Origin of the sequence: Bacillus sp. TL12 (genome assembly GCF_022625245.1) — a bacterium.
Taxonomy (GTDB): Bacteria; Bacillota; Bacilli; order Bacillales; family Bacillaceae_G; genus Bacillus_A.
In genome coordinates this window covers 1-57671 of sequence record NZ_JAJJBY010000013.1, presented here as the reverse complement: position 1 = coordinate 57671, position 57671 = coordinate 1, and the positions used below count along the sequence as shown (strand labels likewise).

General features: G+C 36.3%; 46 protein-coding genes, 3 pseudogenes and 1 riboswitch (1 of these 50 running past the window's edge). Of the genes and pseudogenes, 14 read left to right on the top strand and 35 right to left on the bottom strand.

All coding sequences use genetic code 11. From position 1 onward, the window contains the following. From LOK41_RS14360 to LOK41_RS14350, 3 genes are all read right to left on the bottom strand, one after another. Positions 1-254, bottom strand: the 5' portion of a protein-coding gene (locus LOK41_RS14360) for an S-layer homology domain-containing protein (RefSeq protein ID WP_481748813.1). It extends 1597 nt beyond the left edge of the window; the window shows 254 of its 1851 coding nt (coding positions 1-254); the start codon lies at positions 252-254; its stop codon lies off the left edge, out of view. Between the two features lie 162 nt (positions 255-416). Then, positions 417-1523, bottom strand: a complete 1107-nt coding sequence (gene csaB / locus LOK41_RS14355) for a polysaccharide pyruvyl transferase CsaB (RefSeq protein WP_174101989.1) — start codon at positions 1521-1523, stop codon at positions 417-419. Between the two features lie 196 nt (positions 1524-1719). Further along, positions 1720-3240 (bottom strand): putative polysaccharide biosynthesis protein, encoded by a 1521-nt coding sequence (locus LOK41_RS14350; RefSeq protein WP_241817132.1) that lies wholly within the window; start codon positions 3238-3240, stop codon positions 1720-1722. Positions 3241-3897: 657 nt separating this feature from the next. On the opposite strand from LOK41_RS14350, the gene secA2 reads away from it, so the two are divergent. Continuing rightward, on the top strand, positions 3898-6261 hold the full coding sequence (gene secA2 / locus LOK41_RS14345) for an accessory Sec system translocase SecA2 (RefSeq protein WP_241817131.1): 2364 nt from the start codon (positions 3898-3900) through the stop codon (positions 6259-6261). 14 nt (positions 6262-6275) lie between these two features. Beyond that, positions 6276-7157: an accessory Sec system S-layer assembly protein gene (locus tag LOK41_RS14340; protein WP_241817130.1), complete on the top strand. Its 882-nt coding sequence runs from the start codon at positions 6276-6278 to the stop codon at positions 7155-7157. A gap of 376 nt (positions 7158-7533) precedes the next feature. Here the strand turns inward: LOK41_RS14340 and LOK41_RS14335 are convergent, their stop codons facing one another. Beyond that, a complete protein-coding gene (locus tag LOK41_RS14335) occupies positions 7534-7902 on the bottom strand; it encodes a hypothetical protein (RefSeq protein WP_241817129.1) in 369 nt (122 codons plus the stop codon). Positions 7903-8055: 153 nt separating this feature from the next. Further along, positions 8056-9528 carry a SulP family inorganic anion transporter gene (locus tag LOK41_RS14330; protein ID WP_241817128.1) on the bottom strand — a complete coding sequence of 491 codons (1473 nt, stop codon included), beginning with the start codon at positions 9526-9528 and terminating at the stop codon, positions 8056-8058. Between the two features lie 189 nt (positions 9529-9717). On the opposite strand from LOK41_RS14330, the gene LOK41_RS14325 reads away from it, so the two are divergent. Further along, positions 9718-10188 (top strand): hypothetical protein, encoded by a 471-nt coding sequence (locus LOK41_RS14325; RefSeq protein ID WP_174101983.1) that lies wholly within the window; start codon positions 9718-9720, stop codon positions 10186-10188. Positions 10189-10385: 197 nt separating this feature from the next. Here the strand turns inward: LOK41_RS14325 and LOK41_RS14320 are convergent, their stop codons facing one another. From LOK41_RS14320 to LOK41_RS14310, 3 genes are all read right to left on the bottom strand, one after another. Continuing rightward, positions 10386-11945 carry a fatty acid--CoA ligase gene (locus LOK41_RS14320; RefSeq protein ID WP_241817127.1) on the bottom strand — a complete coding sequence of 520 codons (1560 nt, stop codon included), beginning with the start codon at positions 11943-11945 and terminating at the stop codon, positions 10386-10388. A 510-nt stretch (positions 11946-12455) separates the two neighbouring features. Next, entirely contained in the window at positions 12456-13946 is a 1491-nt protein-coding gene (locus tag LOK41_RS14315) for a coproporphyrinogen III oxidase (RefSeq protein ID WP_241817126.1), read from the bottom strand. Between the two features lie 160 nt (positions 13947-14106). Continuing rightward, the gene (locus tag LOK41_RS14310; protein ID WP_241817125.1) at positions 14107-14979 is read right to left on the bottom strand and encodes a Cof-type HAD-IIB family hydrolase; all 873 of its coding nucleotides are present in this window, start codon (positions 14977-14979) and stop codon (positions 14107-14109) included. Between the two features lie 136 nt (positions 14980-15115). Between LOK41_RS14310 and LOK41_RS14305 the strand changes: the two genes are divergently transcribed. Next, positions 15116-15730 (top strand): DNA-3-methyladenine glycosylase, encoded by a 615-nt coding sequence (locus LOK41_RS14305; protein WP_241817124.1) that lies wholly within the window; start codon positions 15116-15118, stop codon positions 15728-15730. 26 nt (positions 15731-15756) lie between these two features. On the opposite strand, the pseudogene LOK41_RS14300 reads toward LOK41_RS14305, so the two are convergent. From LOK41_RS14300 to LOK41_RS14290, 3 genes and pseudogenes are all read right to left on the bottom strand, one after another. After that, positions 15757-15849 (bottom strand): annotated as a pseudogene (locus tag LOK41_RS14300) (alpha-acetolactate decarboxylase); the annotation flags it as partial. 188 nt (positions 15850-16037) lie between these two features. Beyond that, positions 16038-16391 (bottom strand): YlbF/YmcA family competence regulator, encoded by a 354-nt coding sequence (locus LOK41_RS14295; RefSeq protein WP_174101971.1) that lies wholly within the window; start codon positions 16389-16391, stop codon positions 16038-16040. A gap of 600 nt (positions 16392-16991) precedes the next feature. Beyond that, complete coding sequence (locus LOK41_RS14290; RefSeq protein WP_481748816.1) at positions 16992-18128, bottom strand: DUF445 domain-containing protein; 1137 nt, start codon at positions 18126-18128, stop codon at positions 16992-16994. Positions 18129-18673: 545 nt separating this feature from the next. Here LOK41_RS14290 and LOK41_RS14285 point away from each other — a divergent pair. Next, positions 18674-20062 (top strand): YheC/YheD family endospore coat-associated protein, encoded by a 1389-nt coding sequence (locus tag LOK41_RS14285; RefSeq protein WP_241817122.1) that lies wholly within the window; start codon positions 18674-18676, stop codon positions 20060-20062. An 18-nt stretch (positions 20063-20080) separates the two neighbouring features. Here LOK41_RS14285 and LOK41_RS14280 read toward each other — a convergent pair whose 3' ends face one another. Further along, the gene (locus tag LOK41_RS14280; RefSeq protein ID WP_174101965.1) at positions 20081-20326 is read right to left on the bottom strand and encodes a hypothetical protein; all 246 of its coding nucleotides are present in this window, start codon (positions 20324-20326) and stop codon (positions 20081-20083) included. A gap of 569 nt (positions 20327-20895) precedes the next feature. Between LOK41_RS14280 and sasP the strand changes: the two genes are divergently transcribed. Further along, positions 20896-21099: a small acid-soluble spore protein, SasP family gene (sasP, locus tag LOK41_RS14275; protein ID WP_174101963.1), complete on the top strand. Its 204-nt coding sequence runs from the start codon at positions 20896-20898 to the stop codon at positions 21097-21099. 50 nt (positions 21100-21149) lie between these two features. On the opposite strand, the gene LOK41_RS14270 is transcribed toward sasP, so the two are convergent. The 5 genes from LOK41_RS14270 to LOK41_RS14250 form a co-directional block, all read right to left on the bottom strand. Continuing rightward, positions 21150-21884, bottom strand: a complete 735-nt coding sequence (locus tag LOK41_RS14270) for an amino acid ABC transporter ATP-binding protein (protein WP_241817121.1) — start codon at positions 21882-21884, stop codon at positions 21150-21152. A gap of 28 nt (positions 21885-21912) precedes the next feature. Further along, a complete protein-coding gene (locus tag LOK41_RS14265) occupies positions 21913-22611 on the bottom strand; it encodes an amino acid ABC transporter permease (protein ID WP_241817120.1) in 699 nt (232 codons plus the stop codon). Further along, on the bottom strand, positions 22598-23395 hold the full coding sequence (locus LOK41_RS14260; RefSeq protein ID WP_241817119.1) for an amino acid ABC transporter substrate-binding protein: 798 nt from the start codon (positions 23393-23395) through the stop codon (positions 22598-22600). Before LOK41_RS14260 ends, LOK41_RS14265 begins: the two co-directional genes overlap by 14 nt. A 613-nt stretch (positions 23396-24008) precedes the next feature. Next, the gene (locus tag LOK41_RS14255; RefSeq protein WP_241817118.1) at positions 24009-26009 is read right to left on the bottom strand and encodes an ABC transporter ATP-binding protein; all 2001 of its coding nucleotides are present in this window, start codon (positions 26007-26009) and stop codon (positions 24009-24011) included. Continuing rightward, positions 26006-27760, bottom strand: a complete 1755-nt coding sequence (locus LOK41_RS14250) for an ABC transporter ATP-binding protein (RefSeq protein WP_241817117.1) — start codon at positions 27758-27760, stop codon at positions 26006-26008. The genes LOK41_RS14255 and LOK41_RS14250 overlap by 4 nt, the downstream gene beginning before the upstream one ends. Positions 27761-28455: 695 nt before the next feature. Between LOK41_RS14250 and LOK41_RS14245 the strand changes: the two genes are divergently transcribed. Further along, on the top strand, positions 28456-29901 hold the full coding sequence (locus LOK41_RS14245; protein ID WP_241817116.1) for an NADP-dependent glyceraldehyde-3-phosphate dehydrogenase: 1446 nt from the start codon (positions 28456-28458) through the stop codon (positions 29899-29901). A 214-nt stretch (positions 29902-30115) separates the two neighbouring features. Here LOK41_RS14245 and LOK41_RS14240 read toward each other — a convergent pair whose 3' ends face one another. Further along, positions 30116-30775: an AAA family ATPase gene (locus tag LOK41_RS14240; RefSeq protein ID WP_241817115.1), complete on the bottom strand. Its 660-nt coding sequence runs from the start codon at positions 30773-30775 to the stop codon at positions 30116-30118. A gap of 408 nt (positions 30776-31183) precedes the next feature. Further along, a riboswitch (Lysine riboswitch) is annotated at positions 31184-31366 on the top strand. A gap of 150 nt (positions 31367-31516) precedes the next feature. Here LOK41_RS14240 and LOK41_RS14235 point away from each other — a divergent pair. Both LOK41_RS14235 and LOK41_RS14230 read left to right on the top strand, forming a co-directional pair. Beyond that, positions 31517-32941 (top strand): amino acid permease, encoded by a 1425-nt coding sequence (locus tag LOK41_RS14235; RefSeq protein WP_241817114.1) that lies wholly within the window; start codon positions 31517-31519, stop codon positions 32939-32941. A 68-nt stretch (positions 32942-33009) separates the two neighbouring features. Then, positions 33010-34215, top strand: coding sequence for an ABC transporter permease (locus tag LOK41_RS14230; RefSeq protein ID WP_241817113.1), 1206 nt, complete (start codon positions 33010-33012; stop codon positions 34213-34215). Between the two features lie 205 nt (positions 34216-34420). Here the strand turns inward: LOK41_RS14230 and LOK41_RS14225 are convergent, their stop codons facing one another. Together LOK41_RS14225 and LOK41_RS14220 are read right to left on the bottom strand one after the other, a co-directional pair. After that, the gene (locus LOK41_RS14225) at positions 34421-36175 is read right to left on the bottom strand and encodes an amidohydrolase (RefSeq protein WP_241817112.1); all 1755 of its coding nucleotides are present in this window, start codon (positions 36173-36175) and stop codon (positions 34421-34423) included. Positions 36176-36258: 83 nt separating this feature from the next. Next, entirely contained in the window at positions 36259-37233 is a 975-nt protein-coding gene (locus LOK41_RS14220; RefSeq protein WP_241817111.1) for an agmatine deiminase family protein, read from the bottom strand. Between the two features lie 713 nt (positions 37234-37946). Between LOK41_RS14220 and LOK41_RS14215 the strand changes: the two genes are divergently transcribed. Beyond that, positions 37947-38150, top strand: coding sequence for a hypothetical protein (locus LOK41_RS14215; RefSeq protein ID WP_241817110.1), 204 nt, complete (start codon positions 37947-37949; stop codon positions 38148-38150). Positions 38151-38211: 61 nt separating this feature from the next. On the opposite strand, the gene LOK41_RS14210 is transcribed toward LOK41_RS14215, so the two are convergent. Then, positions 38212-39471: an MDR family MFS transporter gene (locus LOK41_RS14210; protein WP_241817109.1), complete on the bottom strand. Its 1260-nt coding sequence runs from the start codon at positions 39469-39471 to the stop codon at positions 38212-38214. Positions 39472-39576: 105 nt separating this feature from the next. On the opposite strand from LOK41_RS14210, the gene LOK41_RS14205 reads away from it, so the two are divergent. Beyond that, entirely contained in the window at positions 39577-41328 is a 1752-nt protein-coding gene (locus tag LOK41_RS14205) for an SgrR family transcriptional regulator (RefSeq protein ID WP_241817108.1), read from the top strand. 238 nt (positions 41329-41566) lie between these two features. Here the strand turns inward: LOK41_RS14205 and LOK41_RS14200 are convergent, their stop codons facing one another. The 6 genes from LOK41_RS14200 to LOK41_RS14175 form a co-directional block, all read right to left on the bottom strand. Further along, positions 41567-42145 (bottom strand): TetR/AcrR family transcriptional regulator, encoded by a 579-nt coding sequence (locus LOK41_RS14200; protein WP_241817194.1) that lies wholly within the window; start codon positions 42143-42145, stop codon positions 41567-41569. Positions 42146-42532: 387 nt separating this feature from the next. Further along, positions 42533-42847 (bottom strand): DMT family transporter, encoded by a 315-nt coding sequence (locus LOK41_RS14195; protein ID WP_241817107.1) that lies wholly within the window; start codon positions 42845-42847, stop codon positions 42533-42535. Between the two features lie 2 nt (positions 42848-42849). After that, positions 42850-43206: a DMT family transporter gene (locus tag LOK41_RS14190; protein ID WP_241817106.1), complete on the bottom strand. Its 357-nt coding sequence runs from the start codon at positions 43204-43206 to the stop codon at positions 42850-42852. Positions 43207-43286: 80 nt separating this feature from the next. Next, positions 43287-43862 carry a TetR/AcrR family transcriptional regulator gene (locus tag LOK41_RS14185; protein WP_347269308.1) on the bottom strand — a complete coding sequence of 192 codons (576 nt, stop codon included), beginning with the start codon at positions 43860-43862 and terminating at the stop codon, positions 43287-43289. Positions 43863-44073: 211 nt separating this feature from the next. Beyond that, positions 44074-44529: an N-acetyltransferase gene (locus LOK41_RS14180; protein ID WP_241817104.1), complete on the bottom strand. Its 456-nt coding sequence runs from the start codon at positions 44527-44529 to the stop codon at positions 44074-44076. Between the two features lie 133 nt (positions 44530-44662). Continuing rightward, entirely contained in the window at positions 44663-45157 is a 495-nt protein-coding gene (locus LOK41_RS14175) for an Lrp/AsnC family transcriptional regulator (RefSeq protein ID WP_241817103.1), read from the bottom strand. Positions 45158-45700: 543 nt separating this feature from the next. Between LOK41_RS14175 and LOK41_RS14170 the strand changes: the two genes are divergently transcribed. Further along, positions 45701-46609 carry a DMT family transporter gene (locus tag LOK41_RS14170; RefSeq protein ID WP_241817102.1) on the top strand — a complete coding sequence of 303 codons (909 nt, stop codon included), beginning with the start codon at positions 45701-45703 and terminating at the stop codon, positions 46607-46609. A gap of 40 nt (positions 46610-46649) precedes the next feature. Here the strand turns inward: LOK41_RS14170 and LOK41_RS14165 are convergent, their stop codons facing one another. The 5 genes from LOK41_RS14165 to LOK41_RS14145 all read right to left on the bottom strand — a co-directional run bounded on the left by LOK41_RS14165 (position 46650) and on the right by LOK41_RS14145 (position 51689). Continuing rightward, complete coding sequence (locus LOK41_RS14165) at positions 46650-47711, bottom strand: DUF871 domain-containing protein (RefSeq protein WP_241817101.1); 1062 nt, start codon at positions 47709-47711, stop codon at positions 46650-46652. A 238-nt stretch (positions 47712-47949) separates the two neighbouring features. Then, positions 47950-49314: a PTS transporter subunit EIIC gene (locus LOK41_RS14160; protein ID WP_241817100.1), complete on the bottom strand. Its 1365-nt coding sequence runs from the start codon at positions 49312-49314 to the stop codon at positions 47950-47952. Positions 49315-49337: 23 nt separating this feature from the next. Then, positions 49338-50222 (bottom strand): N-acetylmuramic acid 6-phosphate etherase, encoded by an 885-nt coding sequence (murQ, locus tag LOK41_RS14155; RefSeq protein WP_241817099.1) that lies wholly within the window; start codon positions 50220-50222, stop codon positions 49338-49340. 198 nt (positions 50223-50420) lie between these two features. Then, positions 50421-50705 carry a hypothetical protein gene (locus LOK41_RS14150; RefSeq protein WP_241817098.1) on the bottom strand — a complete coding sequence of 95 codons (285 nt, stop codon included), beginning with the start codon at positions 50703-50705 and terminating at the stop codon, positions 50421-50423. A gap of 120 nt (positions 50706-50825) precedes the next feature. Beyond that, positions 50826-51689: a MurR/RpiR family transcriptional regulator gene (locus tag LOK41_RS14145; protein ID WP_241817097.1), complete on the bottom strand. Its 864-nt coding sequence runs from the start codon at positions 51687-51689 to the stop codon at positions 50826-50828. Between the two features lie 89 nt (positions 51690-51778). On the opposite strand from LOK41_RS14145, the pseudogene LOK41_RS29295 reads away from it, so the two are divergent. Then, a pseudogene (locus LOK41_RS29295) lies at positions 51779-52015 on the top strand (TM2 domain-containing protein); the annotation flags it as partial. A gap of 62 nt (positions 52016-52077) precedes the next feature. Here the strand turns inward: LOK41_RS29295 and LOK41_RS14135 are convergent. After that, positions 52078-53205: a cation:proton antiporter gene (locus LOK41_RS14135; protein WP_241817096.1), complete on the bottom strand. Its 1128-nt coding sequence runs from the start codon at positions 53203-53205 to the stop codon at positions 52078-52080. Positions 53206-53445: 240 nt separating this feature from the next. Here LOK41_RS14135 and bcaP point away from each other — a divergent pair, with 240 nt between their 5' ends. Then, on the top strand, positions 53446-54849 hold the full coding sequence (gene bcaP / locus LOK41_RS14130; protein ID WP_241817095.1) for a branched-chain amino acid transporter BcaP: 1404 nt from the start codon (positions 53446-53448) through the stop codon (positions 54847-54849). Between the two features lie 104 nt (positions 54850-54953). Here the strand turns inward: bcaP and LOK41_RS14125 are convergent, their stop codons facing one another. After that, complete coding sequence (locus LOK41_RS14125; RefSeq protein WP_241817192.1) at positions 54954-55157, bottom strand: hypothetical protein; 204 nt, start codon at positions 55155-55157, stop codon at positions 54954-54956. 79 nt (positions 55158-55236) lie between these two features. Next, positions 55237-57671 (bottom strand): annotated as a pseudogene (locus LOK41_RS14120) (LamG-like jellyroll fold domain-containing protein); the annotation flags it as partial.

The window sequence follows — 57671 nt, the reverse complement described above, 5'->3', positions numbered from 1 at the left end:
AAATGTGAATCAGCTTTCGGAAGTTGTAATGCTCTTGCCAAAAACGCCGCAAATTCTGCTCTCGTCACATTTTTATCTGGTAAATATGTATCATTTCCATATCCGGCCATCACACCTTTATCAATTAAAACACGTATGTCCCTCTCAAAGAAATGGCCCGTTATATCATCTGTTGCTGCATAACTAGATATCGGATAGCTAAGTAGCGATCCTACCAATCCGAAAGTAATCATATGTTTTGAAACTCGCTTCACTGTTATCCTCCTCTTTCTTATAAACTATCAAACTCATATATCTATTGACTTATAAATTATATACTAACTACATTCTCAAAATAAACGAAAATCGAAACGCTATATATTGCTATAACGTTTGCGAAATGACATTCATTTGTGAATAAAAAAAGAGGATGCCCTCTAAGAGTTGGCTTTCACCTTTCTTTTCGGGCATTCTCTTTCTTTTAAATTCTGAATAATATGTTTAGATGCTTTTGAAATTTGCACACGCAGTTCGATTACTCGTTGCTCTAATGCAAACTTCACAGCCTCTTTTTGATGCAATTGTTTTGCTGCCATGTTATATAAGGTTTCTTCGCTCCAATCTCCGTCAACACTACCGATAATCGGTTGATTTACTTGCTGTAAGAAGGAGTCTATCTTTGGATCATATGAAATACCAATCATCGGTGTGTTTGCTACTGCAGATAAAATAAGAGCATGAAGCCTCATCCCAATTAGAAGAGAGCACTCCGATAAAATCGCTATTTTTTCATGAACGTCCATTTTATATGGGAGCATATGTGCCTCTGTTCCCATCAAATTAATAATATCTCGTGATGCACTTTGATCAAATGGTCCATGCATAGGTACAAATAAAATATCATACCCTTCTTGCTTAAACTTTTTCAACGTTTCAGCTAATTTTCTCATATAGTCTTCCTTGGCATCCCAGTACCGTACGCTAACTGCAATTACTTTCCCTTGCACAGAATGCTTTTGCAACCAGTTTGATTTCACATCACAATTACAAGCTAGTACTGGATCTGGAACAACTTCAACATCTTTCTTTATACCGATTTCTTTTAAATATAAAAAAGAGTCTTCGTCACGTACAGATATATATTGCGCTTTCGATACATGCCATTTTACTAATAGGCGGTTCTGCCTCTTTGTAATCGGACCAATTCCTTGTGCATAAATATAATATGGTTTCTTCAGAAAGCGCGCCAGACGCATTATACCCGTATAATAAAAAATACTTTTAATACTAGTCTTATCTTGAAGAAGACTTCCGCCCCCACTGATCAGTCCATCACTCTTTTTTATCTCTTTATAAATCGCTCTTATATCCCAGCGGTTTACTGCTTCGACACCGTACATTTTCTTTGTATAGTCAGGGTCATTTGAAAGTACAACAAGTTCAAGGTTAGGCTCCTCATCATGCAATGCTTTAATAATTGATTGCAAAATTGCTTCGTCCCCAACATTATAAAAACCATAATATCCTGATAAAACTAACCGCACGCTTAATCTCCTCCAACATTTCGCAATCAACTTACAAATTGCCAACAATCTCTCATTACAAGAGATTGGGTAACTTACAACTTTTCTCTCTATAACATAAAAGAATTGAAATACTTCTCTATAATAAATCCGTTCTAATTTACTGCTACGCTATCACTTACATTACTATTTCCATTGCACATTCCTTACTTTCACTTTATTTACGCAAAAATGGAATTCGCTCTCTTGATATCCAGTTTAATTTCAGCGCACAAATCATATATAAAAGTGATACAACACTTAATGCAATGAAACTATACAGCAATGCGATAAAACGTGAAGTTGTTACATTTATTATAGTAGCTAATTCATACAATCCTATTCCAAATATACAAGATATAATGATTACGGATAAAAATCCCCCAATTTTTATCGAATAAGTAAGATACTTTCTAATATAGGCGTAATTTATAGTGCAAATCATTATATATATGATAAGCGTGCTATATGCCGCCCCGTCTATTCCAAACTTTCCAACGAGTACAAGGTTTAACAATCCCTTCACAACGCTTGCCCCAATGACAATCCATGCAGCCTGCATAGAACGATTGATGCCTTGTAAAATGCCTATTGATAGTACCATAAAAGAGGTGAAATACGAACTTCCAATTATAACTGCTAACATGCCGCTTCCTTTTGCATCTGTAAACAAACCAATATTGAGTGGTACTGTTAATGCAATAAGCCATACTGTCATTGGCGTTGTTATAACGTGCGCAAGTTTATTTGTTTGCTGCACCGCCTCTTTCGCTAATTTCATATCTTTCTTTGTTAAAGCAGATGTTAATAACGGGATTAGTGGAAATACAATCGCACTAGAAAATACAACAATTAATTGTGTAAATGCAAAGCCGCGACTATAAATACCGTACTGCGTTTGAATCGTACTTGCAGTTCCATCAAGCGCATGTGGAATCGTTACAGAATCAATCAAATTTAACAGCGGCATTGATAATGCTCCAATAGCAATTGGAATTGATACACTGAGTATCTTTTTTCCATCTCTTTTTAAATCTTGAAGTGAATACGTTATTTTCTTATAATAATACGAGCTTTTTATATATTTCACTCTTAAATAAATGAGCGAACTAATAACTCCTAGAAAAGAACCCACCATCGCTCCACCAGTTATAACACTGCTACTTTTATTCCAAGTCACAAATAGATAGGCAATTGTCAGCATAAAGAATACGCGAACAAATTGTTCAATTACTTGTGAAACTCCAGTTGGAACCATGTCACCAAACCCTTGAAAATACCCACGATATACTGCCATATACGGAGCAATTAGAAGTGCAAATGATGTAATAACTAATGCTAATCTTGTCTCTTGTCCCCCCAGCATCTCTGCGATTGAACTTGAGCATAGTAAAATAATCACACAGCCTAACGCTCCAAATATAACACCTATAATAGAAGCAGACCTAAATAATTTAGCGATTCCTTCTCGATCATTTTGTTCATTACGTTCTGCGATTGACTTTGATATTGCAAGAGGCACTCCTGCTACTGATAAAGTTAGGGCTATCATATACACAGGAAAAACAAGCCTGAAAATACCAAGCACCTCATCTCCTGCGATATTTTGCAAAGGAATTTGAAAGAAGCTTCCTAACAGTTTCGATAGAAAGGTTGTAATCGTTAAAATGGCTGCCCCTTTTACAAATTTTTTATTCATATTTCTTCTCTTTTCTTTCTATACGTATATTCTAAATTCATGTAGAACCATATTGAAATCTGAAATATATTTTATTCCTTCTTCGTATATATTCACAAAAACTATCTATCCATCTTGATTTGCAGGCATATACATCACCGCCATAGAAACAAAAGCGGATTTCCATTCGTTTTATCTCTTTATTTTAATATGACATGGGGCTAACAAAGACCCTGACCATAGCTCTAGATCCTCTCTCCAACCTAAAAAAGAGGGTATGCCGGTTTCACTATATATCCATCTCGACTTTCCAACATATAAATCGCGGCTATAAAAACAAAAACAGATCTCCACTCGTTCTCTCCTTCTGGTTTCACACGGCATGGAACTAAAAAATGCTCTGACCGCTTCTATCCATGGCTGGATCCTCTCTCCAACCCAAAAAGAAATGTTTTATGCCATTTTTTCATTATCTCATTAAATTATCATAACAAATTTATTATATATTGAATACTCTCTTTCTTTTTTATACATCAAAAATAAAAAATCAATTTAAAAGTGCAATATTTACATTTAATGATGTTAATTACCATATTTTTCTTCTATTTACTACTTCTACTTATTCCTTAGAAACATGTGCTATAATGAAGCTATTGTCAGTAAGAGGGGTGTAATAGCATGCTGAATTCGTTCAAAAAAATATTAGGGGATTCACAAAAACGTAAGCTAAAAAAATATGAACTACTTGTTGATGAAATTAATGCACTTGAACCGCAAATAGAAGCACTATCTGACGAGGCATTACGCCAAAAAACTACTAGTTTCAAAGAGATGCTTCAAAATGGGAAAACAATTGATGATATAAAAGTAGAAGCATTTGCCATCGTTCGTGAAGCAGCGAAGCGTGTGCTCGGATTACGCCATTATGACGTACAACTTATTGGTGGACTTGTATTATTAGAGGGAAATATTGCAGAAATGCCTACGGGAGAAGGTAAAACACTTGTCTCTTCCTTGCCATCTTATGTACGTGCTCTAGAAGGAAAAGGTGTGCACGTTATTACAGTGAATGACTACTTAGCAAAACGTGATAAAGAACTAATCGGCCAAGTCCATGAATTTCTCGGCTTACAAGTCGGATTAAATATTCCAGATATTGAGCCTATCCAAAAGAAACGTGCCTATGAGGCTGATATTACATACGGCATCGGAACAGAATTTGGCTTTGATTATCTAAGAGATAATATGGAAGCTTCATCATCCTCACAAGTACAACGCCCTTATCATTTCGCGATTATTGATGAAATTGATAGTGTCTTAATTGATGAAGCAAAAACACCTCTAATTATCGCCGGCAAAAAATCCAGCAGTTCTGGATTACATTATTTATGTGCGAAAGTAATTAAGTCGTTTCAAGACACTGTTCACTATACGTACGATGCAGAGACGAAATCATCTAGCTTTACAGATGAAGGTATTACAAAAATTGAAGATTTATTTGATATTAATAACTTATATGACATTGAGCATCAAACTTTATATCACTATATGATTCAATCATTACGTACACATGTTACGTTCCAACGTGATGTTGACTATATCGTACATGATAACAAAATTATGCTCGTTGATATTTTTACAGGCCGCGTGATGGATGGGCGTTCATTAAGCGATGGTTTACACCAAGCAATTGAAGCGAAAGAAGGTTTGGAAATCACCGAAGAAAACCAAACATATGCATCCATTACAATCCAAAATTTCTTCCGTATGTACCCTGCCCTATCTGGAATGACAGGCACAGCGAAAACAGAGGAAAAAGAGTTTAATCGTGTATACGGAATGGACGTTATCCCGATTCCAACGAACCGCCCTGTCATCCGTGAAGATTTAAAAGACCTAGTCTATATGACTACTGATCATAAATATACGGCAGTACGTGAAGAGGTTATAAAGCGACATACAAAAGGACAACCAATATTAATTGGAACGATGTCCATCTTGCAGTCTGAACTGGCAGCTCGTTATTTAGATGAAGCAAACTTATCCTACCAGTTACTAAATGCAAAAAGCGCAGAACAAGAAGCCGATTTAATTGCAAAAGCTGGACAAAAAGGCCAAATTACAATCGCTACAAATATGGCTGGTCGTGGTACCGATATTTTATTAGAAGACGGTGTTCCAGAACTTGGAGGTCTACATGTTATCGGGACAGAACGTCATGAATCCCGGCGCGTTGATAACCAGTTAAAAGGTCGGGCTGGTAGACAAGGTGACCCTGGTAGTTCACAATTTTTCCTTTCATTAGAAGATGATATGCTTCAGCGCTTTGCTCAAGAAGATGTGGAAAAATTAAAGAAATCATTAAAAACAGATGATAAAGGACTTATCCTTACTCCGAAAGTACATGATTTTATAAACCGTACGCAACTGCTTTGTGAGGGAAGTCATTTTTCAATTCGTGAATACAATTTAAAACTAGATGATGTGATTAATGATCAGCGGAATGTAATCTATAAACTTCGCAATCATTTCTTACATGAAGAAACAAATATGATAGAAATTACAACTCCAATGATAGAGCATACAATCGATTCGATCGGAAAAAAACATCTGCTAGAAGGTATGGTTCCAGAAGAATGGAATTTCATTGCATTAACAGAAGAATTACAATCTATTATGCCAACAGAAGAACTACCACTATTATCAGAAAACACCGTTAATTCGATCGAAGAATTAAACAATCTATTAAAAGATTCGATTTCAAGTTATCTGACCAAAGTACGCGTACTAAATGATCATACAGAACTGCAGCAAGCATTGCGCCAAGTAGGATTACACTACATCGATCAAAACTGGGTAAATCATTTAGATGCGATGCATAATTTAAAAGAAGGCATCGGATTACGACAATATCAACAAGAAGATCCAACACGTATTTATCAAAAGGAAGGTCTCGACATTTTCTTATACACATACAGCAATTTTGAAAAAGAAATGTGCCTTTATGTTGCACGGCATTTAACCGTTCCACAAAACGTATAATGAGGTGAACTTTCATGTTATCATTCTTCAAAAAAGCAAAGAAAAAAGGAAAAGATACAGTCATTTCTGAAGATCAATTATTTGGACAAGAAGAGACAACTTCTCAACATACAAATGTAAAACCTACATTATACTTCCATCCCTCTTGGGGAGAAGTTACAATCGAACACAAATATATCTATCAGTTTTTACATAAAGATTTACCTAGTTTAAAAGAAAACCAAATTTCTTTATCTGGAATTGACGTGGAAAAACGCGATGGTGCCTATCATGTAGCTGCTTTTCTGCGAAGCACCATTTCCAAACCGATTAACTTTGAAAAAGTTGCATTACTTCTATTTAATAATGAAGAACAATTATGTGCACGTAAAACATTTGATCTTTCTGTACTTGGTAATATACCCGCAAACACCAATATGCCATGGGTATTTCAATTTGAAGAAGAAACAATAACAGAGGCCCCCCTCTCCCAAGCAGATTGGCAATTAGCATTTGATTTAGGAGAACTACATCGATTCGAATTGGATCCAACATGGGAACAACAATTATCTAAAGAAAGCAAAGACGAACTACGAGATTTTGCAGAAGGGTTAACACCTCCTGCTGAAGACGAAATCAATTTCTTAGGATTACAAGCAACGCATCAAGAAAATGGTGACCTAAGTGTAACAATCCTAATCCGAAATGGATTTTCCCATAGCATAGAACTTGAGCAGCTTCCTCTTCAAATTCTAGATGCTTCTGAAGAAGTTATTGCAAATGGGGCTTTTACATTACCAAACCTTGAAGTAAAAGCAAATACAACAAAGCCATGGGCATTTATATTCCCAGCCTCTTCTGTTTTAAAGAAAGAGATAGATATAACTACTTGGTCTGTGGTTGTCCCACAAGGATAATATAGTAATCTATATAAAGTGAAACTTTAATCAGTGGGGGTTTTCTTCATCCCCCACTGATTATCAGCCCTCACCAATCGGGCTTTTACGGGATAAATCCAAATTAAAAAACTAACATTAAACCATTTTTTTTAGATGGGAGCGAGCATCCGGCCATGCATAGAAGCGGTCAGTGCCTTTTTTAGCCCCATGCCAAGTGAGAACAAAAGGAGAAAGCGAGTGGAGATCCTCTTTTGTTTTCATAGCCGCGACTTAGGTGCTTAAAAAGCAAAATGGATGTATGTTGGAAAATCAAGTTGAATATATATTAACAAAAGAGCCTGTTTGGTAAAGTGATAGCCCCTTACCAAACAGGCTCTTTTTCATATGTAAAATTTCATTTCGCTACTAAACGATCAATTTGATATTGTGCTTCTAATTTACAAAGTGATTCTTTAATTTGCATATGCTGTACCTGAAGCAATTGTAGTTGCTCATCTGTCGGTTCTTCTTGAAGTAACTGACTAATTTTTTCATTTATCCGATTTGCTAACTCTTGATGAAAACTTGGATCTTCTTTTACATCCTCATCAATTTGCTTAATCCACTTTGATTTTGTATACAAATACTGTTTCCACTGTTCAACAAATTGTTGCATATCAAATTTCTCTACATCCCACTCGATTGATTTCATGTATTCTGTAAAAGAAGTAGTAATTGAACGTGTAATACCCATCTTCACATTGTGTGGTAACTGTTTGTACATCAAACTCTCTCCTAACTTTTAAAAAATAGTCCCCACTTTTATGATAGCACATCGTGTTTCAAAATGTGGATATATTGCTAAAAAAATACATTCTTCTTACTATGCACTGCATACAAAAAAGCGCCTTCCTTTTCGGAATGACGCTTTACAATTCTATTGTTCTTTTACCATGTTTAACTTTTCTCTTTGCTGATCATTTGCCAAGCTGAGCAGTGTCTTTTCAATATGTGGTTGTACATGTTCAAGCGTTACACTCGCACCTATTTTCTCCGTATGATCCATAAAGTTTAATAGTGCCATCGCCCCCGAAGTATCCATATAGTGCACATGATTCAAGCGCAACGTCAAATGAGACTTCACTTCTTGTAAAGAAGAAAAAATACGATCAACAGATAAGAAGGACAGTGGTCCCTGAATCATATACGTGTCATCTTCTCCTTTTACAATAGAAGCTTTCCGTTCCTTGCACTGCACCATATATAAAAGGAAAGAAAGGATTATACCAAACGCAACCGCAACCATTAAATCAAATTTCACTGTAATCACCATTGTTAAAAGCATGACAACAACGTCACCTTTTGGCGCTACATGCATCTTTTTCATACTATCCCAATCAAACATTCCGATACCTGTTAAAATTAAAATACCTGATAGTACTGCAAGTGGAATATATTGTACAACTGCACCAAGCCCCATAATGAAAATAAATAAAATAACGCTATGCATACAAGCTGATAGTGCTGTTTTCCCGCCGCTTCTTATATTCACAATAGACCGAACCGTCGCACCTGCTCCTGCTAATCCTCCAAACAATCCACTCACAATATTCCCTAATCCTTGGCCAATCAATTCTTTATTACTTTTATGCCTTGTACCTGTTACATTATCCATCACAACGGATGTTAATAGCGAGTCAATTGACCCTAATAATGCAATACTAAGTGCTGGCAAAATAAGTTCTAGTATTGTTGATCCACTAAAGACAGGTAAATGAAGAGAAGGCATCGCTTCTGGTATTGTTCCAATCTTTTCAATCATCTTGTTTAATTGGATCGTTCCCACAAAAGGTAATTGAATCGTAAGCCCTTGTAAAAGTTGAGAAAATAACGGCAATGTTGCCGTAACACCAACTAACGCAATTAAACTTGCCGGAATCGCTTTAATCCACTTCCCTGCGACAAGCATAACAAGTATCGTTAACAAAACAAGTAAAAAGCTATTTTTCACATGCTTCATCTCGCCTAAAATAATAATAAGTGCAATTCCATTCATAAACCCTGAAACGACAGAATATGGAATGTAACGTATATACGAACCGAGCTTACATACCCCAAATAAAATTTGAAATAGCCCAGCCATCATAAATGCAATAAAACTTGCCTCAAGCCCATGACTTGCAATAATGCCTGTCGCAATCACGGTAATTGGCCCGGTAGGACCCGTTACTTGCCCTGCTGTACCACCAAACAATGCTGCAAATAACCCAGCAAAAATCGCACCATACAATCCAACTAACGCACCTTCCGACGTTCCTGTCGCTGCAATACCGAATGCAATCGCAAGTGGCAATGCAACAATCGCTACGGTAAAACCAGCTAAACACTCTTTTGCTATTCTTTGAATCATAAAAAAATCACCTCTATTAAAAGTCCACGTTTTATTGTAACGCGAGAAATATGTATTCGTCAGTGGTTTTTAGAAGAAACTCTTTACAGTCTCGTGAAGTAACCGTATTCATGTATTCTATCTTTGGAAAGATAAGCGACTATGCTATAATGAACAGATTAAATCTTTTACTATATATTTGGAGGCACTATGCTAACTTTTGAAGAAAAATTATCGATTATCGAATCTTTCCCACAATTAGAAAGAAAGAACGTATCATTAAAACGCGTGAACTTTCACTTTGAAGAAAGCCGCTTAGATAAAAAGAACGTTGTATATCATTTACACCCAAATGGTAACGGCTTTGTATATGCAGGCGGCATTAAAGGTTATAAAACAGACGATAAAGGCATGGTTAACATCCGTGAATTTTCAGCAGACGAACTACGCTCATTAATTCAAAAATCAATTGAACTTCTATCTCAAGAGCCAGAAGAAATCGTTGTACAAGCTGAACCTGCTAAAGAAGAAGAATGGCAGAGTGAAGAAGGACATATCCTTACTCTTATCCACGAAGATGATATGTGGAACGTGTACGCTGGCGTGAATTTAGATGGAACATTTAATTCTTATCCAGAAGCTGCAGAATACTTAGACGAAGAAGGTTTCTCGCGTAAATAATAAGAGATTTTGTTGATATACAATAGTGAGTGAAATTTTATCGGCGATTTTGCAAATATATCGACCGTTTCTCACAATATATCGGCGCAAATTCGAATTTATCGGCGATTCGACAAAAGATATCGACCAACCTACAAAGAACGACTCAAAAACAAGTTAGAAAAAGCATAGCCATCTATGAATGACTATGCTTTTCTTTATGATTTCTGAGCGCCTTTTAAACTTTCTCTCAACACAAACTTCTGTAACTTCCCACTCGCATTACGAGGAAGTTCATCTGCAAATATATAATGACGCGGACGTTTATAGTCAGCTAGTTCATCACTTTCTTTACAGTAACTTTCTAAATCAGCTGCTGTAATATGCTCATCTTTTTTAACCACTACCGCAACAACACGTTCCCCCCATAGCTCATCTGGTTCACCAAGTACAGCCACATCTAATATGCTAGGATGGCTATGCAAGAAGTCTTCAATTTCACGCGGATAGATATTTACTCCGCCACTAATCACCATATCGTCAACGCGATCTGCTACATATAAATAACCATCTTTGTCAAAATAACCGAGATCACCTGAATGGTACCATCCTTTATATATAGACTTTGCTGTCGCTTCTTCACGATTATGATATCCTGCCATCATCGTTGGTCCACGTGAAATAATTTCTCCTACTTCATAAGGCGGCAGTACGTCATCTGGTTCTGCCGGTCCCTCTTCGTTCGGTTTTACAATTCGAATTTCGTGACTAAAACAAGGTGTTCCAGCTGAACCAGCTTTCGTAATTTGATCTTCCTCTACTAAGAATGCAATAACCGGACCCATCTCTGTCATTCCGTAAATTTGAACAAGATCAATATGCAGACGTTCTTTACATTCTTTTACAAGTGCTGGTGCCATCGCAGCTCCGCCATATATTCCAATTTTCATCGAACGTAGTTCATATTGTGATAAATCCTCTTGTAACATCATATTCCACATCGTTGGCGCACCAAAGAATGTCGTGATTTTTTCTTTTTGAATCGTATGTAAAACTGTCTTTGTATCAAAGTGATGTAAAATAATATTTTTTCCACCCACTTGAATTCTTGGTATAATACCAGCATTTAATTCACCACAATGGTACAGCGGTGCTACTGCAAGACCGACGCTGTCACGGTTATATTTTAAGAAATACGTACAAATCATACTATGTTCAGCCATTTCACGATGACGGTGCAGCACCCCTTTTGGATGCCCTGTTGTACCACTTGTATAAAGCATGGAACAATAATCTGTTTCCTCAACGACAATATCTACAGCTTCAGATGAAGCGGCATTTACTTTTTCATGATAAGACGCAGCATATGCAGGCGCATCATCTTCTATGTACCAAAAAGAACTGTTTGGGAAATCTCTTTCAACCATCGCAACTGTTTGTTCAACCGCCTTTTCAAATACAACCACTTTTGAAGACGCATCGTGGAGAATGTAAGCTACTTCTTTTGCTTTTAAACGGAAATTAATCGGATTGAAGATTGCGCCGATTTTCGCGCAAGCGAGGTAAACGTTTACAAATTCACGGCAGTTATATAAATAGACAGATACGGTATCCCCTTTTCTCACACCTTCTGCAAGCAAAGCATGCACCGTTTTATTCACCTGTTCATCCCACTCTTTATATGTCCAGCGAATATTCTTTTCCGGTTCTACTAACGCTTCTTTATTCGGATACTTGCCAACTGTTAAATCAAAAATCCTCCCAATCGTCATATACATGTCAAACTATGCCCCCTTTTAACTTTCATAAATCTATCATTTCGTCTATAAGTAGACATTTCCTCTACATTTTTACCTTCTTTTTCTGATCATTCTCGACACTGTTTTACAAATATGGATTCATTTTGATTTTCTAACATGCAAATCACGGCTATGAAAACAAAAGCAGATTTCCACTCATTTTCCACCTTTCTTTTTACTTAGTATGTGGCTAAGCACTTCTATCCATGGCCGGATTCTCTCTTCCATCCAAAAAGATAAATTTTATACCGGGGTTTCACCATATATCCATCTTGATTTTCAACATACAACTCGCGGCTATAAAAACAAAAAGAGATATCTACTCGCTTTCTCCTTTTGTTTTAACATGGCATGGGGCTAAAAAAGGCACTGACCGCTTCTATGCATGGGTGGACGCTCTCTCCCACCCAAAAGAAATGGTTTTTTTATAAAAAAAAGACTGAAACCTAAAGCCTCGCAACATGCGAACCTTTAGGCCAGCCTCTTCTCTTAAGAAAATAGCTCTTTTAAAATCTCAAGCTTATCTTCTGTATATTTCATATAACCATCATTATATGACTTTGGATCTTTTGGATTTGCGAAGTGCGTAATTGCCCCCGTTTTTGGATGCACAAATTTACTTGATGCACCGCAGCCAAGACCGATAATCGATTGTACTTCTTCCATAATCACGATATTATAAATGCTTTCTTGCGAAGGCATTGCGTAGCCAACATTTTCTAAGTTACCTAAAATGTTCTTTTGGCGGTATAAATAATAAGGTACGTAATTATGATTCTTCGTCCACTCTTCTGCTTCGTGCATCATCGCTGTAATTTCTTCACGACCTGCCACTTTATATTTACGCTTATTTTGCGTCATTTCAGAAGCACGCTTAAATGATAATGTGTGAACTGTTAATGATTCTGGCATTAACTTTTCTGTCTCATCTAACGTATGTTTGAAAATTTCTAATCCTTCACCAGGAAGACCAATAATTAAATCCATATTAATATTGTTCATTCCCATTTGACGTGCTAAGTGATACTTCTCAATCGTTTCTTCCACCGTATGGTGACGTCCGATTGCTTTTAACGTTTCTTGATGGTACGACTGCGGATTAATACTAATGCGGTCAATGTTCCATTTATTTAATACTTCTAGCTTTTCTGGCGTAATCGTATCTGGACGACCTGCCTCAACTGTTACTTCACGTACTTCTTTCACATCTGGGAACGATTGATACATTTCTTCATACAACATGTCCATCTCTTCTGCTGTAATACTTGTTGGCGTACCGCCGCCGTAATAAATCGTTGTAACTTTAACACCTTTTTCTTTTAGGAACTTACCAATTTCACGAACTTCATAATGCAAGCCGCCTAAGAAAGAATCGACAGATCCTTGACGTCCATTAATTGCATAAGCCGGGAATGTACAATATGCACATTTCGTCGGACAGAACGGAATACCGATATAAATACTCACTTCTTCTTTTAAACGATATAAATCTGGAACAACTGCTAATTGGCAATCAACAATGCGCTGCAGAAGTTCAATTTTTTCTTCATGAATTAAATAGCTTTCACGAAGTTCTTTATGCGCTTCTTCTTTTGACATACCATTTTGAAGCATCTTATGAAGAAGTTTCGTTGGACGTACACCTGTTAAAATCCCCCAGCTCTGTTCAATTCCAGTTAGCTGCTGTAAGACCGAAAGATACACATAAGAAACGACATGCTTTACTTGTTTTATACGTTCTTTTTCTTCTGTAAAAGAAGATAAATCTTTTGAGAACGCTTCTTCATATACATTGCCAGTTGCAATGTCTGTTAAACGCGCTGAAGCTGTCACGTTTCCTTCTATCTGTATTTCAACAATAAGATTTGCATCTTCCTGCTCAAATCCTATCGTGCTTTCTTCAAAAAATAAGCCGCTAATATTTTGCAGCGGACGTAAAAAACGATCATCTTGTAACGTTTTTATTGAAATTAACAACACTTATCACCTTTTCATTTGTAAACTCTCTTTAGTTTACTTGAAGGGCGTGTACAGGTCAATATAGAAGCTTTTACCTCATTTTCCCGGAAAGTCCTCACAAAACTGCGGAATAAAGACACTAAAAAACGTAGCTTTTAAACTACGTTTTTTAGAAGCCCTATCACCGCTTATGAACTTGCGAATGGTTTTTCAAAAATGGAATTGGAAATTGCTTTCGGAAATGTTCCTTAATCATATATTCCACTCCGTTTTCACTATTGGAACGCGTAATCCAGTCTGCTGCTTGCTTCACTGGAATAGGTGCATCTCCCATTGCGACTCCCAATCCAACACTTGCAATGACATCTAAATCTTCCAAACTATCTCCAATTGCCACCATTTCACTCAGTTCTACCCCAAGGTGTTCTCCTAATAATTGTAACCCTCTTAATTTTGATACATGCAGCGGAAGAATTTCTATCCTTCCCCCACCAGATTCTATATACTCCACATTTTCAAATGCTTTTTTCAATGTTTTGAGCGCACGGTCTTTTTCTCCTCTACTTGAAAAAACAACGTCAATTTTCGGAGCTGCAACAGGCTGATCACGGAGTGTGTCACCTAATGAATCTACAAATTGAACAGGATAAAATAGTGGTTCTGTGCTTGATAATACAGTACGTGCAATTAAATTCGGTGTATTGCGCTCACGGTTACCGATAGAAAAACGTTCATGTGATATCCGGACATTACATTCAAAATGTTCCAGTACTTGCACAATATTAAACGTCTTTTCTTCTGATAATCGTTTTTGAACGAGCGGTTTATCTAATGAAGCAGAAATAAAAGCGCCGCTATGCGTAACTAATATGGAATCTAGTTTTAATGACTTCGCTATTTTATGAGCAGATTGAAAGTGCCTGCTTGTAAACAGCGTAACATATACACCTTTGCGCTTTACAAAATCAATAGCTTCTCGTGTTCCTTTTAGTATCTTCCCATTTTTCTGCACGAGTGTCCCATCTATATTAAGAGCCAACAAGCGATAAATCATGTCGTATCCCCTCCTCTTAGCTGCTTTTACCCTATCCATAATTTATGAAAGAAATTTATTAATTAGAACGAGTTAGAATCTCGCACACAAATTTGGTTTAATATATACGTAAATCATCAGTAAAGGAGATACCAATATGAAAGCACCTCCTTCTTTTTATGAGGGCGATACATTAGAAGTTGCTAAAAAGCTACTTGGTCATAAGCTTGTACATATAGTCGATGGGATAAAACGAAGTGGATTCATTGTAGAAGTCGAAGCATATAAAGGACCAGATGATAAAGCGGCACATAGTTATGGGGGAAGACGAACGGAGCGGACGGAAGTTATGTTTGGCGCACCAGGACATGCTTATGTTTATCTTATTTATGGCATGTACCATTGTTTTAATGTCATCACTGCTCCAGTTGGCACCCCGCAAGGTGTTCTTATTCGTGCAATAGAGCCCGTTGATGGAATAGAAGAAATGAAAATGGCACGTTTCGGCAAAACAGAGCTTACAAAATCACAATCCAAAAATGTCACGAACGGACCTGGAAAGCTATGCCGCGCACTTGGCATTACGTTAGAAGAACGCGGATTATCCTTACAAGGTGATGAATTATATATTGAATTAGTTACTAAGGGAGAACACTTATCTTCTCAATATGAGATTATGGCTGGCCCCCGTATCAATATTGATTATGCGGAAGAAGCTGTTCATTATCCGTGGCGGTTTTATTTTGATAAACATCCGTTTGTATCTAAATGAAAAAAGAAGCCAAATTGGCTTCTTTTTCACTCCGCACCTTCCGCAGTTGCAATATCGTTTTCAAGGTTTTCTCTTGATAGATCAGCGGCCATAAAATCTGCTGTTTCTGGGAGTGCTACCATTTCCGCTGAACCATCGGAACGTAAATATCTCTATTCGTATCACATATTTTTCAAGCGCATTCCCTGCCTTATCTCCTATCTAACTTTACTTTTCTACCGTTAGTTAAGAAATGGTCCTTCTATCAAAGTATTGATGAATTCTATAGAAAAAAGACGCCTCCCTCTCAGGAAACGTCTTTTTTATATTAAGCTTGGTATGCAGTATATAATTCTTCAAGTGGCTTCATGATAATTTTGTTAATATCGCCAATTACAACGTTTAAGCGTTGCTCTGCTTCCATTAACTTAACGATTTTTGGATCTTGTTGAATAAGCGCTACAACTTCTTGTGCTTTTTGGTTATCTTCTTCTGTGATTTCTTGACCTTGCATCATTTTTTGTTGTAACTCTAATTGCATTGTACGGAACTGTTCAAATAATTGTTTTGAAGCTGCGTCTCCTTGTACTTCTGCATAGCTTGCTTTTAAAGCTTGGAAATCTGTATTTTCTGCGATTGCGTTTTGTAATTCATATGCAACATCATGAATATTTTTTGTCATTGTATTTTTCCTCCTTTAGCGAGCTCGGTCTAATATCCGCGCTCTTTGAGTACCTTTTGATACGCACCCTTTTACAATAACAAACTATGCACTATATGTGAAGAAATTTCACTTTATTTATCAAATTGATAAGACTTTCAAAAACCTCTCTTTTAGGTGGAAGAGAGAATCCGGCCATGCATAGATGCGGTCAGACCCTTTTTTGGCCCCCTACCGTATGAAACCAAAATGAGGTAGCGAGAGTAGGGCTTCTTTTACTTTCATAGCCTTAACTGAGATGGTGAGAAAGCAATATATAGAGGAAAATGATTGAAAATCTTTCTTTTAGGTGGGAAAGGGGATCCGCCCTTACATAGAAACGGTCAGGGCCTTTTTGGATCCCATGCCGTATGAAACCAGAATGAGGTAGCGAGAGTAGGGCTTCTTTTACTTTCATAGCCTTAATTGAGATGGTGAGAAAGCATACGTTCATGCATAAAAGGATCCGTCCCGTGCTATGTAACAAGAACAGGAGAACATAAGTGAATGTCTCTTGTTCTTTTCATGGCTGGATTCTATCTTCTCTCTAAAAAGAAAGATTATTCAATTCATTTCATTTCATTACATTAAGAGAAGCAACAACACACCTTGAACCAATCCAATGGTCCCTCCTAATAACGCTCCTAAATAAGTAATCATCTTCAGCTCACTCTTCGTAATCGATAATACAAGGTCTTCTAATCTCTCTGTTGAAAATGTAGCTACTTCTTGTTGTACGATTTCAGCAAGACGGAAATTTTTCAAAATCTGCTCGGTATTGTTTATCCCCCATGCTAAACCTTTTTTCACTACACTCGGAATCATTGTTTGTACAACTCGTTCCCGAGCTGGTTCACACACTTTTTGAATAGATTGATTGAAAAACCCTCTTACCGTTTCCTCTATTTTAATTGTTGATAAGATTGACTTTACAACCGTTTCTTTCTCAATAAAGGACTCCAGTTCCTTCACTTCTCTTCCTTTTAATTTCTCCCACTCTTTTTGCAGGACATCACTTAAAAGCTGTTTCGTTCCTTCTTGTCCTAAAAACTTAATCACTTCTGGCTGCAGATGATCCACTAAACTTACATTCCCTAAAAACATCCCTACTAAATTTAACAATGTGCCTCGGGAAGCAAAAAAGTCATCAATCATTTTAGCAAGCCTTTCTTTTCCTTCTTCACTTTCAAAAAAGCTTATCCCTCTTTCTAAAATAAATGATGCTACATTCGGAATCATGTGATCCACTTTTTCATGAACAGAACGAGGCAAAGCTTGTTCCCACGTATATGTATCATATTGTGATAAAAACGTATCAATTTTCTCGACAATCATACTTTCAATTTTTTTGATTGTCTCCCCTTCCACATGCTCCAAATCCCATTTTTCTAAAACCTCTCGTAGCGATTGCTCATTCACCAAAATTTTATCTATTTCTACTTGCGCCCACTGAATAAGCTCTTGCTGAAATTTCTCATCTGTTAATTTCTTTCCGATCCCTTCAGGCGTTAACAAATGATCCACAACCATTTTTCCTAATTGAACAGCAAGTTCATCACGACGTTTCGGAATTAATCCTGGTGTAAATGGTACACGAAACTTCCCAATATAAATCGGGCGATGCGGACGAAATAACATCTTGATCGCTAAATGATTCGTATACCCACCAATCACCGCTCCTAATCCTGTCGTTGTTAACATATTTAACCACATATTCATTACACTACCAACTTTCCATTTCTCCAAGTATATACACATCTTACTACAACCTATTACAAAAATAATACGTAAAAAGCTCCTATCAGTGGCGCTTTCGTTTTCGTACAATCCAATCACGGCTATAAAGGACAAAAGGAGTTCCCCACTCGTGTTCTCCTTTGGGTTTCATTTGGCATGGGGCGAACCGCTTCTATGCATCATCGGATTCTCTCTTTCCTCTAAAAAGAAAGGTTTTCCCTTTGTATTCTCTCGCCCTAAAACATCGATCATCCAAAAATAGAATATCGTTATACGGACAACAGTATAATGATATGGAAGCATATTTGCAATGTATTGAAGCCACTATCGCGCAACTTCACAATAGAAACAAAAAATAATGGAGTATTTCTCTCTTCTCTTTCTACATAATGGATCAAATAGAGCACTTGAGATTATACATGCTAATGAGAAAACAGCATGATTATTTACTGGCTGGAGAAGTTTTTCACGGCCCATTACGGTTTAACCCATTTACACCGTAACTGAAAAAAGGAGTGACGACGATATTGAAAGATTATATTTACACATTACAAATTTCTACCGATCATCCAAGGTCACTAACATTGCCTTATATATTTTCTAGTACTTCTTCCCTTACATTTCTTTCCTTTGGATCGCGACATACGGCATGTGAAAACATTGAAATTCATTATACTTATGCCCACGAAATTATAATAGGCGAACAGATTGCGAAAGAACTCTTACTTCCATCTTCAACCGCCATGCATGCTTTCATTCAAAATCAAACCCTTATACTTGGGCCACTGATCGGTATTTTCACAACAGGTTTTACAGAATCCGCTTCCCGTCCCGTCGACAATCGTTCTATCAGTTTCAAAGATTTATTAATCCCGCCCGATCCTTTACATCCATTCGTTTTCTTATTTGGTGCACAACATATAAACTGGGATGAAGAAACGATTGATGGCTACTTTTTTAAAGAGGAAAGCTGGGTGCAATGTAAAGTTCCTTTTCCAAACGTTATTTACGATCGGTTACCTAATCGGCAAGCAGAGAGTTATAAACCTATTATTCGGGCAAAAAAACGATTACAAACAAAGTACGCCATTCCATGGTTCAATCCAGGATTTTTCAACAAATGGAATATACACGAGCTTCTTATAAATGAAAAAACAGTTGCTTCTCTGTTACCTCAAACAGAAACATTTCAGCACTTCGAACAAGTAGAACGTTTCTTATCATCATACAAACACGTTTATATGAAATCTGTGCATGGTAGTTTTGGACGAAGCATTTATCAAATTCTTTATTCTACTACAGAAGGCTGTTATTATTGCCGTTACCATGAAGGGAAACAAAATAAATTTCGAAAGTATCACTCTTTAGAAACATTGATTAATCACGTTATGCAAGGACAAGATTTAAAAGAATTTATCGTCCAGCAAGGAATTGTTTTATTACGTATAGGTGGGCAACCGGTAGATTTTCGAATTCATACAAATAAAAATCGTTTTGGTAATTGGAGAGTTAGTGCCATCATTGCGAAAATCGCTGGAAAAGGCAGTATGACAACTCATATAAATAGCGGCGGAGAAGTAAAACTACTCCAAGATATTTTCCCTGACGCAACGGAGCGTATTCGAATTACGAATAAATTAACAGATGCAGCCATACAATTAAGTTCTACTTTAGATCGGTGCATGAAAGGAAATATTGGAGAAATTGGTTTTGATTTAGGGTTAGATAAAAATGGGAAGGTTTGGTTATTTGAAGCCAATTCCAAACCTGGAAGAACTGTCTTTCAATCCGAAGAATTACAAGAATATGATGAATTGACGAAACAGTTATTTTACGAGTATGCCATATATTTAACAGAAAGCAGTCTTTCTCGTTCGAAAAGACAATTACCAAAGGACGAAACTTCCACCCGATAATAGGTGGAAGTTTTTTTATTATATCAATTCCACTGTTAATTCAGTTTGTGTCCCGCATGTCCCACAATAAAAAATATGAACACAATATTGCTCCGAATTCTCCCTCGTTAAACCGTCTACTGCTGTTAACAAATCTTGATCCATATACGCACTATAATCATCTATATAATCGACAACTTTTCCATAATCTTGGAGTACATTCGTACAAACCCGGCAAGAATATGTTTGAGATTCCAATGCATTACAAAGTGGACATATTGCCATTACAACTCCTCCAATCATAGAGGTTTCATATTTATGATTAGTGTGACCTTCTTTTAGAAAAATACAAATTAAAAACGAAATAAACCCCTTATTTTTAGGTGGGAGAGAGTATCCGGCCATGCATAGAAGCGGTCAGTTCCTTTTTTCACTCCATGCCATGTGAAAACAAAAAGAGAAAGCGAGTGGAAATCTGCTTTTGTTTTCATAACCATGATTAATGTGTGGAAAGATCGAAATGGATGGATATAAATACAAATTGAAAAAACTTTCTTTTTAGAAGGGGAGAGAGCATCCGGTCATGCATGGAAACGATCAGATTCTTTTCCTGCCTCATGCCACGTGAAAACAGATAGAGAAAAAGAATACAGATCATCTTTTATTGTCCATAACGGCGGTTTATACATTTACAAAATTTACAAATTATTATTTCGCATATCTTTCTAGGTAACACCCATACTATGAGTACACTCACCACAAACGATGGATTGGCGCCAAACGGGGCGATCATCTGGTTCAACTCCAGCTAATCCAACCAAAAAACTTTTATACTCTAAGGAGGATATATTCCTATGGCAAACCAAAATTCTTCAAATCCATTAGTAGTACCAGGTGCATCAGCTGCAATCGATCAAATGAAATACGAAATCGCTCAAGAATTTGGTGTACAATTAGGAGCAGATTCTACAGCTCGTGCAAACGGATCTGTTGGTGGCGAAATCACAAAACGTTTAGTAGCAATGGCTGAACAAAGCCTTGGCGGATTCCAAAAATAAATATATATGGCAAAAAAGGTCTCAGGGCATTCGCCTTGAGACCTTTCTATTTACTGAAGCATTTGTAAAAATTTCTTTGTGCGTTCTTCTTTCGGAGTAGTAAATACCTCTTCTGGCGTTCCTTGTTCTACAACAACACCGCCATCCATAAAAATCACACGGTTCGCAATTTGATGAGCAAAACGCATCTCATGCGTTACAATTACCATTGTCATTCCTTCTTTTGCAAGTTCCTTCATGACTTTTAGGACCTCTTGCACAAGTTCTGGATCTAGCGCTGACGTTGGTTCATCAAATAATAGGACCTCTGGCTCTATAGCTAGCGCACGGGCAATCCCTACTCGTTGCTGTTGCCCACCAGACAGCTGGAATGGATATAAATCCATTTTGTCACCAAGTCCAACCTTTTCAAGGAAATATGTCGCTTTCTTCTTCGCTTCTTCTTTCCCCATCTTTTTCACTGTAACAAGCCCTTCCATTACATTTTGAATCGCTGTTAAGTGAGGAAATAAATTATGATGCTGGAATACCATACCCGTTTGCGTACGAAGATTTACAATATCGCTCTTCGTTATTTTCTTTGAGAAATCTAGTTCCTTATTACCAATACGAACAACACCCGCATTTGGTGTTTCTAACACATTTAGGCAACGTAAAAATGTTGTCTTACCAGAACCAGATGGCCCAATAATTACGACTACCTCGCCTTTTTCAACTGATAAGTCTATATGTTTTAGTACTGTATTATCTCCGAAACTTTTCTGTAAATGTTGAATTGAAATCATAAAAACAAAAACTCCTTTTATGAAAGGATTATTTTAAAGTATAACGTTCTGAACGTTTTTCTAATATTTGTTGCACGATAGATAGTAAGAAACAAATTACCCAATAAATAAGGCCTGCTTCAAAATAAACAATTAAAAACTCATAGTTCATCGATGCGATTTCTTGTGCCTTTCGGAACATCTCTGTTACTAAAATTAACGATGCTAATGAAGTATCCTTCACTAAGCTGATAAACGTATTGGAAAGCGGTGGAATCGATACACGTGTTGCTTGTGGTAAAATAATACGTTTTAGCGCTTGTGGATATGTCATCCCAATTGTATAAGCTGCTTCCCACTGCCCTTTTGGAATAGATAAAATAGATGCGCGAATAATTTCAGATGCATACGCACCAACATTTAATGAAAATCCAATAACAGCTGCTGGATATGGATCAATCTCAATTTTTAAAGTTGGAAGTCCATAAAAAATGATAAATAATTGTACAAGAAGTGGTGTTCCGCGAATAATAGATACATAGATACGAGCGATCCATTGCAGAATGCGACTATTTGAAATACGTGCTAAAGCCGTTAAAGTCGCTAATATAATACCGATCACAAATGTGATAAGCGTTAATGGAATCGTCGTGAAAAGAGCACCCTCCAGCATAGGCATGAAGGATGTTTGCATAATATCTATCCATGTAGATAATCGATCTGTAACGACTGCACTACTTAGATACATTTTCACCGAACCATTTTTTCGTTATTTTGTCATACGTACCATCTTTTTTCATCTCTTCTAACGCTTTATCTACTTCTTGTACTAATGTATCGCTACCTTTACGGAATAAGAACCCACTTTGTGATGCTTCTTTTTCTGTTGCTGCAATTTTAATGTTTGCATCTTTTTTCGTTTCTAAATAGTTTAATACTGATAATTTGTCATTGATTGTGAAATCAACACGGTTTGAACCAATTAGTTCTACAGCTTGACTAAAGCCCTCTACGCCTTGAATTTCCGCACCATTTTTCTTTGCAATATCCGCATAGTTACTTGTTAAAGACTGCGCTGCTTTCAAGCCTTTAATATCTGTAAATGAAGCTGGCTTATCTTTATCTTTTCGAACAACAAGTGCTGCTGAAGAAGAAATATATGGTTTAGAGAAGTCATATTTCTTTTGACGATCTTCACGAATTCCAACTTCATTCGCAACCATATCGAAACGTTTTGCATCTAGTCCAGCAAGTAAGCTGTCCCATTGCGTTTCTTTAAATACTGGCTTCACCCCTAGACGTTTTGCAACTTCTTCTGTTAACTCAACGTCAAATCCAGTTAACTTTCCACTTCCATCGTGGAATGTAAACGGTGGATATGTACCTTCCGTACCAACAACAATTTCACCGTTCTTTTTAATTTGTTGTAATGCATCTTGACTAGCTGTATCTTTTTTCTCTTCTTTGCCACAGCCCGCCACAATACCGACTGCTAGTGTAGCTACTGTAAGCACTGAAAATAATTTCTTCATAATGTTGATCCTCCAAGTATTCAGATAGGAATTTAAAAACTATATTGATTGTATGCAATCTTGAACAATTTTTCAATGAAAATGTTCGTGATTAGTGTATCCTTTTTTTTCATAATCAAACAAAACACCACTAATTACATACAAAAAATAAGTAACACGTTTTAATATAGCATTTATAAAAGAAAAGGTAAAACAATACCTACTTTATCTATATGAATATAAATTGAAAACCATTCTTTTTTAGATGGGAGAGAAGATCCAATCATGCACAGATGCGACCAGGGCCCTTTTTAGCCCCAGGCCAAGTGAAAACAAAGGGAGAAAGTAAGTAGGAGTCTTTTTTTCTCCTTCATAGTCATAACTGGGCTGTAGAAAAATCAATATGGATTTTTCTATACAAAAAAAGAGCTTGCTACATAAACAAGCTCTCTCAAGACTCTAATACACAATACCCAATCATCCCGCACAATAATAAAAAGAAAGCGATATTAAATGTTACCGATAATTCTTCCATCCCTACCTCCCCCTTTATTCCAAAATATCACATGGATAAAGGGAGAAGAGGTCCTATTTGTAAACATTGCTTTAAAGTTTTCTGAACATTTCGTGAAAGTTAAGCGCTTTGACTTCCTTCCATTTGTGTTTTGTACATGTCATAATAACGACCTTTTTTCTCCATTAATTCATCATGAGATCCCTTTTCAAGAATCGTCCCTCGGTCAAGCACAATAATTTGATCTGCGCTCTTAATAGTAGAAAGGCGATGTGCAATAATAAATGTTGTTCGCCCCTTCTTCACAACTTCTAACGCTTTTTGAATCATCGCTTCTGTCTCTGTATCAATACTTGAAGTCGCTTCATCTAACACTAAAATGGCAGGATCAAATGCTAACGCACGTGCAAAAGAGATAAGTTGACGCTCTCCTGTGGAAAGCGTGCTTCCTTTTTCCGTAATTTCTTCTTCTATATTATTAGCAAATCGCTCTGCTCCCACATCGTGCAGTGCTTTTACAATTTTAGCCTTTGAAATCCTCGGATGTTCTAAGCTTACATTTGAGGCAACTGTACCGCTAAATAAAAACGGATCTTGCAGTACAATTCCCATATGCTCTCGGAGCGCTTGCTTCGGTATATCTTTCACGTCATGTTCATCGATTGTCAGTTTTCCTTTTTGAAACTCATAAAATTGGAAAAGCACATTCATAATGGAACTTTTCCCCGATCCAGTGTGACCAACGAGGGCAACCGTCTCTCCTTTTTTCGCTTCGAAAGAAATATTTTTTAATACTTCATCTTTCCCATTATAAGAAAATGAAACATCATCAAATCGAACATTCCCATTTAGACGCGGGATACGTTCCTCTTCAACTACTTCTCCCTTTTCATCTAACAATTCAAATACCCGCTCTGATGCAACGCGCGCTTGCTCTAAATTCGCAAGCTGATTCACCATATTGGTAATGGGTGAGAAGAGCCTTGTTAAATAATCGACAAATGCATACAGCACCCCCAAAGAAATAATTCCCGTAGCACTCAAAGAGGCGCCGCCAAAGTACCAAATAACTCCCGTAAAGGCAATATTACGCAAGACACCTACTAAGTTATGGGATGTCGCTGCATTTAAATTTAAAATTTTATTTTGGTACTTGAAGTAATCTTCATTTAATTCTTCAAATTCTTTCTTCGTTGTACGTTCTTGACGAAATGCCTGAATAATCGGCATTCCTTGAATGGATTCATTCACTGTTCCATTAATATCTGATAGTCGTGAGCGCATTTTATGATTATACACAGACGCATATTTTCGATATACAATAGCCCAAACGATTAAAATTGGGATGATGATTAAACAAAGAAGTGCTAATTTCATATCCAGTAAAAATAACGCAATAAAAATTCCGATAATGTAAATAAAACTAGAAACAAATGTCGCTAAAACTGTTACATATAACTCCCGAATTGCCTCTGTATCATTCGTTACACGCGATACAATTTTCCCTGCTGGTAAATGATCGAAATAACGAATCGGCAGAGTTTGAATATGGGAAAAGACATCTTCACGCATAATTTGAATGATTTTATTAGATGCTTTCTGTAAGAAAAACTGTTTACCATATGCAAATAAAGATACAACTAATAATAATGCAAAATACCCTCCGCCAAGTAAGAGTAATCGTTTCATCTCCGGTTCATAAAACGAATATACTTCTTTTCCTGTTAACATTTTCGCTTTATACACTTGCGTTGCTTTCCCGCTTTGAATTGTAATCATATCTCCCTTTACAGAACGTGTTCCCTCTATTGCGACTTTATTAGGTACAAAATAATAAGTGAAACCGACTTGTATAATACGAACTTCTTTTCCTTTTTGTTCCCCTTGTTCAAAATGGTCGCTTCGTTTATACCAAGCTCCGTTATAAAGTACGGCATCCTCACCTTGCACCGTTTCATGCCACGGCTTCTCAATTCCGACAATATGATCATCAATCATTATCTTTGCTACAAATGGGCCTGCCAGCTCTGCAATAACGAAAATAAATAACATTGCTAGTGCCGTAAAAATGGTCCCCTTTACTTTCATAGCATACCTAAATAACCTCTTTCCTACATTCATATTTTCACCTCACCCTCGGCCTTTTCGCCCTGCTGTCTTTCAAACTGCTCCGCATACCAGCCGCCACTCAACACGAGCCTATCATGTGTTCCTTCTTCAATGATTTCACCATTATCCATAACGAGAATCCAATCCGCATGTTGCACAGCTGACAGACGGTGCGTTGTAATAATGGTTGTTTTTCCGCTTCTTTCTCTTCGTATATTTTCAATAATCGCTGCTTCCGTTCTGGCATCTACAGCTGATAATGAATCATCTAAAATTAAAATTTCTGGATTTTGAATAACCGCTCGCGCAATCGAAATCCGTTGTTTTTGTCCGCCAGATAAAGAAACACCTTTCTCTCCAACAAGCGTCTCTAACCCTTCTGGAAGGAACTCTAAATCTTTTTTGAATGCTGCAATTTCAATCGCCTTTTCAAGTTCCTCTTCGCTTGCTTCTCTGTTTCCAAATAAAATATTTTCGCGTGCTGTTTTTGAAAATAGAATATGCTCTTGCGGTACATACCCAATCCAGCCTCGTACGTTCTCAGTTGAAATTGAACCAAGCGTAACGTCTGACACTGTAATGTCTCCTTCTCCAAGTGGATACTGACGAAGAAGTTGACGAACAAGGGTCGTTTTACCACTCCCTGTTTTCCCAACAATGCCAAGTGTTTCTCCCTGTTTTAATAAAAAAGACACATTTTTCAAATTCATATCTGGTGAAGCTGGATATGAAAAGGAAACTTTATCAAAGTCGATATACTCTGGTTCGTGTACACGCTTCGGCTTTTTCACATTCTTCACGTCAGGCTCATACGCTAACGTTTCATGAACGCGGTCTAGCGAAGCATTTCCACGCTGCATCACATTGATTAATTCACCAATCGCAAACATCGGCCAAATCATCATTCCAAGGTAAACGTTAAAGGAAACAAGTTCACCAAGTGTCACCTTCGACTGGAATACTAAAAATGCTCCATATACAAGACCAATCAAATAACTAAGACCAACTAGCATCTTCACAGTCGGCTGGAACAGCGCATCAATTCTTGCTACTTTCATATTTTTTTCATATACATCTGTTCCTAACCTATGAAACCTTTCTTCATCCGCTTTTTCCTGTACATATGCACGAATCACACGCACGCCTGCAATCGATTCAAGCACTTTATCATTCATATCTCCAAACGCATCTTGCGCAATTGTAAAGCGTTCATGTAACTTCTTCCCATATATATTCATCGCATATGCCATAATCGGCAAAGGAAGCAGTGCCGCAATTGTAAGTTCCCAACTAATTGAAAATCCCATCATAAAAACAATCGTTAACATATATAAGCTAGAATCGACGAGTGTCAAAATCCCAAAACCAGCAGTCATAGAAATCGCCTTTAAATCATTTGTCGCCCTTGCCATTAAATCACCAGTACGATTTTTGTGATAAAAGGTCGGTGTCATCTTCAGCAATTGCCCCATAAATTTTGAACGCATCGTTTTTTCAAGGACAAATGAACCACCAAATAATTGGTGCTGCCATACATACGTGAGTATATATCCAATGATCGTCGTCACTATTAAAATCCAAATATATTTCATAATGACTTCGCTTGTTAAAGACCCTATTTTTATATGATCAATTGTTAAGCCGATTACTTTTGGAGGAATAATTTCTACTACATTTACAACGAGAAGCGCTCCAATTGCGATACTATACCTCTTCCAATGTTCTTTAAAAAACCATGTTAGCTTTTGTAATACTGAAAACAATGAAATCTCTCCCTTCTCAATCTTGTTTCAGTCCACTTCCGATTTATCCGCTATCAAAAGCTCCTACTTTTACACCGTACCAATTATGCTCATTCCTCATCACTTCTCACCTTCCATATATTGTTTTTATCGAAACCATACAAAGTATGGAAACAACCAAAAATAGAGACAAAAAAGCGCATACCGCCGCTTGACGATATGCGCAAAAACGCATAAAAGCGTACGTTACGAAATACGCAACGTACGCTTTTTTAAAGACAAAAAAGCACTATCTTTCCGTACGGGTTGCGTAATGATATGGACGTTTTCCACCATGTAGTCCAGCTAAGCCAGTCATATTTACAATTACAATCATTACGCACACCTCCTTCATTTATTTTCCATTTTTAATTTTATAACTTTATGAACTTTTCTGTCAATTGTTTTTTTTATTATTTTACAAAACAAACTTTTATCACAAAAAATGAAAGATATATAATCCCCTTTCAATACTCAAGAAAAATTATCTATCGATATTATTATGGATTATCCTATATTTCCCTTAAAAATAAGGTAAACCCCTTTAAGAAAGGGCATACAAAATTAAAATCACATAAGAAATCGTTTTCATAAACATTTTGTTTGAAAAACATTCTCCCCCCCCTACAATCACCGTATACTCACTCTTACAAGTTGCTATTTTAGGAGGAAGAATCATGACAACGATAACTAGCAATACATACAAATTTTATTTAAACGGTGAATGGAGAGAAAGCTCTTCAGGGCAAACAATTGATATTCCATCACCATACTTACATGAAGTAATTGGGCAAGTACAAGCGATTACTCGCGAAGAAGTTGACGAAGCAATTGCCTCAGCAAAAGAAGCTCAAAAAGAATGGGCTGAAGTTTCTCTTCAAGATCGTGCAAAATATTTATATAAATGGGCTGATGAGCTTGTAAATATGCAAGATGAAATTGCCGATATCATCATGAAAGAAGTCGGTAAAGGTTATAAAGATGCGAAAAAAGAAGTTGTTCGTACAGCGGACTTCATTCGTTACACTGTAGACGAAGCATTACATATGCATGGCGAAAGCATGATGGGAGATAGTTTCCCTGGCGGATCTAAATCTAAACTTGCGATCGTTCAACGTGCACCACTTGGTGTCATTTTAGCGATCGCACCATTTAACTACCCTGTAAACTTATCTGCTGCAAAACTTGCACCAGCTCTTATTACAGGTAACGCTGTTATCTTTAAGCCTGCAACACAAGGCGCAATTAGCGGTATTAAAATGGTAGAAGCACTTCATAAAGCAGGTCTTCCAAAAGGACTTGTAAATATATCAACTGGACGCGGTTCTGTTATCGGTGACTACTTAGTAGAACATCCTGGCGTAAATATGGTATCGTTCACAGGTGGTACAAATACGGGTAAACACTTAGCGAAAAAAGCTGCTATGATTCCACTTGTATTAGAACTTGGCGGAAAAGACCCTGGTATCATACGTGAAGATGCTGACCTAGAGGAAGCAGCAAATCAGATCGTAAGCGGTGCGTTCTCATACTCTGGTCAACGTTGTACTGCAATCAAGCGCGTACTTGTACATGAAAATGTAGCGGACAAGCTTGTTAGCTTATTAAAAGATCAAGTGGCTGAATTAACTGTTGGTTCTCCAGAACAAGACAGCACAATCGTGCCATTAATCGACGATAAATCTGCTGATTTCGTTCAAGGATTAGTTGACGATGCGGTAGAAAAAGGCGCAACAATCGTGATCGGTAACAAGCGCGAGCGCAACTTAATCTATCCAACAATCATTGACAATGTAACAGAAGATATGAAAGTTGCTTGGGAAGAGCCATTCGGCCCAATCCTTCCAATTATCCGCGTTTCTTCTGATGAGCAAGCAATTGAAATTGCGAACAAATCAGAGTTCGGTCTGCAAGCAAGTGTCTTCACAAAAGACATTAACAAAGCATTTGCAATTGCGAACAAAATCGACACTGGTTCTGTTCAAATTAACGGACGTACAGAACGTGGCCCTGACCACTTCCCATTCATCGGTGTAAAAGGTTCTGGTATGGGAGCACAAGGTATTCGGAAGAACCTTGAGTCTATGACACGTGAGAAAGTAACTGTATTAAACTTAATGTAAATTTTAGAAGCTAGTCTACGATTGTAGATTAGCTTCTTTTTATATAAATACAGATAGAAGCGATCAGTTCCTTTTTTGGCCCCATGCCAAGTGAAAACAAAAAGAGAAAGCGAGTGGAGATTTCCTTTTATTTTCATAGCCACGACTTAAGTGCTTGAAAATAAAAATGGATATGTGTTAGAAAATCAAGTTAGATATATATTCTTTTATTCACCTATTCACTTATCTCATATGTTTTAGGGCTACTATTCATTACCCAATCCATTACATTCTCTAATAAAGGTACATCATAATGATGTTGTTTTTCATTGTTCAAGTTAGACAAAATCTCAAAAATATTTTTTACATTTTCTTCAATACTAACTGCATCTACAAAATGGACTCCATGAGGAGAAACAGTATTCATATATTGAAAATACTGCTTTTGTGGTTCTATAAGACTTAAATGTTTTTCAAAGTTACTTCGTCTTCGAGTAGTATCCTTTTCTTTCCTTTTTCTTAATTCTGTTTCACTTGTAGAAAGATGAATGTAGACATTCGGAAATCCTATATGTTTTCGTTTTATTCGATTTACATAAAACTCTTTCAAAAACGGTAAAGTTTGCGGAAATTCCCCCTGATAAATCCAGTTATACCAAATGGGCTGAAAAATATCTCCATCAAATAGAACTACATCATACGATTTTAGTTTTTCTTGTGCGATTTGCCACCTTTCAACTTGCCTTTCAAGATACCAATTTTCCGGTTCAGGATTAGGGCGCTGAAATAAGAAATTCACCTCTGGAATCACATAAGCATTGTACAATTCTGCAATCCTTCTACACGTTGTCGTTTTGCCAATACCACTTGCACCCTCCAAACAAATTAACTTCATATCGCACCTCCATTTTTCTTTATAAAACACGATTTCAATATTCTGCTTTGTCAATGTAACACAACTATCAACAAGATTCTTCAAAAGAACCTATTTCGAAAAAGCTCTCTCTTCTTATATAAATCCATTTTGATTTTTCAGCATATAAGCCACTGCTATACTTGCACCCGCCTGCTTTCTCTGTTTTAACTTGGCATGGGGCAGGAAGAGGATCTGACCGCTTCTATACATGGCCGGATGCTCTCTCCCGTCTAAAAAGAAAGGGTTTATGTCAGTTTTTAATTTGGATCTATATATAATGACAAATTCTTCACTATAGTCTGATTATTAACATAGCCATTGACGTATAAAAATTCATTTGTTACCCTTGATTATGTGAATTTAATACATAAATCCTCATTCGTATCTCGGTGAGGTAGAGGTTGCAGTCATTAAGATTATCATTTCGGGAGATGTAGTGGCATCGATGAACGAATGGGAAAGGAATGATTGCCGAAGTAAGAAATGTCCACCATGCATTCTTGCTGGGTCTGCTACTTAATAAGTACAGAACTGTCACAAGCATTTTGTTTGTGGAGAGCTATCGAGAGGTATGTCGTGGGTTTCTTATAGGATAGAAAGTACGTAGCGACAATGACACGTGCTTTTTTTGTTTTGTATGAAGCTTACCTTACTTCCTTTTTGGAAGACATACATATCTCCTCGCTTGACTTGGTTATACTAACTTTGGAGGTATTTTTTATGCAACAGAAAAAATGGGGCTTTTGGGTACTGACAGCATTCGTTGTCGGCAATATGGTTGGCGCTGGTATTTTCATGGTGCCAAGTACATTAGCACAAACAGCAAGCCCTCTCGGTGTTACTTTAGCTTGGTTAACAACAGGGTTTGGTGTTTTAATGCTAGCTCTTGTTTTTGGTAATTTAGCAATTCGTCGTCCTGATTTAACAACAGGACCACAAAGTCATGCATATGCTTTATTTTCATCACCAAAAAAGAAAAAAATGGCTGGATTCAGCATAGTTTGGGGCTACTGGGTCGCAAACTGGGCAAGTAATGTTGCGATTATTACATCTTTTGCAGGTTATTTATCACTCTTCTTCCCGATTATGAAAGATACACGTCTCTTATTTTCAATTGGTACTTTCAATGTTGAAGTTGGAAAACTCATTACATTTTCTATCTGTTCGCTCTTATTATGGGGAACACATATGATTTTAACAAACGGTGTAAACGGAGCTGGGAAATTAAACTTCCTCGCAACAACAACGAAGGTGACTGGATTCCTTCTATTTATCGTTGTTACTTTGTTTGCATTTCAAGCTTCTAAATTTGGACAATGGTACACACCAATAGTTGATAAAGAAGGCGTATCACATGGTCTACTTTCACAAGTGAATTTAGCTGCACTTACAACACTTTGGGCATTTATCGGTATTGAATCAGCTGTTCTTTTATCAAACCGAGCGAAATCTCCAAAAACGGTAAAACATGCAACTGTAGCTGGATTATTAATAACTGTTGCCATTTATTTAGGAATTACCATTTTAACAATGGGTGTTCTTCATATGGATAAACTACAAGCGTCTGAACGTCCATTAGCTGATGCATTAAATGCTGCAATGGGTCATGGCGGCGGGAAATTAATGGCCTTGCTTGCCCTTACTTCCCTATTCGGCTCAATCCTAGGCTGGATTTTATTAAGTTCAGAGGTACCGTATCAAGCAGCAAAAGAAGGATTCTTCCCTTCCTTCTTTGCAAAAACAAACAAAAAAGGAAGCCCAATTTATTCATTAAGACTAACAAATATTATGTCGCAAGTCTTCCTTTTCTCAACACTATCAGGAACAATTGCTGAGGCCTATACATTCGTTATTACTGTCTCAACTTTAGCTTACTTAATCCCTTATCTCGTTTCACCAATCTTCCAATTAAAACTCGTTGCAACTGGTGAAACATATAAAAATGAAATGGGTTCACGAATTATGGATGGCATTATCGCATTCATCGCCCTTTGTTATGCACTATGGGTAATTAAAACAGGATCTTCAGATATAAAAACATTCCTTCTTGGAATTGGTCTGTTCGTGATCGGTTTTGCCTTCTATCCATTAATGAATCGTGATGAAAAAAGAAATGAAGAAAACAAAAACGAGCAAATTGCTTAACGCAATTTGCTCGTTTTTATTTTTGTATACGAAAGAAACCTTTATAATAAAAGATAGAGGTGAAAAACATGTCAATTGAAACGCTATGGCGTGATCGTTTCCAAAAACATATACAAAACAGTCTTACATATTTTTTTCGAATGATTAGTGGTTTATTATATAGCTTCATCTTTATCTCATGTATCGGTGCATATTATTACGCCAAGTTTTTAAAAACATCTCCTTCTAAAGGAATCTCATTATTACTCATCATAACTGTGCTTACAATCGTTATAACAAGATGTAACATTCGTACTTTTATCCAAAAGCCTGACGCTGTCTATTTACTGGCACTTGAAGAGAAATTAACATCTTATTTCAAACAATCTCTTCTTTATAATTATGTCATACAGCTATTTCCATTACTATTTACGTTTCTAATCATTACACCGCTGGCAATACAAACATTACAGACAACTGTTCCATTCTTATGTACAATCTTTTTCATTTTAATGTTACTAAAAGGTTGGAACTTATATATCAATTGGATATGGCGTGATCATGATAACAGCCACATCTGGCTTATTATTCGATTCGCTTGCACTGCACTAATTCTTTACATGCTTTTTCAATCCGTATCAGTCTTTCTATTAAGTGCTGTTCTCTTACTTCCAGCATTTATACTTATTTATACAGTAAAGCAACCGACAAAACGAATTAGCTGGGAACATATCATTGAACAAGAAGAAAAAATGGACATGCACTTTTACCAATTTGCAAACTTTTTCACCGATGTCCCGCAGCTGAAAAAACAAGTAAAACAAAGAAAGTGGCTAACGAGTTGGCTAGAACCTATATTACATAAAAAACAATCTACTTTTTTATATTTAAACACTTTATCATTTTTACGTGCAAATGATTATTTTGGTATATATATTCGATTAACTATCATTGGTTCTTTCATTTTATATTTCGTACCGAATGTATTTACAAAAGGCGCTATTACTTGTTGTCTCTTATATATGACCTCTATGCAATTGCGTGCCTTGTGGAAATATTTTTCAGGAAATAATATTGTAGCATTATATCCTATTTCACACGCCACACGAATAAATCAATTTCTTACTCTTGTATTTTCATTAGCAATCGTTCAGCTAGCGGTATTTTCCATGATTATACTCGCTTCAGCGCAGCAGTTTTTACCGATACTTTCAACTAGTATAGTCAGCATATTTTTCATCAAATTTATTATAGTACCAAAAACAAAAAAACGAATTTCTTTGCCGAGAATTTAAATTAGGGCCTTAACAGCTTGTTAGTCATTTAGAACCATGATTTATACTTCTTTTATTTTAAAAATTAAAAGAGAGCATTTGAATGTGCTCTCTTTCTTTGCATGAGTAACAATAGATAATTTTATCCGCTCATTGATTAATTGCTTTCCAATAAGAGTATACAGCTGCTTTCGCTTGCATCAATTTCATAAGCTATTCCTTTCACCTATTTCCCCTTGTGGTAAACTACTTCTCCTTGCAAAACAGTCATTAAAACTTTTGCATCTGGAATTTTATCCTTACTCATTTCAGTTATATCCTCATCAAGTACTATCATATCAGCAGATTTACCTACTTCAATAGAACCAGTTATATGATCAAGTCCTAATGATTTGGCAGGCTTAATTGTATAAGCATCAATAGCTGCGTATACATCAGGTAAACCTTTTTCACCAATGCTTAGTGAATTCGCAATAGTGACAAGTGGGTTCAGTTCATTTACATCCCAATCGCTACTAAGTGAGACATTTGCTCCTGTTTTCCAAATTCGCCCTAACGGCATAATTCGTTTCAGCTGTTGATCTGAGAAATACATACTTGCCCAGCTTTGCTTAGGATCTTCAGCAAAATCATGGCCTACCTGAAAATCAGCGCTAACACCTAAATCAGCAAAACGGTTAATATCACTATCTTCTACCATTTCCACATGAGTGAGGGTATATGGCTGAGTTGCTCCATCATTCTTTGCTGCTTCAATCGCATTTAAGCTCTCTCTTGCCCCACCGTCTCCAATCGTATGAATCAGTGCACCATAACCAATTTTATCGAGTTCGGTCAACCACCATTTCATTTTTTGTTCTGGAATATAGTTCAAACCATATGGAGTTCCTTTAAACCACTCAAATTTATATTTTTCCAGTGTTTTAGCTGTGCCGTTGATGCTAATTCCATCACTATACATTTTCACTTGATTAATAAACATTCGAGACGATGAATCATCACGCTTAATTTTTTTGAAATACTCAATTTGTTCTGCTTCATTTAAATTTGGATACACCCACGGACGAAGGACTACTCGTGATGTTAACTTTTTCTCATCATACACTTTATTCCAGACATCTAACCAACCTCTTTTCCAATATAGACGTCCATCACCAACTGTAGTAATACCATTCTTCGCAATCTCATCTAAGCCATCCAACAAACCTTCGTAATTTTTTTCAAACAGATTTGGTTGGGAACTCCATGCTTGCTCCATTACAATATCACCAGCTGAGTCATAAAGAATACCAAAAGGCTCTCCTGTTTCCGGATCCCGAATAATTCTTCCCCCTTGCGGATCTTTCGTCTCTTTATTCATTCCAGCCAACTCCATTGCTTTAGAGTTAACCCATACGGAATGAGCGGTTCTTTCCATAATTACTACAGGATTATTGGGAAACAGCTCATCAAGGAGTTGTAATGGCGTTTGCTCTTCTGATTCTTCGTCCATATCTTCTAACAAACTCTCCAAACTAAATCCTGATCCGCTTATCCATTCCCCTTCTTTTACATCTTTTTGGCAAACCTTTAAATAGGAACGTTGGTCTTGTAATGAAGCATCTGGTGACACACTACAATCCCCTGCCGCTGGTGATTTTGCTTCAAATATATGATTATGATTGTCCACAAAACCAGGAAGGACGGAACGCCATTGTAAATCTATGACTTTCGTATCTTTATCTATAAATTCTTCTACATCCTTGTTGGAACCAACGAATGTAATTTTACCACCTTTAATGGCTACAGCTTCTGCCATATCTTGTTTTTGATTAGAAGTATAGATTACACCATTTTTAAACACTACATTGTCTGGCAAATGGCTAGGAAGGACAGTACTGTTTTCCTTGGCTCCTCCTACTTCAGGAGTGCATGCTGAAATCAACATCATATTAAAAATCAGACAAATGGCCATTATTGCTTTCTTCGAAATTCTTTTCATACTTTTGCTCCTTGTATTAAAATAAACTGCTTTTAAAAATAGAATAGACGTTAACATCGTCTCAAGCTCAACTCGTATTGATGTTACATTTTAAAAAGATCCCAAATAGAAAATTCATTCTCCCGATTTTTCATTCTTTTGAATTTTTGAGGTAACAAATGAACGGGACAATACCATGTTAAACAATTCATTGCGCCTCCCATTGTCGATATATCTCCTACATGAACTGGAATCGCATGTTTATCAGTATGTTTTTGGATGTATCGTAAGACTTCCTGATCTTTAGATAATCCAAACCTAGGAACATAGAGAGCATCGCTTGTTTCTAACATATTTATATATAAACCTTTGGCTGATGCTATTTCTTGATCATATTGCCCTTTCTCTGTATAAGAAGAAGGAACAACTACAAATTCAGCTTCTGGCATCTGTTCTTGAATCATTTCTTGAATGCTATGCCTAAATTCGGAATCTCCTAGAAAGTCACTAATAAACATCGTATGTTCATCAATAAACTTAATCATACCGTCTGCATGCGCAAGTACATCTCCTGGTTCAGAAGGAATGATAATAACACGACTGACATCTAAATCCCATTTCAGCTGCTCTATGATTTCTTTTTCTGTCCAATCATAATTATCGTCAAGTATACGATCCGTTAGTATAATGGTATCTTTTTTATTCCAAATGAGATTACCGCCATCTAATATCAATGGGGAAATAATATATTCAAAGTCATTTTTCTTCAGCCATTTATTGAATTGTTGATTTAAATATCGACTTTGACTTTCAGGTAAGTAATCTGGTTGGTATTTAAATTTAACGAGGTGATTTGTTACAACTGGTGCAACGTCTCTCAACCAAATGTCGTCATACTCAAAGAAGTTTGTATCAAAATCTTGTTCTTCCACAGTTAAAGATATAAGTTGATCGGTACATGCTTTATTTTCATTTAGGTTCTCATTAAAATAAATAAGATCCTCATAAAATGGTCGATAATATTGATTCGATTTATGTGGTATTGCAGTAAAGATAATTCCATTGTGCATTTGATTCATATTGTTTACCTCACTATTTTAAAGGTTATTGAGTCATTGATTGGAATAAGTCATTATCAAGATAAAGTGAAGCTTTAATCAGTGGGGGTGCTTCATCCCTCACCAATCGGACTTTTCCGAGCAGCCCGGCCCCCACCTAATTTCTTTTAGACGGGTTCTTACTGCCCGCAAATAGCGGGATACATACAATTATTCCTCAATTCTCTTATGATTATATATTTTAGAAACGTGCACATTTCATAGGTGGATTATAGCACGGAGAAATATTATATATTTATATAAAAAATATAAAGCCGTGGTTAAGCGGAAAATTCGCTCTTGACAAGATTTTTATAATAATTTTTTTATTTATTAACTAAATAAAGTATGATAAATAATTTTGAACATAAACCATCTTAAAAATAACTTCCGCTTTCTCTTTAAACGACTCTTCTTTTATAAAATTACACCTTAAGAATAAAATAAAACCTTGATCTCCTACTTAATGTAAGGAAACCAAGGTTTTATTTTCCACAAAATGCATTACCCTATATACGCATTTTGACGTCAGAACCCTTAAAGGAAGCTTATAAGTATGAACTGAAAGTCTCTATTTTTAATCACTTTTTTTAGGCATTTCTCATATAGTGAAAATGACTAAAAATTTCCTGATCGTATGCATCATCTATAAGTTACACAATGTTTAATCATATATAAAAGATGGGAGCCCACCTATGAACAACCAGCACACTTCAACGCCCCCAAATCACTCCGAGGAAAATAAAAGAGAAATTAGCTTACAAACACTAAGGGTCATTGGACTCATTGTACTAATTAGTGGCTATATCCTTGTCGCTCTCTCTGAAGTTGGTGAACTGAAAAATCTTTTAATGAATCCTCGCGCTAACAATACATTAGCTGAAGACGATGTTTTTTAGAAAAGTAATGCTATATAAAAAGCGAATCATTATACGAACGATTCGCTTTTTGTATATTCCCTTATCCTATATGAGATATATTTTCTTCACGATATTTTGTCCTATTAATTGCTTTCATAAATAACAAAATACTACTTATACCAACTAAAAAATAAACAATGCTCATTCCCCATGACGCTATAAAAGATCCTAACATAATCCCTAATGCTCCATTCATTTTTGCTACCTGAAATACCATACCATTGATAGCCATATAAGAGCTTCGGGCGTCGTCTGGAACCATATCAGCCATAATCGATTGACGCACTGGCACATACATCATTTCTCCAACCGTTTGGAACAGCCCTGCTATTAATAAAATCCACAAGCTATTGCTTGATCCAAGTATTGTAAATCCAATTGTATAAATGAACAAGCCCACATATAATAGTTTCAAATCATTGAAGCGCTTCGTCATTTTAATTACAAGAGCTGAAAATAAAACAATCAAAATCGTATTCTCTGCAGAAATCCAACTTAGCATGCGGATACCTGTTAAATCAAAAGTGATATTATTTCCAAATGCAAATTGAATTGTTTCGAATTCCTTTTGCAAGCGTACACCTAAATAATTATTAAGCTGAAATTCTAACGATAACGTACATATACTTGCCAAACAGAATATCAAAAATGATCGGTCTGTCATCACGACCTTGTAGCTTTCTATCATTTCTTTTAACACATGTTTCTGTTTTGTTTTTTGCCGAGTGACATATACCTCTTCCATATATACTGTAATCAAATACAGCGTCACAAGTGCTACCACTGTTAATAATACAAATAATTGAAAACGGTAATGTTCAAATAATAATCCTCCAAAGATTGCTCCAATCGCAATAGACAAGTTGATTGCCCAATAATTGATACTATACATAACCTTTCGATTCTCAGGCGTACTCACATCAATTAACATTGCCTCTGTCGCTGGGTTCATAAGTCCTGAACCAAGGCTATTCGTTAACATAAAAACGAAAGTTAACCAAGGCGAATCTATATAATCTGAATTCGCAATTCCCATACAAGCGATAGAAGCGACTTGTATCACTTGCCCTATAATCATGACCTTTTTTCGTCCTAATCGATCTCCAATATAACCACCATAAAGCCCAATGACTAGTGCTGCCATTACATTTATTAGTAATAAAACACCTGCAAGGACACTGCCTAGCTTTACTGAAAAATAAATCGCCATAAACGGGAAAATCATTGTTGATACCGTACGTGTTAAAAATGATGTTATAATTCTAATCTTTATATTTCGATGCATACTCCAAAATCCCATATTCTCTCCCCCTTATGTGTATTCATTTTACTTTGAAAAAGTGGAAGAAAAAGGTTAGAATATTCTAAAGAAATTCCCCTTTTACTAAGAAGGAGTCGTTTAAACATGAAAGTGATGGAATACTATATTCAGCTGCGATTGCATGATCCAGAAAAACAGCACATGCAAAATAGCTTGCAAGAATTAGCCGATATTTTATATTGCAGTACAAAAAACGTGAAAATTTTACTTAGAAAAATGACTGAAGAAAAATTAATTGCGTGGACACCAGGGCGAGGACGAGGAAATAAAAGTGAACTTCTCTTTCTCCATACCATTTCCGAAGTGGTTATGCCCTATGCTGAGTCTCTTTTACAACAAGATAAATTAAAGGAAGTATTTCTTCTTTTAAAACAACCATTTCCTGCTGCTCTTCGAAAAAACCTAGAAGACAAACTACAACAACATTTTGGATACCAACCTTTAAACGATATGTATGACGTGCTAAAGATACCTTGTTCACGAAAAATATTACCGCTTGATCCAGCATTTGCAGCTGTCACAACAGAGAGTCATCTCATTCGCCAAATTTTCGATACATTAGTTCATTATAACTACGTCACAGAAGAAATTGAGCCGCACCTCGCTCATACATGGGAGGTGAGTAAGGATCAACTTACATGGACTTTTTATTTACGAAAAGGAATCCAGTTTCATCATGGAACAACTTTATCTTCCAAAGATGTGCAATTTTCATTTGAAAGATTACAACGTGTACAATCTCCTTATGCCTGGCTAACTAAAGAGATTGTGCAGATTGAAACACCATCACCGTTACAAATCAGCTTTCACTTACGAAAGCCAAATTTGTTTTTCCTGCGTTATGTAGGTTCGATGCAATTAGCCATTCTACCTCATGATGTAGAAGTACAAAATCACCACTATATCGGAACGGGAGCTTTTACATTACATTGTTATGATGAAGATCAAGTTATATTAGAAGCATTTACGGATTATTTTAAAGAACGTGCGTTACTTGATCGAATTGAATTTTGGCGTATTCCAGAACATGCGCAAATACATACACATTATGAACTACCAAATACTGAACATACAAAAGAACGCGAAGTACAAATAGAAGAAACCGGGTGTATATATGCTGCATTCAACTTTACAAAGCCTGGTCCACATCATGACATTTATTTTCGAAAAGCATGGAGAGAACTATATGATGTTGAATCTATCATTCGTGATTTAAAAGGTACGCGTACTATTTCCGCATCAAGCTTCTTTCCAGAGAGAAGTCGGATAGCGGAAAAACAATCCTACTCCTTACAGAAGGCAAAAAATTACTTACAGAAGAGTACCTATCAAGGTGAAACGATACACATTTATTTTTTCTCTTTTAAAGATAGTGCTCATGATGCTATTTGGCTAGAAGAACGTTGCCAGGACTTAGGCATACAAGTGGAACTACACCCTTTTCCAGTCTCAAGTTACTCGGATCGTTCTATTGATCAAAACGCCGATATTATTTTAATGGGAGAAGTTTTTGATTCTGATTTAGAAATCGCCTTTTTAAATGTATTCAAAAATAAAAGCTGTTTTATCAATCGTTTCATGCACTCTCACTATCAAAAACAGATTGATTGTTTACTAGATACATTCTTAGCAGAAGAAAATAAAGAAAATCGTTATAAACTTATATACGAAATTGAAAAATTTCTTCAATCGGAATATATTATCCTATTTAACTATCATGTTTTGAAAAAGAAAACATATCCATCTTCTTTAAAGAACGTAACCATTGATTCTTTTGGTTGGACAGACTTTTCGAAGTTATGGATTCACCCGGTAGAGTCAGCCAACGAACTATGAAAAAACAAAGGAGATTACAGCCTATTAGGCGGTCAATCTCCTTTGTTTTTATCGCAGTATAATAAAGTGAAACTTTAATCAGTGAGTTTTTTTCTTCATCCTCATTAACTTCTTTGCTTACACTGAATTTCAGGTTGGATCTTACTTCCTATTCATATAAGACATAGTAACTGACTTTCATTCATTTTCAAAAAAAAACGAACCCATCTCTTTACTATAAATGGATTCACCTAACTATTTATTCACGAATGTCCAATGCATGCGTTAAAAAGTCTAGTACTTCAGCTTTCTGAAGATCGACCTGATCATCCTGTTTATGATCATATAAATAAACTTGCTCTGCCGCAGATTCAACAAGAGCGATACATAACTTTGCCGTTCTTTCAACGTGAATGGAATTACGAATTGCTCCTAAATCTTTTGCTTCACTTAAGAATTGACTTAACCACATATAAAGAGGCTCATATACAGCTTCCCACTCTTTTATATGCTCAGTAGATGCAAGACCTGCATACATTAATGCTTGTATTTCACGATTTTCCTCTATAAAGTCAAAAACAGCATCTATCACTTGCATAACTTTCTTTGAAAAAGGTTCATTATTTTGTACCTTCTCTTTTACTGCTTGTATCATTTTTGCAACCATCACTTCTGCTATTGCAGGCATAACAGATAATTTAGAAGGAAAATACAAATAGAAAGTCCCTTGGGCAATACCAGCCAATTTTACAATGTCAGAGATCTTTGTTTTTTCAACTCCTTTTTCCTGAAACACTTCAATAGCTGCATAAACAATTTTCTCTTTTTTATTCATTATCTGAGTCCTTTCACACATGTATAGAATGACTGTCATTCATTCTATATGAAGTTTTATTGTACTGTCAACAATAGGGTGAAAGTTAAAAAAATTTTCTAATATATTTTTCGAGTAACTGAATCAAAATTTCAAAATTGGTTTTAAAAGTAAAAAAGAGATGTAATCTAGACTATCCCATCTTTATTTTCTCCATAGAAAAATCCCCCAATAGAACATAGAAGAATATTCATTCTTTTCTATTAGAAGATTTAATCATAATATATATATATATATATATATATATTATTCATTCCGTTATATACCTGTATAAATAAGAACTAAACGAATTAACTCCAATACAACTCCTCCTGTACTATGGTGTATACTTTTTAATAAATCTTTCTCCTTTTAAGAAAGAGCCTTTAAACCTGTCACTCCGCATACAATAAGAGCCACACTAATGATACGTGCCTTACTTTTTGATTCTCCAAATAGGAACATATTTAATAGAACGGCACCCGCTGTCCCTATACCAATCCAAACTGCATAAGCTACACTTACCTGTAAAAATAGGAAAGATGTATATAAGAATGCGAAAGAAATACCAAATCCACCTAGATAAATAGCACCATTTGTTACTGATTTATCCTTACTATACATTTTAAGACCGATTACACCAACAATTTCACTTATTGCAGCACACAAGACGAAAATCCATCCCATCCTTAAGCAGCTCCTTTCATAACTTCTTCTTCTTTTTCTTCTTTGTTATCAGCTAACTTCAAACCAATAACTCCAGCTACAACCATAACGATGAAAAATAATTTCCCTAGACTAAAACTTCCACCAAAAAGAAAAACGTCCATTAGGAAAGTTCCCACAGTTCCGGCTCCAGCAAAAACAGCGTATACTGTTCCTGTCGCAAGATGTTCACACGCTTTAGAAAGCAGGTAAAAATCAATACCTATAATGCCTATAATGATTACCCAATGCCACCAAGTGTGAGCGGTGTTAAAACCAAATACCCAAAACACTTCAAAAATACATGTTAATATTACATATAACCAAGCTTTATTTTTCATATATTCCACCTCTTATGACTGACTGTCATTCATTTCTCGACTAAAAATTTATCCATTATGTTATAACTAATGGATATTTACTATCTTATATTCAATGCATGTGTTAAAAAATCCAAAACTTCGGCTTTTTGTAAATTCGCTTCCTCCTCTTTTGTTTGATCATATAAATAAATTTGTTCTGCTGCCGATTCAACTAAAGCAATAAAAAGTTTTGAAGTTCTTTCAACATGAATAGAATTCCGTATAACATTCGCATCCTTCGCTTCTTCTAAAAAGCTTTTTATCCAAATGTAAAGAGGTTGATATACACTCTCCCACTTTTTTATATGTTCGGTTGATGCTAAACCGACATATATTAATGCTTGTATTTCGTGATGTTCCTTTGTAAAATCAAAAATTGCATCTACAATTTTCGAAAATGTATCTAAGAAAGAAGAGCTAGCTTTTGCTTTTTCTTCAACTGCACATATCATCTTCTCAACCATAACTTCTGCTATTGCAGGTACTACGGCCAATTTTGAAGAAAAGTATAAATAGAAGGTTCCTTGAGCAATACCAGCAGATTTCACTATATCTGAAATCTTTGTTTTTTCAATCCCTTTTTCCCGAAAACATTCGATAGCAGCATATACAATTTTTTCTTTTTTAGACATTATCTACACCCTTCCACGAAACAAAATGACTGAATGTCATTCATTTATATTGTACATGGATGATTTATAAAATGTCAATCAACAATTTTTATTTTTTATACTTGATAAAGAATTATATACTCACTAAATTCAAATATGTGTCTGATCATAAAACACACATACTCAATGGTGGTGATACGTTCGCACTGAGTATGTGGCGCATACGCTCTAAGATTCAAATCACATACCGAATCATCGCAACTTCATCGCAACAATCAAATTTCGGACAATGTCTACAATCAATCCATGCCTTTTCAGGCAACAATTCCTTATCCACAAAATCAAAACCACACTTCTGAAAAAATGTAGTTTGGTACGTTAAAGAAATAAGTCTCTTCACATTTAATTTCGATGCTTCATTCATGACATGATTGATTAGCATACGCCCTAATCCTTGACCAGAGTATGTATCTCGTACAACTAATGATCGTACTTCCGCAAGATCTTCCCCTAAAACATGTAGGCCAGCAACTCCTAAAATTTCCTCATCTTCTTTTACAACATACAAACATTGCAAGTGTTGATACAAAGATAACAGAGAACGTGGAAGAACAACCCCCTCTTTCGAATATATTTCTATTAAGTTATATATATCTTTCACATCACTTGTAATCGCGTTAGAAATTTGCATGACTGATCTCCTTATATTAAATATTTATAACTTTAAATGAATATTAATCCATAAATTTATATAATAATACACCCACTCTGCAATCTCGTCAATTATTATTCTGAATTTTTTATATAAAAAACAAGTACCGATTTCACTCAGTACTTGCTTCCAAATCCCGTATCGGTAATACCGTAGAAGATTTAATCTCCCTTAGTGCTAAACTCGTCTGTATTCGTGTAATCCCAAGCTTATTTAACTTTCTAATAAAACGCTCCAACTCTTTACGATCTCTGTTTGCAACTTTTAACAAGTAATCATACTCACCTGTTAAACAATGACACTCCAATACTTCAGGCATAGATTCTAGTTCTCGTTCCAGCACTTCAAGTTTTTCAGATTGATGAATATTTGTACTCATAAAAATAAAGCATAATAAATCAAATCCAAGCTTTTCTTGATTTAAAATCGCGACTTGTTTATCAATGAAACCTTCCCCTTCTAGCCTTTTTATTCGTGCATGCATCGCAGCCGGTGATAAATTAACACGACGTGCAAGTTCAGCATTACTCACTTGTGATTCCTTTTGTAAAATATCTAAAATTTGTACGTCCAAATCATCTAATACTTTAATAACAGACGACTCCATAAAAATCCCCCTTTTTTCTTACCGACGATTCTTCGAAAAAATGTATAACAACACTAGTTAAACCGAATGAATTTTTGTGATTATAACCTAAAACAAAATATTTTATTTAATTTTCATCATTATACAAAAGAATATATTAGATAACAAAGAAAAATGCTAAAATTATTTACAATTCACATAATATAAAGTGAAACTTTAATCAGTGGGGGTTTTCTTCATCCCCCACTGATTATTAGTTGAACCAATCGGGCTTTTACGGGCAGTAAGACTCCCACCTACCTTCCTCGTTTCTCTCTGAATCTTGAGGTGGGAGTCTTACTGCCCGTTAATGCGGGATAAATCCATTTTGGGTTTTCAACACATACATTACTGCTATAAAAACAAAACAGGACCTGCTCTCGTTTTTTCTTTTTGTTTTTACTCGGCATGGGGCCAAAAAGGCTCTGACCGCTTCTATGCATGGCCGGATCCTCTCTTCCACCCCAAAAAGAAAGGGTTTTATCGTTTTTTTATTTACACACTACTTAAAAGGAGTTCCAAACTATGCCTTATTTTTATGTCTTTTTACTACTGCTAACAAGCTTACTATGGGGAGGAAACTTTGTCGTTGGAAAATCACTCGTAGGTCATGCTTCGCCTATGACGCTTACAAGTTTAAGATGGATCATTGCCGTTCTTTGCTTATTCCCAATTGTTTGGTTTAAAGAGAAGAAGCTATTCCCGCCGCGCACCGCAATTCTGCCCTTACTACTGATGGGAATCACCGGCGTTGTTCTCTTTAACATTTTTCAGTTTTTAGCATTAGAACACACATCAGCAACAAACGTTGGACTCATTTCTACACTAAATGCAATTTCAATCGCATTATTTTCATCTTTATTCTTAAAAGAAAAAATAAATGGCCTTCAAATTCTTTCTATGATTCTTTCTTTTTTCGGTGTTCTTCTCGTTCTTTCAAAAGGAAATATCGCGCTTTTATTTTCATTACATTTTAATAGCGGAGATTTATGGATGATTGCGGCGGTTTGCATTTGGGGCATTTATTCTGTTTGTAGTAAATGGGCAACAAAAACGACCTCGCCAATGATGGCCACTTTATATTCTGGAATTTTCGGTGTCATCCTATTACTTCCATTTAACATACCAAGCTTTACTGTTTCCCATATTAATGCTTCATTTATTACTTCACTACTATACACAGGTTTAATTTCAACTGTAGTTTGTATGGTATTTTGGAATATTGGTGTTCAAAAATTAGGGGCAACCACGTCAGGTATCTTCCTAAATTTCAATCCGATTTTCACCGCTATTTTAGCGTTTTTATTCTTAGGCGAAGAGTTAACGTGGGTACAAATTTTAGGGACTGTCATTGTCGTTACTGGTTGTTATTTATTTTCTCATTTTAAAACAGCGACTGTACAACCGAGTACAAATTTAGCACGTAGTCAATAACAAAAAAATCGTCGATATCATATTATCGACGATTTTTTTGTTATTTTTCAGATATAAGTTGAAACTTTTGTCCCGCTCCTACATAAGACAATAATGACAGATCCTCTTTAATCACGCTCCCAATTACGTTCACCTTTTCGTTCTCAGGTAAATCATTCATTGTAATTTGCATCTCTCCGGCATATCGACCATATAACACGTTATCGATTGTAATCGATCCTACTCTTCTTTCTACTGTATTCATAGGCTGTAAAACTAAAGAGGGTTCTTCTCTTGATTCTACAGAACGAATGACATCACGTGCTGGATCGAGCCGGTTCGTGTGTAATCGCTCTATCTTTTCTAACACCTGCTTCTCTTCTACAACTGGCTTATACCGAATCGGAATAATTCCTTCTTTCACGCTAGAAATTTCACTTATACTTTCTACCGCTGCACTTATATCTCCAATCAACACTTTATCAACGAAGCAATCTTGCACAAGTTCCAAATATGCCTCAAGCGGGCGCATATACCGATGCTTTTCTAATGTAGGAAGTCCTTCATATAAAGGTCCTCTTTTGTCACTATCACCTGGAATAAATGCCATTGTCTTTATTCCGCACTCATGCAAAAATTGATTTTGTTTTTGTAAAAATGATTTAGCTAGTCCTGTTTCTGGACGTGGATAAAAGTTATGCCAAGCTTCTACATGTTCTACTTTCACATGTTCCTTAAGAAGCTCATTCCAAAATGATTCAGTAATTGTACTCGCATTTAAAGCAATCTTCATTTTATGTGATACATACGCAATTTGTTTCGGATCTATCCCATAGTCCATACGTAAGCCAGTAATTCCCCACTCTAATAGTCGTTCCACATTTTCATACGCAATTCCTAAATGTTGCAGGGACTTTGGTGAAACATCAACCATGAGTTCCATTTCATGTTTTTTTGCTTGCTTTCCAAGTACTTGTATGAGCTCTTTATAAGTTGTAGGGTCATCTTCCGGAATATGAAGGGAGGTGAAAATAGAAGAAAATCCGTACTTCCTCACCGTCTCTAACCATTTTTCCTGCGCCTTCATTTGATCTTTTGAAAGATATATAGACACTCCGATCATCGTAATCCCTCCTTCTAAAAAAAAGAGAAAGGAATCCCTTTCTCTTCATATATAAATCTAATTTATTTTTCCAACATATCAATTGTGGCTATGAAAATCAAAAAGAGACTTCCACTCATTTTCTCCTTCTGTTTTCACATGGCATGGGGCTAAAAAAGGCACTGACCGCTTCTATCCACCGGCGGATCCTTTCTACCACCTAAAAGAAATGATTTTATGTTGGTTTTTCAATCCATATTTATATATTCTCTGCCATTTCTTCTTTAAATCCGAAGAAATACGTAAAGATAAATCCAAATACATAAGCAATTACAAGCCCAAGAAAATATAGTAAATATTTATTATCAGCAATTAATGGAAGTAATGAAAGTCCCGATACACCAATCCCTAATGAAGCCGTTTTCATAACTGCTTGGAATGCACCGCCAACTGCTGCTCCTAAGCAAGCCGTAATAAACGGTTTACCAAGTGGCAATGTAACCCCGTATAATAACGGTTCTCCAATTCCTAAGAAACCAACTGGTAGTGCTCCTTTAATTACATTGCGAAGACGTTTGTTTTTTGTTTTTACAAAAATCGCAATAGCTGCGCCTACTTGTCCAGCTCCTGCCATTGCTAAAACAGTTAATAATGGAGTTACATGTGTTTGATTAATAAACTCCATATGAATTGGTGTTAAACCATGATGCAGCCCTACCATAACAAGTGGTAAAAATGTTCCTGCAAGCACTGCTCCTGCAAATGCTCCACCAACATTTAAAATAGCGTTAATACCATTTGTAATTCCGTCAGATAATAAACCAGCCACTGGCTGAATTGCTAACATCGTTACCAAACTTACAACTAATACGGTAATAAGCGGAGTCACAATAATATCAACTGCGTTTGGTACTGCTTTTCGCACTTGTCTTTCTACAACAACCATCAGCCATACTGCAAAAATAACGGCAAATAATCCACCGCGCCCCGGCACCATTGCTTCACCAAATATCTTCACGTTTGCCATAGCCGGGTTGAAGATTAAAATACCCGCAATCGCGCCGAGAACTGGGGTCCCATCAAATTCTTTCGCTGTATTCAAGCCCACCAGAATACCGAGGAATGTAAAAATACCACCGCCAATTAAAAGCAACATTTGCAGCCAAGTGGCATTGGGATCTGCCCCTGCATTTTTCGCAAAGTTGGCAACACCATTAATAATTCCTGATGCGACAAGACCTGGAATTAATGGAATGAAAATATTACCGATTTTTCGCAATAGATTTTTAACAGGCGTATTATTTTTCTTCTTAATTGCTGCTTTCATATCTTGACCACACTCTTCAAGAGGTTGTTCAGCAACCTCACCCATTCGTAATCCCGTTAAGACTTCCATTTCCGCAGCTACTTTATTCACAGTTCCTGGCCCAACGACAACTTGCAATGTTTCATCTTCAATTACGCCCATAACACCGTCTACTTTTTTCAAAAGCTCCATATTCACTTTACTTTCATCATGAAGTGTTAGACGTAGACGCGTCATACAATGGGCAATACCACGAATATTTTTTATTCCCCCGAGTTGCTCCGTAATTTCATTGGCCATCCTTTGTTCTTTCTTCATTACAAAATCCCCCTCCCTATATTTTATAGTGCCTTTTTCACAAATCCTTTCGCATCTTTTAATTTTTCAAGTGCTTCCCCATATTCGCACTGCAGTAATATCATAACAATCGCAGCTTTCACATTACGATTTGCTTTCTCGTAATATGCCTCTGCTTCCTTGTAATCTGCCCCTGTCGCTTCCATAATAATTCGCTTAGAGCGTTCGACTAACTTTTCATTTGTTGATTGCACATCAACCATTAAATTTTTATAAACCTTTCCTACGCCAATCATAGAGGCAGTTGAAATCATATTCAGCACTAATTTCTGCGCCGTTCCAGCCTTTAAACGAGTAGAACCTGTTAACACCTCTGCACCTGTTTCTACTTCTACGCTAATTTTGGCAAATTTACTTATCTCAGCACCCTTATTACATGAAATGCTAGCTGTACTTGCTCCCACGGAATTTGCGTATTTCAATCCACCAATTACATAAGGTGTTCTGCCACTTGCAGCAATTCCAATAACAGTATCCTTATCATTCAACCCAATACTCTTTAAATCTTCTACCGCAAGATCCTCTCGATCTTCAGCGCCTTCTACCGCTTTCGTAAACGCTTTCAATCCACCTGCGATAAATCCTTGCACCTGTTGCTCATCTGTTCCAAATGTTGGCGGACACTCAACAGCATCTAAAATTCCTAAACGTCCGCTCGTACCAGCGCCAATATATATTAACCGGTCACCATTTTGAAAGGATGAAACAACGCTTCGAACAATTTTTTCAATTTGTTCTATTTCACTTTCGACCGCTACAGCCACTTTATAATCTTCTCGATTCATCGTTTGTAAAATCTCTTTTATGCTCATCTCATCTAAGTTCATCGTATTTTCATTTCGGTGTTCTGTTGATAAATTTTCTAGCATATTCTCACCCTCTTTGAAATTTTATTTCACACTTTTATTATATCTATATGAAACTAAAAATCAACATTAATATCCTATTTTATGAAATGTAATTTCTTTTTATAACAACTTTGTGTCTATTCATGCAAAAATAAAAAAGAAAATCACAACCTACTATATAGGTAACGACCTTCTTTTCACTTTCTGTATATAAATTTTTTACGGGATTGGGTGCTCAAAATAACTAAGAATCGCAAAGATATATAACCCAATTAACACTAAAGCACAAACGCCAAATAGCATTATCACTGGAGTGCTTTTCTCTTGTCTAAACCCAATAACAGCAAGAGCAATAGAAATCCACATTGAGCCCTTAAACATAGTGAATATATTTGGGCTTGCATATTGACTTAACCAAGTTGCGAAGCTTATGTATCCAAAAAAGGCGAATAAAAGAAACAAAATAGCTAGATAATTCATTTGTTTTCCATATTTCAAATGCATTTTATCCCCTCCTTTTTCTACAAAACAAACTACAATAGGTAAAAAATATTATTTTGATTTCACTCTAATCAATTACTAAAATCTACTAAAAAAGACACATAAAATGTGCCTTCTTTCTACTTATTTTAATTTCCGCAACCGCATTGCTTCTTCTCTCGTCGTTGTAAATTTATCCAATACTTGATTCCCTATTCTGTTAAAGGTAATGACATACAAAGCATCGATGATATTCAGCTGCGTCATTCTTGAAGCAATACTCGCAATACGATGGTCTTGTTCTACATCTGGCATACAAAGACGGATGTGTGATTCTTTATATAATGGAGATGATTGATCGAGCGTTGTAATCGCAATAACAGTTGCCCCTTGTTTATTCGCATACTGCGCCATCTCTAGCACATCTTTCGTCCGGCCAGAAGTTGAAATGGCGACAAAAATATCCCCTTCTTCTAGATTGGTTACAAGAGGCAACATCATGTGGAAATCAGATAGCATCATCGCCGTCAAGCCTAAACGAGTAAACTTATACGCTCCGTCCATCGCTGGCGCTGCTGATCCACCCACTCCATAAAATAATAGTTTTTTTGCCCCTAAAATGGCATCTGCTGCTTTTTCTAACTCTTTTTTATCAATCGCAGTAATACTCGCTTCAATCGCAGCCTTATTTACATATGTAACTTTATTAAATAAATCAAACGGTCCATCCTCTGTATTCATCACCGAAAAATCGTTAATATTATAGTCGGCAATTGTTAATTCTCTAACGAGTGCCAACTTAAACGCTTTAAAACTTCCAATTCCAATCGTTTTACAAAAACGAACGACACTCGCTTCACTTGAGCCTGCATGATGAGAAACTTCTTTTGTCGTTAAATTAGGAACGATCTCTGCATGATTCATGATATACTCGGCAACCTTTTTTTCAGCTGGTGAAAATTGATTCATATGATTTTCTATTTTAGATAGTAGCGTTGATGCTTTCATATTTCACCCTCCATTCCTTACGGTTGCTTTTATTTTAGCGTAATAATCCGCTTTATTCCAAATGGTTTAGGTAAATACAATCAAACTGAAAAGGAATTGCATATCTAATTTGGTTCTTTTTAGGTGGGTTCGGTGGTCATCGCTACTATGCTCGTGATTTTGGTATGGCAATCGCAATGACCCTTACTCTAGGCGGATTAGGGATTTGGGCATGAATCAATGTCTTTTTTATTGGACGTCGTATTGGAAAGAAAAATGAAGAGTTAGAGCGAAATATTATTATGAATGTAAAAGCAATGTCTTCTAATACACATTTGTCTTCATAAGAAAAGAGGGACTTTTCAAGAAAGTCCCTCTTTTCTATATATCATAGATCCGCTTTTCACCTTTACACAAAATACTTCTTCAACAATGGCGGCGTAATAATCGTCGTAAGGATAACAACAATCACAATCGCAGTGAAATTTTCTTTCGCCAATAAATTCGCTGTTAATCCATTCGCCGCAATAATGAGCGCTACCTCTCCACGCGATACCATCCCAGCCCCAATACTAATCGAGGATTTCAAATTAACCCCTGTTAACCTTGCACCTAATCCAGATCCCACTAATTTCGTAAGGATCGCGATAATTGTCAGGATAACGATAAACCAAATTTGGTTCCCAATCCCTTGAAACGTAATCTCCATCCCAATACTTACAAAAAAGACCGGCACAAAAATCGCATACGCAATCGGCTCTATTTTATGTTCTACCTCATGTTTATATGTTGTTTGTGAAATGGCAATCCCCGCAGCAAATGCACCGATGATACCAGCAATCCCCATTTGTTCACTATAGTACGCAAATGAAAAACAAATAATAAGTGCTGCACTAATTAACGCCTCTGACACACGGAGTGGCACTAGCATCTTCATAATCCACGGTACAACTTTCCAGCCAATGAAAACGATACTTACAAAAAAGATAATTTTCTTCGCGATGACAAGTGTAATGCTCACATCTTGTGTACCTAAAAAGCTCATTACAAATGCTAACAAAATGACTACAATAACGTCATCGAACACAGCAGCCCCTAAGATTGTTGTGCTTTCTCTTGTATTCATTTTCCCTAAGTCCCGCAATGTTTGAACAGAAATACTCACCGATGTTGCACAGAGTAACAATCCTAGGAAAATGGCATGCGATTGTAACATTCCAAATACAAGTCCCGCCAAATATCCACCAAGAAAAGGAAAAATGATACCTCCCATTGCTACTGCGAATGAAGATTTTAAATTACGATTTAACTCTTCTAAATCCGTTTCTAACCCTGCCATAAACATAAGTAATAAAACACCGATCTCACTAAGTTCATCAATCAGTTCAGAGCTATTAATGATTCCAAAAACAGCTGGTCCAATAATAATCCCAACAATTAATTTACCTAATACCGATGGCTGGCCAAGCCGAACACTAATATCACCGGCCAACTTCGTACAAAGTAAAATCACAACAAGTTCAAAATAAAACAGCATAATATCTTCTCCTACTTTATAAAGTGCATCTATTTTTGATGGTAGTTTTTCCTTACACCTACGATTTTATTTGTCATATTTTTATTTGACAAAATATTCTGAATTATAATAAAATGACTACAGCAATTCTATATTTTTTATACTCTCACAACTGTGCCTCTATTTACTTACCTACTCTTTTACAATGGGCTCATACTATTTTTGCAGTTGTGAAAATTGAAGAATGAGAGGAGAGTCCAAGTGAAGTCTTTATTACGAAAGAAACCGCTTACGACTGAATCACCACGGCAATTACAAAGAACATTAACCGCATTAGATTTAACCTTTTTAGGCATCGGGGCTGTAATTGGGACAGGCATTTTCGTCTTAACAGGTATTGTTGCGGCCAAACATTCTGGTCCTGGTATTATGTTATCTTTTCTTATTGCCGCATTTACTTGTGCATGTGTTGCCTTCTGCTATGCAGAATTTGCTTCTTCAATCCCTATGTCAGGAAGTGTTTATACGTATGCCTATATGACAGTTGGAGAAGTCGTTGCCTTTATCGTTGGTTGGTGTTTAATGCTAGAGTACTTGTTAGCCGTTGCAGCAGTAGCTGTTGGATGGTCCGGATATTTACAATCCTTACTTTCGGGATTTAATATTCACCTGCCCGCCATCATCGCCTCAGCCCCTGGGATGGGAAAGGGCGGAATCATTGACTTACCAGCTGTATGTATTTTACTTTTAATTACAGCGCTTCTTAGCTTTGGTGTACGAGAAAGTGCTCGTATTAATAACGTTATGGTATTAATTAAATTAGCGGTTATTATCGCTTTTATCGTAGCAGGTGCAAAGTACGTTAAACCGGAAAACTGGACACCGTTTTTACCATTTGGATATGATGGGATTATTACAGGTGCAGCAACTGTATTCTTTGCTTTCTTAGGATTTGATGCGATCGCAACAGCCGCGGAGGAAACGAAGAAACCGCAGCGCGATTTACCAATTGGTATCATCGGCTCCCTTCTCATTTGTACGGCACTTTATATGATTGTATCCTTTGTATTAACAGGAATGGTACCTTATACACAACTAGATGTTTCTGACCCAGTTGCTTTTGCACTTCATTTCGTTGGTGAAGATACAATCGCTGGCTTATTAGCCGTCGGAGCCATGACAGGAATGACGACTGTTCTTTTAGTTGTTATGTACGGACAAGTTCGCGTTTCTTATGCGATGAGCCGTGACGGTCTACTTCCAAAAGCATTATCTCGCGTCAATCAAAGAGTTAAAATTCCATTATTGAATACATGGATTACAGGAATTGCAGCAGCTTTATTAGCAGGCCTACTCGATTTACACTTACTTGCAAACTTAGTGAACATCGGTACATTAACAGCCTTTGTATTTGTTTGCTGCGCTGTACTTATCTTACGCAAAACACATCCAAATTTACAAAGAGGCTTCCGTGCACCGTTCGTCCCTATATTACCAATCGTTGCAATTTGTTGTTGTCTCTATTTAATGATTAACCTTTCTGCAACAACGTGGAAAAGTTTTGCTGTTTGGCTAATCATTGGACTATGTGTATATTTCTTCTACTCTAGACGTAATAGCCACTTACTGAATGAAAAAAATAATGATGAACAAAAAGAAGCATAAAGAAAACAGCTCGCCATATTTGCGAGCTGTTTTACGTTCCAGTTCGTTTCTCCGTTAACATTTGTATATACCAAGGCAAGGTGGACTAGGTCCAGCCAACTTTATTATTTTGTTTCCTTCTTCTTCTTTTTCCATACAGCTAGACTATCAAAGAAAAAGTTAATAAATAGCGTGCCAAGTCCCGCTAATAAAAAAGTCATTAAAAATAGAATCCAGATACTTTTGTCTTCCAAAAAATAATATCCAACAAGGAGCACAACTGCAATCCATACGTATTCAAGAATTCTTTTTAGCTTTTTCTCTTCCAAATTATTCGCTCCCTTATCCTGTCTTTCTACTTTTAGTATAACAAAAAAGAAGCTTGCCATGACAAGCTTCTTTTTTGTTTTATTGATTTACACTCTTTTCTACAAGCTGAATCGCATATTCTAATGTACGATTCATTGTTTCTACGTACTGATCTTTTACCTTTGCGTCTTTTACTACAGATTCTGCTACTTTAATTTTTCCTTCTAGTGCTTTAACTGGCCCCTCTTTATATTGCCCTAGTTCTTGTCCTACTTGAACTTTCGCTAACAAAGCTTTTGCTACATCAATTGTTTTTTGTAATTTTTCTTTCGGTGTTTCTGGTTTTGGATCAACTACTTTTGATTGTAAAAATGCTTGATGCGCTGTTTTTAAATCATGATATGCTCCAATTGCTTGTTCTCCTGTAGTTGCCATATTTTCAAATGCTACTTTTGCTCCGTTATAGCTCTTTTGTAATTCTGTAAACGCCAATTGTGAATATTGACCTGGCTTTTCACCAAATTCATATGAAACCGCTAATGTTTCTTTCGCTTTACCAATTTCTTCATATAAAGCGTTTAGCTCTTCTAATTTTGTACGATTTGAAAATTCGTTATATGCCGCTAATACTTCAGATGAAGTAAGTGCTTTACTATATAATTTCGCAAGTGCGACTTGTCCATTCAGTGGAACTCCACCGTTACCGTTACTTGTTGGATCTGCCCCAATCGCAAATGGTACATTCGGATAATACACTTTACCTGTCACTGGCTGACTATTTACTTTTTTTCCATCTACATAAATCGCTAATTCATTCCCGTTATATGTTCCTGTTAGGTGATATGTTTTATTGGCTTCTAATTGTGTACCTATCCGTTTATAGCTACCACCAATGTGAGCCCATAATTCTACATATCCATTTCCTGTAGATTCAAATCCAATTCCGCCGCTCTCTGTATTTTCCATAATAGCTTGACCGCGAATTTCATTCATAGAAAATGCTGCTTCTAATGTAACTGTATCCACTACTTTTGCTTTTTGTGCTGCAGAGAATGGGATATAACCAAATGTATTTGCCCCGCCATTTAATTTCATTACATGTTTTTTCAATGCTTTATCATATTCAATTGATACATTCCCTTTTACATCACCTTTACTTCCAAATGGTGAGTTATCTTTAAATGTACCATCTAAGAAATTCACATCAAATACGTCCGCTTGTGGTACTTTCGCATTTGGATCAATGATTTCTTTTTTTGTTGTTACTTCCGCTTGTAATGGCTGCTCGCTTTCGTTTTCAAATGAGTCGATAGCGACTGCTTCTAGCGTATATGTTTTTCCACTATCTAGCCCAGCTAATGTAAACGTAAGTTCTTTCGGCACTGGATCACGATAAAATTCTGAGAATGCTAATAACTTATTTTTGATTTCTCCTGTTTCTTTATCTCGTGCTTGCAGGCGATAAGAATGAACAAGTAGGTTATCCACTGCTTGCGGGAAAGTCGCAGTTACTGAACTTTCAGTTACATTTGAAGCTTTTAACTTTACATGTTCCTCAAAAGATGGTTTTTCTTTATCCCGGTTTTCCACATGTTTAAACGATTCTTTTTTTGCTGGTAATTGAATCTTCCACGGTTCACCTGTCCAAGAGTTTGTATGGAAATCACGACGGTTAATTGTTACTTCTTTATCATCGACTTCTACTAATAAACCTTGGCTTAATTCGCTTGCACCTGGCGGAATATTTCCTTGCACTTTCCCGCCCTCTACTTCCATGTAACTTACTGAAGATGTTCCAACAGATGTAAAGTCTTTTTGATGAATTGACCTTGGATCATCTAATGGATAATGCGAATGACCAGAGAATGTAATTGCTTGCGGGTAATCTTTTAATACTTCATTAATTTTAGCACTGTCCTTCGTTCCCCACTCATGACTACCATACACAGTTTCTTTAATGTGCTGGTGTAAGAACACGAAAATTGGCTTTTCTGGATCATCAGCTTTTGCCTTTGCAATTTCTTCCTTCAACCAATTAATTTGTTTATCAGAATAATACCCATGTGTCGTCCCATCCTCTGGTGACATAACAAGGAAATGGTATCCCTTCACTACCTTATGATAATAAATAGATTCCATTCCTGTCTTTTCTAAAAAGCGTTTTTGCGCCCCCTCTACCGATAAACCATTCCAGTAATCATGGTTTCCAAGTGAATTCATTCTTACTGCATCTTTATTGGCATATTGATTATACACTTGCATAAAACGATCATATTGCTGATTCGAACCTGAATCGGTAAAATCACCAACGATAACAAATGCATCTTGCTTTGGCGCAAGTGTATTCAACTGTTCAATCGCTCTTTGCCAACGAAACGTATCATCTGTTCCGCTATTTTTAATATGTACGTCACTTACAACCGGAAAGACAAGTTTTTTCTCCTCCGGCTTTTTCTCTTGTGGCTTCTCTTCTGCTTGTACAGAAGTATTTCAAGGAAATGATACAAATGCTAAAATAAAAACTGCTAATAAAC

What these genes read in the sequence shown, in the direction of transcription:
- LOK41_RS14350 (WP_241817132.1), bottom strand. Translation starts at nt 3,240, where the DNA reads ATGAATAAAAAATTTGTAAAAGGGGCAGCCATTTTAACGATTACAACC.
- secA2 (WP_241817131.1), top strand. Translation starts at nt 3,898, where the DNA reads ATGCTGAATTCGTTCAAAAAAATATTAGGGGATTCACAAAAACGTAAG.
- LOK41_RS14340 (WP_241817130.1), top strand. Translation starts at nt 6,276, where the DNA reads ATGTTATCATTCTTCAAAAAAGCAAAGAAAAAAGGAAAAGATACAGTC.
- LOK41_RS14335 (WP_241817129.1), bottom strand. Translation starts at nt 7,902, where the DNA reads ATGTACAAACAGTTACCACACAATGTGAAGATGGGTATTACACGTTCA.
- LOK41_RS14330 (WP_241817128.1), bottom strand. Translation starts at nt 9,528, where the DNA reads ATGATTCAAAGAATAGCAAAAGAGTGTTTAGCTGGTTTTACCGTAGCG.
- LOK41_RS14325 (WP_174101983.1), top strand. Translation starts at nt 9,718, where the DNA reads ATGCTAACTTTTGAAGAAAAATTATCGATTATCGAATCTTTCCCACAA.
- LOK41_RS14320 (WP_241817127.1), bottom strand. Translation starts at nt 11,945, where the DNA reads ATGTATATGACGATTGGGAGGATTTTTGATTTAACAGTTGGCAAGTAT.
- LOK41_RS14310 (WP_241817125.1), bottom strand. Translation starts at nt 14,979, where the DNA reads ATGATTTATCGCTTGTTGGCTCTTAATATAGATGGGACACTCGTGCAG.
- LOK41_RS14305 (WP_241817124.1), top strand. Translation starts at nt 15,116, where the DNA reads ATGAAAGCACCTCCTTCTTTTTATGAGGGCGATACATTAGAAGTTGCT.
- LOK41_RS14295 (WP_174101971.1), bottom strand. Translation starts at nt 16,391, where the DNA reads ATGACAAAAAATATTCATGATGTTGCATATGAATTACAAAACGCAATC.
- LOK41_RS14290 (WP_481748816.1), bottom strand. Translation starts at nt 18,128, where the DNA reads ATGAATATGTGGTTAAATATGTTAACAACGACAGGATTAGGAGCGGTG.
- LOK41_RS14280 (WP_174101965.1), bottom strand. Translation starts at nt 20,326, where the DNA reads ATGGCAATATGTCCACTTTGTAATGCATTGGAATCTCAAACATATTCT.
- sasP (WP_174101963.1), top strand. Translation starts at nt 20,896, where the DNA reads ATGGCAAACCAAAATTCTTCAAATCCATTAGTAGTACCAGGTGCATCA.
- LOK41_RS14270 (WP_241817121.1), bottom strand. Translation starts at nt 21,884, where the DNA reads ATGATTTCAATTCAACATTTACAGAAAAGTTTCGGAGATAATACAGTA.
- LOK41_RS14265 (WP_241817120.1), bottom strand. Translation starts at nt 22,611, where the DNA reads ATGTATCTAAGTAGTGCAGTCGTTACAGATCGATTATCTACATGGATA.
- LOK41_RS14260 (WP_241817119.1), bottom strand. Translation starts at nt 23,395, where the DNA reads ATGAAGAAATTATTTTCAGTGCTTACAGTAGCTACACTAGCAGTCGGT.
- LOK41_RS14255 (WP_241817118.1), bottom strand. Translation starts at nt 26,009, where the DNA reads ATGAATGTAGGAAAGAGGTTATTTAGGTATGCTATGAAAGTAAAGGGG.
- LOK41_RS14245 (WP_241817116.1), top strand. Translation starts at nt 28,456, where the DNA reads ATGACAACGATAACTAGCAATACATACAAATTTTATTTAAACGGTGAA.
- LOK41_RS14240 (WP_241817115.1), bottom strand. Translation starts at nt 30,775, where the DNA reads ATGAAGTTAATTTGTTTGGAGGGTGCAAGTGGTATTGGCAAAACGACA.
- LOK41_RS14235 (WP_241817114.1), top strand. Translation starts at nt 31,517, where the DNA reads ATGCAACAGAAAAAATGGGGCTTTTGGGTACTGACAGCATTCGTTGTC.
- LOK41_RS14230 (WP_241817113.1), top strand. Translation starts at nt 33,010, where the DNA reads ATGTCAATTGAAACGCTATGGCGTGATCGTTTCCAAAAACATATACAA.
- LOK41_RS14225 (WP_241817112.1), bottom strand. Translation starts at nt 36,175, where the DNA reads ATGAAAAGAATTTCGAAGAAAGCAATAATGGCCATTTGTCTGATTTTT.
- LOK41_RS14220 (WP_241817111.1), bottom strand. Translation starts at nt 37,233, where the DNA reads ATGAATCAAATGCACAATGGAATTATCTTTACTGCAATACCACATAAA.
- LOK41_RS14215 (WP_241817110.1), top strand. Translation starts at nt 37,947, where the DNA reads ATGAACAACCAGCACACTTCAACGCCCCCAAATCACTCCGAGGAAAAT.
- LOK41_RS14210 (WP_241817109.1), bottom strand. Translation starts at nt 39,471, where the DNA reads ATGGGATTTTGGAGTATGCATCGAAATATAAAGATTAGAATTATAACA.
- LOK41_RS14205 (WP_241817108.1), top strand. Translation starts at nt 39,577, where the DNA reads ATGAAAGTGATGGAATACTATATTCAGCTGCGATTGCATGATCCAGAA.
- LOK41_RS14195 (WP_241817107.1), bottom strand. Translation starts at nt 42,847, where the DNA reads ATGGGATGGATTTTCGTCTTGTGTGCTGCAATAAGTGAAATTGTTGGT.
- LOK41_RS14190 (WP_241817106.1), bottom strand. Translation starts at nt 43,206, where the DNA reads ATGAAAAATAAAGCTTGGTTATATGTAATATTAACATGTATTTTTGAA.
- LOK41_RS14180 (WP_241817104.1), bottom strand. Translation starts at nt 44,529, where the DNA reads ATGCAAATTTCTAACGCGATTACAAGTGATGTGAAAGATATATATAAC.
- LOK41_RS14175 (WP_241817103.1), bottom strand. Translation starts at nt 45,157, where the DNA reads ATGGAGTCGTCTGTTATTAAAGTATTAGATGATTTGGACGTACAAATT.
- LOK41_RS14170 (WP_241817102.1), top strand. Translation starts at nt 45,701, where the DNA reads ATGCCTTATTTTTATGTCTTTTTACTACTGCTAACAAGCTTACTATGG.
- LOK41_RS14165 (WP_241817101.1), bottom strand. Translation starts at nt 47,711, where the DNA reads ATGATCGGAGTGTCTATATATCTTTCAAAAGATCAAATGAAGGCGCAG.
- LOK41_RS14160 (WP_241817100.1), bottom strand. Translation starts at nt 49,314, where the DNA reads ATGAAGAAAGAACAAAGGATGGCCAATGAAATTACGGAGCAACTCGGG.
- murQ (WP_241817099.1), bottom strand. Translation starts at nt 50,222, where the DNA reads ATGCTAGAAAATTTATCAACAGAACACCGAAATGAAAATACGATGAAC.
- LOK41_RS14150 (WP_241817098.1), bottom strand. Translation starts at nt 50,705, where the DNA reads ATGCATTTGAAATATGGAAAACAAATGAATTATCTAGCTATTTTGTTT.
- LOK41_RS14145 (WP_241817097.1), bottom strand. Translation starts at nt 51,689, where the DNA reads ATGAAAGCATCAACGCTACTATCTAAAATAGAAAATCATATGAATCAA.
- LOK41_RS14135 (WP_241817096.1), bottom strand. Translation starts at nt 53,205, where the DNA reads ATGCTGTTTTATTTTGAACTTGTTGTGATTTTACTTTGTACGAAGTTG.